Below are 55,714 nucleotides of genomic sequence, written 5' to 3'. Positions count from 1 at the left end.
GGTCAATGCGCGCGCGCTGGTCCTTGGCCAACCGGAACTGGCCCTGGGCAACGCCATTGGCAGCAGCATCGCCAATCTCGGCCTGACCCTGGCCGTGGCTGCCATCGCCGCGCCGCTGCTGCTGCGCGCGCGCCTGCAGGGTGTGCTGTGGTGGTCATTGCTGGCCGCCGGCCTGCTGCTGATCGTGTTCGGCCTGGATGGTCGCCTGCAGCGCTGGGAAGCCGGCGTGCTGGCGGCGGGCTTCGTGCTGGTGCAGATCGTGCTGCTGCGTCGCGGGCGCCTGGAAGCTCCGGACGTGCAGGCGGTCATCGCCGAATCCGCGCTGAGCCGCACCAGCCTGCCGCTGAACGTGCTGCGCGTGCTGATTGCCGCGCTGACGCTCTACTGGGGCGCGCGCCTGGTGGTGGGCGCTGCGGCGGATTTCGGCGCGGCGCTGGGCTGGACCCCGTTGCTGGTGGGCCTGCTGCCGGTAGCCATCGGCACCACGCTGCCGGAAGTAGCCGCGGCCATCGCAGCCGCGCGGCGTGGCCACGGCGACATGGTGCTGGGCCACGTGCTGGGCTCCAGCGTGGTCAACCTGCTGCTGGTGATCGGTGCGATGGGCCTGCTGCAGCCGCTGGCGCTGCCGGCGTCGTTCGTGCGCCTGGAACTGCCGGCGCTGCTGGCCTTCGCCCTGGTGCTGTACCCGATGCTGCGCGGTGACCTGAAGATCAGCCGCGGCGAGGGCGCGATCCTGCTGGGCGCGTTCGTGGCGTGGCTGGGGCTGGAGATCGCGCTGGTGATGTAGAGCCGAGCACAGGCTCGGCTGCACTTTGCGCGGAGCCGAGCACAGGCTCGGCTCTACGGTAGATCCACGCCATGCGTGGATGACGGGGCGTGCCGACCAACGGTCGGCACCTACCGGTTCTGCGTTGCGTCCTCTTCCCGCGCCGGTTCCGGCGGCGGCAGCTGTTCTTCCTTCGCGCGCTCGTTGCCGGGCAGGCTGGGGCGGGTTTCCATCAGCAGCGACAGCGCGGCCTTGGCCATCATGTGCGCGCTGATCGGCGCGGTGATGAACAGGAACACGGTGATCAGCAGCTCGCGCGGCTGCGGGTCCTGGCCCAGGAAGATGTGGTAACAGACCGAGCACGCCAGTACGCAGCCCACGCCCAGCGTGCTGGCCTTGGTCGGCGCGTGCAGGCGCTTGAAGAACGTCGACAGCTTAACCAGCCCCAGTGCACCGACCAGGATGAAGAAGCAGCCGAACAGCAGCAGCACCGACAGGGCGATCTGGATGAAGGTGATCATTCGACGATGTCCCGGCGCAGCACGAACTTGCTCAGCACCACCGTGCTGCCGAAGCCGAGCATGGCAATGACCAGCGCGGCTTCGAAATAGATGGCCGAGTTGAGGTACATGCCGAACAGCATCAGCTCGGCGATGGCGGTCACCGACAGCGTGTCCAGCGCGAGGATGCGGTCGGGCACGGTCGGGCCGCGCAGCAGGCGCCAGGTGCCCAGCAGCATGGCCAGGCCGACGACGTGCATGCACACCACCAGGGTGGTCTGGATGATCTGGAATCCAGTCATGGGAAGATCTCCATCAACGGGGCTTCGTAACGTCGCTTGATCGTGTCGATCAGTTCCTGCGGGTCTTCCAGGTGCAGCACGTGCACCAGCAGGTACTTGCGGTCATCGCTCAGCGCGGCCGACACGGTGCCCGGGGTCAGGGTGATCATGCTGGTCAGCGCGGCGATGCCATGGATGTTGGCGATGTCCAGCGGCAACCAGATGAAACCGGGGTGGATGTTGCGTTCCGGGCCGAGCACCTGGATGGCCACGCGGATGTTGGACATCAGGATGTCCCACAGGGTGACGACCAGCAGCTTGGGTACCGGCCGCAGCGTGCCGATGCGTGCGAACTCGCGGTCCAGGCGCGCGGCGAACAGCGGCACCACCACGCCCAGCACCAGGCCCAGCACGATCTGCCCGAGGGTGAAGCTGTCGGACATCAGCAGCCAGAACGCCACCACCATCATGCTCAGGGCGGGCGAAGGGAACACGCGGCGGCGGAAGGAACGCTTGGCGGTCATGGCTGGCGGATCTCCGGCGTGGTCGCGCGCAACTGCTGCACGTAGTCACCCGGCTGCAGCAGCTGGGCGGCGATGGCGTCGGTGTGGCGCATCAGCGGCGCCGCGGCCACGGCCATGCCGACGCCGTAGGCCAGCAGCAGGCAGGCGGCATACAGCTCGATGCGGCGCAGCCGCGCCTTGCGAGGCGGCGGCGCGTCCGGGTCGGGCGTCGGCACGCGCCAGAACAGGCGGATGCCGCCGCGGGTCAGGCCCATGATGACCAGCAGGCTGCTGACCAGCACCGCCGTCCACACCGCGCCGGTGTACTGCGCCGGCATGCCGGCCAGCAGCGCGGCCTTGGCCAGGAAGCCGGACAGCGGCGGCAGGCCCGCCACCGACACCGCGCCGATCAGGAACAGCACGGCCGGCGTTTCCTTGCCCGGCATCGGTGCCACCACTTCCTTGCGGTCGCTGGCACCGCCACGGCGGCGGCGGATCAGATCGGCGATGAGGAACAGGGCCGCCGCCACGAAGCTGCTGTGCGGCAGGTAGTAGAGGCCGGCCGACAGCACCGTCGGCGTGCCCACCGCGAAGGCGATGAACAGCGTCGCCGCCGAGACGACGACCAGGTAGGAGATCAGCACGCGCAGGCGGGCCGCGGCCAGCGCGCCCAGGCCGCCGAGCACCAGCGTGGCCACGCCGGCCCACAACAGCCAGTCGCGGCCATAGCCGGCCAGCGCGCCAGCGTCCTCGCCAAACCACAGCATCTGCACGCGCAGCACCGCGTACAGGCCGACCTTGGTCATGATCGCGAACAGTGCGGCCACCGCCGCCGGCGCACGCGCATAGGATTCGGGCAGCCACAGGTACAGCGGCATCAGCGCGGCCTTGGCGCAGAACACCAGCAGCAACAGGCCGATGGTCGCCTTCACCAGGGTCAGCTGCGAGGCCGGTACTTCGGCGATGCGCTGCGACAGCTCGGCCATGTTCAGCGACCCCAGCGAGGCATACAGCAGGCCCAGCGCGATCAGGAACAGGGTCGAGGCGGTGACGTTGAACACGACGTAGTGCAGGCCGATGCGCATGCGCAGGCCGCGGCCGCCGCTCAGCAGCAGGCCGTAGGAGGCGATCAGCATCACCTCGAAGAACACGAACAGGTTGAAGATGTCGCCGGTCAGGAACGCACCATTCAGGCCGACCAGCTGGAACTGGAACAGCGCGTGGAAGTGCGGTGCGCGCCGGTCCCAGCCCGAGCACGCATGCATCAGGCAGGGGATGGCCAGCAGCAACGTGGTCAGCAGCATCCACGCCGACAGGCGGTCGGCCACCAGCGCGATGCCCAGCCGCGAGGGCCAGTCACCCAGCAGGTAGACGTTGATGTCACCGCCGGCGGTCTGCGCGAACAGCAGGCCCACCACCACGGCCAGCGCGGCCATCGCGGTCCAGGCGACGCTGCGCTGCACCTTCGGGCCATAGCGGCGGTGTTCGACGAACAGGGACAGCGAGGCGCCGAGCAGCGGAACCAGGACCGGCAGGATCACCAGATGATTCATGCCTGGTCCTCGCCCCGACGCGGCGGTGCGTCATCATCCGGTTCGTGCGCATCCACGTGATCGCTGTGGTTGTCGCTGCGGCTGCGCATCGCCAGCACGATGGTCACCGCGGTCATCGCAAAGGCGATGACGATGGCGGTCAGCACCAGCGCCTGCGGCAGCGGATCGGTGTAGTTGCCCAGGTGGCTCTCCAGGCCTTCCTGCAGCACAGGCGCCTTGCCCTGCACCACGCGGCCACCGGCGAAGATCAGCAGGTTGGTGGCATAGGACAGGAAGGTCATGCCGAGGATCACATCGAAGCTGCGCGCGCGCAGCAGCAGGTAGACGCCAATGGCGGTCAGCACGCCGATCGCGGTGGCCAGGGCCAGTTCCATCAGTGCATCTCCCCGGTGCGGGCCGAACGGCGTTGCAGGTCGATCTCGCCCTTGCGCGCGCTGCGGGTGCGCGAGGGCTTCACGGTGGCCATCATCGACAGCATCAGCATGGCGCCGCCGAACACCACCAGGTACACGCCGATGTCGAACCCGATCGCGCTGGCCAGCGGCACCTCACCGACCAGCGGCAGGTGCAGGTCGAGGTGGCCGCTGGTCAGGAACGGCACGCCGAACAGCATCGAGGCGCTGCCGCTGAGCAGGGCGATCAGCAGGCCCATGCCGATGCAGCGGATGTAGTCGAAGCCGAAGCGCGATTCGACCGAGGCGGTGCCCTGGATCACGTACTGGATCAGCAGCGGCACCGCCAGCACCAGGCCGGCGATGAAACCGCCGCCGGGTGCGTTGTGGCCGCGCAGGAACAGGAAGATCGACACCGTCAGGGTGAGCGGGAACATGATCTGGGCCAGGTCGGCCGGCACCGGCAGCTTGATCGGCGGGCCCGGCATGATCTGTTCCGGGGCCATGCGCGTGCGCCGCAGCAGGGCATGCACCACCAGCGCGGCGATGCCGAACACGGTGATCTCACCGAAGGTATCGAAGCCGCGGAAGTCGACCAGGATCACGTTGACCACGTTCTGCCCATAGGCCTCGGGCAGGGCGCGGGCGAGCATCTCGCCGGCCATGGTGTTTGGCGGCAGGGTCATCGCGCTGTAGGCCAGCGCACCGAGACCGGCACCGGCGATGATCGCGATGACCGCATCGCGCTGCTTGCGCCAGCGTGGCCGCTCCGGCCCCGACTGGGCGGGCAGGTAGTTCATGCCCAGCAGCATCAGCACCAGGGTCACCATCTCCACCAGCAGCTGGGTCAGGGCCAGGTCCGGGGCGGACAGGAACACGAAGGTGAGCGAGACCATCAGGCCGACGCCACCGACCAGCAGCACGGCCAGCAGGCGCTGCTTGTAGACGCGCAGGGTGGCCACGGCGCAGGCCATCATCACCAGCCACAGCGCCCAGCCCAGCAGCGGGATCGGCTGCGGCCTGGTCCAGTTGGGCGAGGCCGGGTTGGCGATGTAGGGCGCGGCGGCCACGGTGATGGCCACCAGCACCAGGCCCAGCAGCATGCGCTGCAGGCTGCCGTTGGCGATGCCGTTGGTGAGGCGCATGGCCAGCGCGGACACCGTGTCCAGCTGCGCATGGAAGACGTTGCGGCCGGTGGCGGTGTTCTGCACGCCGTGCAGGTTGATCAGCCTGCGCAGGCCGAAGTACAGGGCGACCCCGCCGACCACGCCGATCGCGCTCATCGCCAGCGGCAGGTTGAAGCCGTGCCAGACCGACAGGCTGTACTCGGGCATGGCGTTGCCGAGGATGGAGCCGGCCGCGGCATGCAGCACCGGTGCCACGGTCAGTGCCGGGGCGATGCCCACCGCCACGCAGATCACCACCAGGATCTCCACCGGCACCTTCATCCAGCGCGGCGGCTCGTGCGGCACGCGGTCCAGGTCGTGCGGGCCGGGGCCGAAGAAGGTGTCGTGCACGAAGCGCAGGCTGTAGGCCACGCCGAACACGCCGGCCAGCAGCGCGGCGATCGACACCGCGGTGCGCATGGTGCCCGGGCCGCCGGCGGTCAGCGCCTCGGCAAACAGCATTTCCTTGGACAGGAAGCCGTTGAGCAGCGGGATGCCGGCCATTGCCAGCGAGGCGATGATCGCCAGCGCGCTGGTAAAGGGCATCAGCTTTCTCAGCCCGCCCAGCTTGCGCATATCACGGGTGCCGGTCTCGTGGTCGATGATGCCGGCGGCCATGAACAGCGAGGCCTTGAAGGTGGCGTGGTTGAGGATGTGGAACACGCCGGCGACCACCGCCATCGGCGTGGACAGGCCGAACAGCAGGGTGATCAGGCCCAGGTGGGAAATGGTCGAGTAGGCCAGCAGGCCCTTCAGGTCGTGCTGGAAGATCGCGTTCCAGGCGCCGATCAGCAGGGTCAGCGCGCCGATGCCGCTGACCGTGTAGAAGAACAGGTCGGTGCCGGCCAGGGCCGGATGCAGGCGGGCCAGCAGGAACACGCCGGCCTTCACCATGGTGGCCGAATGCAGGTAGGCCGACACCGGGGTGGGCGCGGCCATCGCGTGCGGCAGCCAGAAGTGGAACGGGAACTGCGCGCTCTTGGTGAAGATGCCGGCCAGCACCAGGAACAGGGCATAGGGATAGAGCGCGCTGGCGCGGATCTGGTCGCCGGCGGCCAGCACCACGTCCAGGTCGAAGCTGCCGACGATGCGGCCGATCAGCAGCACGCCACCGAGCAGGGCCAGGCCGCCGCCACCGGTGATCACCAGCGCCATCCGCGCACCCTCGCGGGCGTCCTTGCGGTGCGACCAGAAGCCGATCAGCAGGAACGAGCTGATGCTGGTCATTTCCCAGAACACCATCAGCAGCAGCAGGTTGCCGGAGATCACCATGCCCAGCATGGCGCCCATGAACAGCAGCAGGTAGCAGTAGAAGCGGTGCGCGTTGTCCTGGCTGCTGAGGTAGTAGCGCGCGTACAGCACCACCAGCGCGCCGATGCCCAGCACCATGCCGGCGAACATCCAGGCCAGGCCGTCCAGGCGCAGGGCGAAGTCCAGCCCGATCTGCGGCAGCCATGGCATCACGCTGCGGACCACCTGCCCGTCCATGATGGCCGGGGTCAGCCAGCCGAGGATGGCCAATCCGCCCAACGGCGCCAGCGCCGCCAGCCAGGCGGCTGTCGAGCGGGAACTACGGGGGAAGGCCGCAACAGCCACTGCCATCAGGAACGGCAGGGCCAGCAGCAGGGGCAGGCTGGGCAGCATGCAGGGAATCCATGATTCACGAGCAGGTCATTGAGTCTAACAGTCAGCCAAATGTCGCCGAAACCCATGTAACGGCAACAAACGGCATGTAACGTGCGCTATTCATCTTTTTTGCGGTGCGGCATGGTCATTCCAGGGCCTTGCGGCGTGTGGTCGCCGGTTTTGCCGGATCGGCTCCCTACGCCCGCGCATGGCGGCCTGCGCCCCGCGTGGCAACGGCTGTGGCTTTCACGGCTCACGCGCAGGCAGGCGTGTGCCGCCCTTGCATCGCAGGCTGGCAGGTCGTTCGTGCAGCAGGGGTGACGGGACGTGCCCGTTCAGGAAACGAAGGAGAGTGACGCCGCAGGAGAGGTCAGTAGCGCCAGTCGAGCTTGCGGTAGGCCTTGGCCATCACCCAGGCCGGGCCGATCAGCAGGTAGGTCAGGTCGGTCAGGAAGCTGGGCTTGCGGCCTTCGAACGTATGGCCGATGAACTGCGCCACCCAGGCCACCACGAACACGCCCACCGCCAGCCAGCGCAGGCTGTTCAGGCCGATCTCGGCCTCCAGCAGGCGGCACAGGCAGCCGAACACGAAGAACTGGATGAGCATGCCGATGCCCAGCGGGCGCGACAGCTTGTTGTAGAAGCACCAGGCGCTGAACATCGCAAAGGCCGACCAGATGCCGTACTGGAACCAGGTGATCAGCGGCGGCACGCACCACAGCAGGGCCACCACCGACCACAGGATCGCCGGCACCGCCACCACGTGGATGCGCTGGTTGATGACGTTGAGGTGGTCGTCTGAATAGCTGGCGAAGTAGCGGTCGATCGGCCGCGCAAGCTGGGTGGTGGTCTGCATGCCGCCAGCATACTCCGGCCGGGCCGGACGGTGCGGGGACGTCCGCACAGTAGGGTCGACCATCGCGCGCAGCGCGGGGTTCAGCGGATCCGGGCGCACTGGTCGCCCCAGGCAGAACGCCCCCGACCTTCCGGCCGGGGGCGCTGGGCCAATCAGTCGACGCTGATCCCGGCCAGGCGCTGCAGCGCCTCGGCGTACTTGGCGCGGGTGCGCTCGATGATTTCCGCCGGGATGTTCGGGCCCGGGGCGGTCTTGCCCCAGTCCAGCGTCTCCAGGTAATCACGCACGAACTGCTTGTCGTAGCTCGGCGGGCTGGTGCCCACTTCGTACTCGTCGGCCGGCCAGTAACGCGAGGAATCCGGCGTCAGCATCTCGTCCATGATGTACAGGCGGCCATCGGCATCGGTACCGAACTCGAACTTGGTATCGGCCAGGATGATGCCGCGCTCGCGGGCGTAGTCCGCCGCGAACTTGTAGATGCGCAGGGTGGCATCGCGCACGCGCTCGGCCAGGTCCGCGCCCACCTGCTTGACCATCGCATCGAAATCGATGTTCTCGTCGTGGTCGCCGACGGCGGCCTTGGTGGACGGGGTGAAGATCGGCTCGGGCAGCTGCTCGGCCTGGCGCAGGCCGTCGGGCAGGTCGATGCCGCTGACCTTGCCGGTGCGCTGGTAGTCCTTCCAGCCGCTGCCGATCAGGTAACCGCGGGCGATCGCCTCCACCGGCACCGGCTTCAGCTTGCGGGTGACCACCGCGCGCTTGGCGTACAGAGCCGGGTCCACGCCCTCGGGCAGCACGCTGGCCACGTCGATGCCGGTCAGGTGGTTGGGCATCAGGTGCGCGGTCTTGGCGAACCAGAAGTTGGACACCTGGCAGAGCATCTCGCCCTTGCCCGGGATCGGGTCGGGCAGGACCACGTCGAACGCCGACAGGCGATCGGTGGCCACCATCAGCAGGTAGTCGCCCGGTGGGGCCCCTGCAGGCAGCCGCTCACGCGGGATATCGAACACATCACGCACCTTGCCGCGATGGCGCAAGGGCAGGCCGGGGAGATCGGATTGCAACAGCGTGGTTGGCACGGGCACTCCTGGGGCGTTGTCGATACGGCTGCCCAGCGGACCCGGCGGGCCCGCTGACCAGCGGGCGGCCTAGTGTAAAGCGGTCCGGGCCCGCTGTGACGTAAAATGAGCGTCCATTTCGTCGGCCGACCCCGGAGCGCCATGCGCTGGTACGGAAAACTGCTCGGTTTCATCGCCGGGGCCCTGCTGTTCCGGCCCAATCCGCTGTTCGGGGCGGTCATCGGCCTGCTGCTCGGCCATGCCTTCGACTCGGACTGGTTCCGCCTGAACAAGGAAAACCCGTACCGGGAGCTGGGGCTGACCTCCGAGGCCACCGATGCCGAGGTCGAGCGGGCCTACCGCAAGCTCATTTCCCAGTACCACCCCGACAAGCTCGGCGGCGCGGCCCCCGAGCTGCAGCAGCAGGCCGAGCAGAAGTCGCGGCGGATCAACGCCGCCTACGACCGCATCAAGACCCTGCGCAAGCGCTGACCCTTTTCCCTCGTCTCCAAGGCCCCGGCCATGTCCAACTGCCTCATCGCCCCGTCCATCCTGTCCGCCGATTTCGCCCGCCTGGGCGAGGAAGTGGACAACGTCCTGGCCGCCGGTGCGGACTGGGTCCACTTCGACGTGATGGACAACCATTACGTGCCCAACCTGACCATCGGCCCGATGGTCTGCCAGGCCCTGCGCAAGCACGGCGTGACCGCGCCGATCGACGTGCACCTGATGGTCGAGCCGGTGGACCGCATCATCCCGGACTTCGCCGAGGCCGGTGCCACCTACATCAGCTTCCACCCGGAGGCCAGTCGCCACCCGCACCGCACCATCCAGCTGATCCGCTCGCTGGGCTGCAAGCCGGGCCTGGTGCTGAACCCGGCCACCCCGGTGGACATCCTGGACTGGGTGCTGGATGACCTGGACCTGGTGCTGCTGATGTCGGTCAACCCGGGCTTCGGCGGCCAGGCCTTCATTCCCTCGGCGCTGGACAAGCTGCGCGTGGTCCGCCAGAAGATCGATGCCGGCGGCAAGGACATCCGCCTGGAGATCGACGGTGGCGTGAAGGCCGACAACATCGGCGCGATCGCCGCCGCCGGCGCCGACACCTTCGTCGCCGGCTCGGCCATCTTCAATGCCAAGACCAGCTACCAGGACGTGATCGCGCAGATGCGCGCGAACGTCGCCGCAGCGAGGGGCTGAGCCATGGCGACGGTGGCCGTGTTGAACATCCGTCCGGCCACCGTGGCCGATGCTGGCCTGATCCTGCATTTCATCCGCGAACTGGCCATCTACGAGAAGGCCGAGCATTCGGTGCAGACCGATGAGATCGGCATCGCCGAGAGCCTGTTCGGCGCCGATGCCACCGCCCGCGCGCTGGTCTGCGAAGCCGACGGCGAGGCCATCGGCTATGCGGTGTACTTCTACAACTATTCCACCTGGCTGGGCCGCAAGGGCATCTACCTGGAAGACCTGTACGTGAGCCAGGAAAAGCGCGGTGTCGGCGCCGGCAAGGCGCTGCTGAAGTACATCGCCCGCCAGGCGGTGGCTGAAGGGTGCGGCCGCTTCGAGTGGTCGGTGCTGGACTGGAACACGCCGGCCATCGACTTCTACACCGCTGCCGGCGCCAAGCCGCAGGACGAGTGGACGGTGTACCGGCTGGAAGGTGAGGCGCTGAAGGCATTCGCCGGGTAGACCGTGTCCTGGTGACTGGCCTGCCGATGAAATACGCCATTGCCGCGCTCCGCCAGCGGCTGCCGGCCTCGGTTACTGTCTGCAGGCAGGCGCTGCAGGCTTCCGGCGGTGACCTGCTACAGGCGCACGCCCTGGTGGTTGATCAGCTCGTGGCCGACTACAGGCACCGCACAGGATCGGGCGCCGCCGAGGCCGCCATCGATCTTCAGGCTGCCGGTCATGACGTCGAGCGCGCCTTCGTGCTTTGGCGCCGCCGGCACCCGTTGCCGCCACCACAGCCGTTCGCAGCGCTCGAAAAGGGATGGCCGATGGCGGCGGGGCTGGCTTCGGTGGGCACCGGGTTGCGCTGCTTCGCCCATTTCATTTCCGGCGAACAAGAGATCTACGAGCTGCGCTTGATCACCCATGCCGCACGTTTCACCGAGACCACCCATGGCTTCGACTACGAGTACGCCATGCAGGACGCGCAGACGCGGGTGGAACGCAGGTTCGTGACTGGAATTCCGGCGCTCACCCTACTGCTGCAGCAGCACGCAGTCGATGAAGCGATGTTGCGCAGTATCGAGACGTTCGACAGCTGCCTCCTGCACAGTCCCATCGAGGCCTACCTGTAAGCCGATATGCAGCGCCGTTCAGCAGATAAAAAAAAGCCACGCCAAACACTGGCGTGGCCTTGCTGCATGCGTGGGAGGCTGATCCTGCCTCCATCCGTCGTCCCTGCTATGGCCTTCCATTCTCCGGGCCGCCTATGACACCCGCATGACATCCCACATTGGCGAGCCCAACTTCCTGACCTGAACGGTTGCCACCGCCTTTCACTGGTCCCGAACGCGCGGTTGCTAGCCTGTGCCACCTTTCCCTGGAAGCACCGCATGAGCACACCGCGCTGGCGCCTGATCCTCAACGGCAAGTCCGCAGGCGACGACGACCTGCGCGAGGCCGTGGGCCACTGGCGCGAACGCGGCGTGCACTTGGAAGTGCGGGTGACCTGGGAAGACGGTGACGCCGAGCGCTACGTTGCCGAGGCCATCGACCACGGCGTGGACGTTATCGTAGCGGCCGGTGGCGACGGCACGCTGAGCGCGGTGGCCGAGACGTTGGCGCATCGTGACGAGCCGGCCAGGGCGCTGCCTTCGCTGGCGCTGGTGCCGATGGGCACCGCCAACGATTTCGCAACCGCTGCGGGCATTCCGGTGGAGCCGCAGGAGGCCTTCGCACTGATTGCCGGCAGTACGCCGCGTCCGATGGATCTGCTGCGTGTCGATGCCGACGGCAAGCCATGGTGGTGCGCCAACCTCGCCAGCGGCGGCTTCGGTACCCAGGTCACGGTGGAAACCGACGCGGGCTTGAAGAAGATGCTTGGCGGTCTGGCGTATGTCATTACCGGTATCGCCAAGCTCGGGCGCATCGAACCGATCACCGCGCGCCTGAGCGGGCCGGATTTCCAGTGGGAAGGTGGGTTCATCGCGCTGGGCATCGGCAACGGCCGCCAGGCGGGTGGTGGTCAGCAGCTGTGCCCGCAGGCACTGATCGATGACGGCCTGCTGGACGTCACCGTGGTGCCGGAACTGGACGGCGAAGTCGCCGCCACCCTTGGGCAGATGCTGACCGGTGGCAAGGAAGCGGCGCTGGAGCGCGTGGCTACACGCGCGCAGCTGCCGTGGCTGCAGATCGACGCGCCGCAGCCGCTGACCTTGAACCTGGACGGCGAACCGGTGCAGGCACGCAGCTTCCGCATCGAATGCGTGGCGGGCAGGGTGCGGATGCACCTGCCGGTGGATTGCGTCCTGCTTTCCGGCCGCTGATACAGAAACTACAGCAGCGGGATGTCTTCTTCCCTGCTCGGGAATTTGAAGGCCTCGCGCTTCCTGCGGATGTGTTCGGGCATAGGTGGGCGGGGGATGTTGCGCTCTGCCAGCCATTGCTGGCATTTCTTCTGCCACGGCAGGTTGTCCGGCGTGGTGATTTCCCAGTAGATGTCCTCAACCATCAATTGCCGAGCAGATCTTCCCGAACTTTCCGATACGTGCTCGGGAATGGTGGGATCTGCGCCGTGCTCCAGCAACCAGTAGGCGTAGTCGAATGCGCCACTTCCTGTGTACCAGCTCAGAACGGTGTCGTCCTTCAGGCCTCGGTTCGATTCGTTGATGTTGGCTCCGTTCTCAATGAGTACCTGAATGTTCTTCCACTGGTTTCCACTGACGAAAGCCTGAAACAGCAGGGTTTCATTCGCCGAGTTGCGCGTGTTGGGGTCTCCGCCGTGCTTCAGCAGCAGCTCAAGGAAGCGAGGGTCGTCCATCTTTGCCGCGTAGACCATCGCATTGTTGTAACCAAGCCTGCGTCCATCCACCGTCTTGTATGCGCGTGCATTCGGATCTGCGCCGTTGTCCAGGAGAGCGCGTAATCCATCAAGATTCTTCGCCCGAAGAGGCCACGCCACCAGGGGGATTCCAGCGTCACGAGCGAAGACTTTGTCGGGATTGACTCCTTCGTTCTTTATCAGCGCGTGATCGTCTCGGCATCCCCTTGCTCGCTGGCAACGGCCAGCTCAAGTGCCCTTCCCTTGAAGTAATCGCTGGCACCATGCGTTGACTGTGGTGTGCAGCCCGAAAGCAGGAACAGCGCTGCCGCCAGAAGGGCGTGATGTACAAAGAAGCGTCGGAGGTGAACGTCCATGTCTGATCTCCCTACAGCAGCGGAATATCTTCTTCCTTGCTCGGGAATTTGAAGGCCTCGCGCTTCCTGCGGATGTGTTCGGGCATCGGTGGGCGGGGAATGTTGCGTTCGATCAGCCACTGCTGGCATTTCTTCTGCCACGGCAGGTTGTCGGGTGTGGTGATTTCCCAGTAGATGTCCTCGACCATTAATCGTCGAGCAGATTTGCCCGAACTTTCCGATACCTGCTCGGGAATGGTGGGGTCTGCGCCGTGCTCCAGCAACCAGTAGGCGTAGTCAAATCCGCCTCTTCCCGTGTACCAGCTCAGAACGGTGTCGTCTCCCAGGCTTCTGCGGTTGGATCCATTCACGTCTGCGCCGTTCTTGACCAGGGTCTGGACATTCTTCCATTGGTTCCCGCTGATGAAGGCTTGGAAGAGAAGCGTTTCATTGTTGACGTTTCGTGTGTTGGGATCTCCTCCGTGCTTCAGCAGCAATTCCAGGAACCGAGGGTCGTCCATCTTGGCCGCGTAGACCATCGCGTTGTCGAACCTGATCAGCTCTCCATTCATCTGCTTTGACTCACGCGCATTGGGGTCTGCCCCGACGTCGAGCAATACTTTGAGTCCCTCGATGTTGCGGGCCCGCAGCGGCCATGCGATCAGAGGAATTCCGTCCCGCGTTGAAAACGCCTTGTCCGGGTTGACGCCCTCGTCCTTTACGAGGTGACGTATGGCATCGGCGTCGCCGCTTTCAGCAGCAATGGCCAGCCGTAATGCCGCTCCCTCGAAATAGCCATCGGCACCGTGTGCAGACGTTCCAGAGCACCCTGTCACAAGCAGAAGCGTGATCCATGCCACACTTGTGAGGAATTTTGTCGTCATATTGTGAAAAATGACGGTCATTTTTTTCCTGTCTATTCGCTGATGACGTGACACTAGCAAAAGGTTCTGGTAATCCCTAGGTGCCGCGAAACAAGCGGCACTTCAAGGTGCAATGGAGTTTGCCATGAATGGTTCGGAGAGCGAGGCGCGTGCCCGCGCAGTCAATGAGCAGAATATTCTCGTGCAGCAATTGCGCGACAGTGGGAACGAAAAGGAAGCTGAGCGCCTCCAGGAAACGTACCATGCGCGTGAAATGTCAGGATTGGCTGCTGACGTGTATAAGTCAGCGAAGCACGAGGGAAAGCCCCCGGTAGGATGGGTGCGCGCAAGTAGTGATCCCGACGCGCTGCGCGAAGCTGGCATCAATATCTCGGACGCTGAACTCAAGGAAATGCTGCAGCCGAGGAAGTCCGGATTCCGCGCCGAGATCTATATCCCCGACAAGCGCGTCTTCGGGGAGGATGCGAAACCTGTCGTTGTCTACAAGGGGTCCACGGGTGAAATTCTTGACCCGCTGGCGCCCAATGGAAAACGTGAATCCGGCGGCGAGGATTTCCTCAACAACGGTCAGCAGGGCATCGGCATGCGCAGCGATTATTACGATCGCGCGATGGAACTTGCCGTAGCCATGAACCGTCGTCTGCCCGGCGGCTTCGAAATCGCCGGCCACTCCCTCGGCGGCGGCATGGCTTCCGCCGCGTCCGCAGTCACCGGCGCACGTGCCACCACGTTCAACGCCGCCGGCCTGCATCCGGCAACCCCGGCGCGTTATGCCAAGGACAACGGCCTGCCGACCTTCGACACGCAGCAGTCCGTGCACACCTACCAGACCACCGGTGAGGTGCTGAACGATGTGCAGAACGGCATGCACCGCCTGAGCGAGCAGCAGCGTCGTGGCTACGGTGTGCTTGCCAACGAACTGGGCATGGTGCTGAAGGATCCGGCCATGCAGAAGGTCGTCGGTGAAAAGCTGCGCGAGATGCTGCCCCCGGGTGCGCAGACCTCCGCTGCACAGTTCATCGAACAACTGGCGAGCCAGCCTGGCCAGCAGGCGCTGCGCGATATTCCGCTCGCGGCAGGGCGCCTCGAGCTGTTGCTTGAGCCCAAGACCCGCGACGCGCACGGGGCACTCGTCGATCGCCCGCACGTGGCGCCGCCCAGCCAGGTGGCGGAACTGGCTGGCCCGCTGTCCACCGTGCTGCACGCCACGGCGTACGGCATGCGCGGCGGTCGCCTGGCCGGCGAGCAGGTCGAACGGGCCGGCGCCGTCACTGCCCATGCGCTGGACAAGGTGGGAGATGGTGTCGAGCGCGTACTGAAGACCGAAGGCATGGTCATCGGCCAGGTGGTGAACATGGGGTCCACCAGCCTGCAGGTGAGCTCCCGGGCGACCAGTACGGTGATCGCTTCGGGGCGCGAACTGACCGGCAGCATCGAAGCCACGCTGCACCGCGTCGAATCGCAGACCCGCTCCCATGGCCTGTCCGCACTGTCGTGGGTGGCTGACCGGGTGGGCGCGGACAACGTCGCCGGCCGGCTTGCCAAGCAGGCCGAAGCTGTCCGTGACCACGGCGAGCACCATGCGCAGCACGCGACGAAACAGGCCGTTGCCGACGCGGCAAGCACGCGTGCGGCGGGTGAACGCGTGGCCGCTGCCATCAGCCACGACGGCCAATGGGTGGCCGGCAAGCTGCAGAACGGGTTCGCCACCGCCGGCGCCCATGTCGATCGTGGCTATGACCTGGTGGCGTCCCAGCTGAAGGGCATCACCGCCAAGGCGCCGATTACCCTGTCCACGCTGGGTGGTGCTGCGGTGGGCATCGGGGCTGCCGCAGCGACCCACGTGCCGACCGGCAACCTGCCGTTGGACGCAATGAGGCTGCACAACCTCGACAAGTCCGAACGTGTCATCCGCGGCATGATGCCGGCCTTCAGCGAGGCGACTGCCCGCCATGGCATGGATCCGACCGTCATCCCCAGCCTGGATTCGGAACTGATCAAGCAGGAAGCCGCCGCCCGCAAGCTGGTCGAGCAGCACCAGCGGATGCAGCATCCGGAGGATGGTCGTCGCGCCGGCGTGGCGGCAGAACCCACTGCGCGCGCGCCCGGCATCAACGACCCTGGTCACACCGACTACCGGTTGTTCAATGGCGCACAGACCGGCGTGCACGCCCTGGATGCCGCCCACAACCGCGTGCCGAACGTGCAGAGCGACCAGCTCGCCGGTGCACTGGCCGTGCACGCCAAGCGCGAGGGGCTGGAGTCCATTTCCCACGTGGTGCTCAGCGACGATCACCGCCGCGCCTTCGCGGTGGATACGCCCGACCTGAACGCCGCGCACCGCCGCCATGCCCACGTCGAGGTGGCGGCGGGCATGGCCCAGCCGCTGAGCGCGAGCACCGCCCAGATTGACGCGATCAACGCCAGTCGCGAGCAGGCGCAGGGGGTGTCGCTGGCCCAGCAGCAGGTGCAGGAAGGCCAGGAACAGGCGCGGCGGATGGGCTAGGGCGGCGACAAACCGCCCGTCGCCAAAGGGTTTCCCTGCGGCCAAAGCTGCGATACAGTCATTGGGTGTCCAGCCTGACGACCCCGCATACCCTTTCTTCCGCACGCCGTTGGTGGCGATGGTGGCCTGTTGCCGTCGTCCGTCCCCATAACGCTGTGTCCCGGAAGGAAAGTCGTCTTGATCTCGCACGCTCAGTTTCAGCAGCAGGCCGCTGAAGGCCACACCCATATTCCCGTTGTCCGCGAAGTGCTGTCCGACCTGGACACGCCGCTTTCGGTCTATCTGAAGCTCGCCGACGGCCCCAATACCTACCTGTTTGAATCCGTCGAAGGCGGCGAGCGCTTTGGTCGTTACTCGATCATCGGACTGCCGGCACGTCGCGTGTACGCCTTCCACGGCCACACCCTGACCGTGCGTGAAGACGGCCAGGTGCTGGAAACCCGCGAAGTGGCCGATCCCTTCGCCGAGGTCGAGGCGCTACGCAGCGCCCACTCGGTGCCGAAGCTGGATGGCCTGCCGGGCTTTACCGGTGGCCTGGTCGGCTGGTTCGGCTTCGAATGCATCGGCTACATCGAGCCACGCCTGGCCCCGCCGGCCGGCCGTGACGAACTTGGTACCCCGGACATCCTGCTGCTGCACTCCGATGAGCTGGCGGTATTCGACAACCTGAAGGGCCGCCTGTACCTGATCGTGCATGCCGATCCGCGTGTCGAAGGCGCCTTCGAGCAGGCCCAGGCCCGCCTGGATGCACTGACCGCCAAACTGCGTGCGCCGGGTGCAGGCTATCCGGCACCGCTGACCAGCGACGTGCTGGACGAGTCCGATTTCGTTTCCGGTTTCACCCGCGAAGGCTTCGTCGACGCGGTCCAGCGCAGCAAGGAATACATCCGCGCCGGCGACATCTTCCAGGTGGTGCTCAGCCAGCGCCTGAGCGTGCCGTTCAAGGCGCGCCCGGTGGATGTGTACCGCGCGCTGCGTGCACTGAATCCGTCGCCGTACATGTATTTCCTGGATGTCGGTGACCTGCAGGTGGTCGGCTCCTCGCCGGAAATCCTGGTGCGCCTGCAACATACTGATGACGGCGTGGGCGAAGTCACCGTGCGCCCGATCGCCGGCACCCGTCCGCGCGGCGCCACGCCGGAGCTGGACCAGGCGCTGGAGGTCGAGCTGCTGGCCGACCCGAAGGAACGCGCCGAGCACCTGATGCTGATCGACCTGGGCCGCAATGACGCCGGCCGCGTGTCCAAGGCCGGCACCGTCGAAGTGGGCGAGCAGTTCGTGATCGAACGCTACAGCCACGTCATGCACATCGTCAGCGAAGTGACCGGGCAGCTGCAGCCGGGCCTGAGCTATGCCGACGTGCTGCGCGCCACGTTCCCGGCCGGTACGGTCAGCGGCGCGCCGAAGATCCGCGCGCTGGAAGTGATCCGCGAGCTGGAACCAATCAAGCGCAATGTCTACGCCGGCAGCATCGGCTACATCGGCTGGCACGGCGATGCCGATACCGCGATCGCGATCCGCACCGCGGTGATCAAGGACGGCCGCCTGTATGTGCAGGCCGGCGCCGGCATCGTCTACGACTCGGACCCGGACAAGGAATGGGACGAGACGATGAACAAGGGCCGCGCGCTGTTCCGCGCCGTCGCCCAGGCCGCCAAGGGCCTGTGAGTTTCCCTGTGCTGTGGCTTGCGCCGCAGCACCCTTCGCTGTTTCCCTTCAAGACAAGGAGTACCGCATGAAGCTGCTGAGCGTTCTGCTGTGGTCGTCGCTGCTGGCCACGATGGCCCCCTCTGCGTGGGCACAGGCCAACACCATTCCCTCGCAGCCGCACCTGCTGGTGAAGGGCGAGGCGCGCCGCGTGGTGATGCCGGACCGGTTCGGCCTGCAGTTGAACATCGAAGAGACCGACATGGATGCCGACGCCGCTCGCCGCCGCGTACAGGACAACGTTGCCCGCGTGCTGGCGCTGTTCAAGCAGCACAAAGCGGTGGAGGGCAGCGTGCGCGCGGACAACCTGCGCATCGGCCCCGCCACGCGCTATGAGCAGAGCCGGCAGGTCTTCATCGGTACCCGCGTGTCACGCCAGCTGCGCGCCAGCTTTGCCAGCGTGAAGGCGATGCAGGATGTGCTGGGGGCGCTGAAGGCCAACGAGAACGTGCAGGTCAGCAGCATGGCACCGACCTACTCAGGTGAAGTGGCGCTGCGCCGCGAACTCAAGGGCGAGGCGGCAGCCCAGACCCGTGAGTCCGCGCAGGGCCTGGCCAGGGCCTATGGAACGAGCGTGCGCGGCCTGTACAGCATTTCCGATGTGGCGCCGAGCTTCGCCTACGGCGTGCAGGCGGGCAATTGGCCTCGCGCCGACGACATCGTCACGCCGCCCGCACCGCCCGCGCCGGTGAACAGCATCGAGGCCACGGGCTCCCGCCTGGGCGAGTCGGTCGAAGCCGGCCCCATCACCTACACCGAAAACGTGTACGCCATTTTCCTGATAAGCGACGGAACCTGACCATGTTGTGGATGATCGACAACTACGACAGCTTCACCTACAACCTCGTGCAGTACCTGCAGACGCTGGGCGCCGAGGTGAAGGTGGTGCGCAACGATGCGATGAGCGTGGACGAGATCGCCGCGCAGAAACCCGAGCGCATCGTCATCTCGCCCGGCCCGTGCACGCCCAACGAAGCGGGCGTGTCGCTGGAGCTGATCCAGCGGCTGGGCCCGACCACGCCGATCCTCGGCGTGTGCCTGGGCCACCAGGGCATCGGCCAGGTCTACGGCGGCACGGTCATCCGCGCCGGCAACATCATGCACGGCAAGACCTCACCGATCCGGCACGAAGGCAAGGGCGTGTTCGCCGGCCTGCCGGACGGTTACCAGGCCACCCGCTACCACTCGCTGGTGGTGGACAAGCACAGCCTGCCCGACGCGCTGGAAGTGACCGCGTGGACCGAGAACGAGGATGGCTCGATCGAAGAGATCATGGGCCTGCGCCATCGCCAGTTCCCGGTCGAGGGCGTGCAGTTCCATCCCGAATCGATCCTCACCGAGCATGGTCACGCGCTGCTGCGCAATTTCCTGCAGCGCCCGGCTGCCTGATCCAAGGAGTATTCCGATGAGCTTCTCCCCCCAGGAAGCCCTGCAACGCACCATCGAGCATCGCGAGATCTTCTTCGACGAAATGGTCGACCTGATGCGGCAGATCATGCGCGGTGACGTTTCGCCGATGATGACCGCCGCCATCCTCACCGGCCTGCGGGTGAAGAAGGAGACCATCGACGAGATCGCCGCGGCGGCCACGGTCATGCGCGAGTTCGCGCTGGCGGTGCCGGTGGCCGATACCACCCACCTGGTCGACATCGTCGGCACCGGTGGCGATGGCTCGCACACCTTCAACATCTCCACCTGCGCGATGTTCGTCGCCGCCGCCGCCGGTGCGCGCGTGGCAAAGCACGGCAACCGCAGCGTGTCGTCCAAGTCCGGCAGCGCCGATGCAGTGGAAGCGCTGGGCGCGGCCATCGAACTGCAGCCGGCGCAGGTGGCCGCGGCGATCGAGAAGACCGGCATCGGCTTCATGTTCGCGCCGATCCACCACCCGTCGATGAAGGTCGTGGCGCCGGTCCGTCGCGAGATGGGCGTGCGCACCATCTTCAACATCCTCGGCCCGCTGACCAACCCGGCCAGCGCACCGTCGGTGCTGATGGGCGTGTTCCATCCCGATCTGGTGGGCATCCAGGCGCGCGTGCTGCGCGAACTGGGCACCGAGCGCGCGATGGTGGTCTGGGGCCGCGACAACATGGATGAGATCTCGCTGGGCGCCGGCACCCTGGTGGGCGAGCTGCGCGACGGCAAGGTGCGCGAATACGAGATCCACCCCGAAGACTTCGGCATCGCCATGTCGGCCAGCCGCAACCTGCGCGTGGACAGCCCCGAGCAGTCCATCCAGATGCTGCGCGCGGTGCTGGACAACATGCCGGGCCCGGCGCTGGACATCGTCGCCCTGAACGCCGGTGCGGCCCTGTACGTGGCCGGCGTGGCCAGCGACATCGGCGACGGCCTGGCCCGCGCCCGCGCCGCCATCGCCAATGGCAGCGCCCGCCAGCGCCTGCAGCAGTACGTTGATACCACCCGCGCGCTGGTTGCCTGAGCGCGCGGTTCAGCCTGACCCACCCGATGGCCGATAATGGCCGTCCTCACCGCCCCCGCATTGAACCGACGACGATGAGCGACATCCTGCAGACGATCCTGGCCCGCAAGGCCGAAGAAGTGGCCCAGCGCCGCGCCCAGCGCCCGCTGGAGGCGCTGCAGGCCGCCCTGGCCATTGCCCCGCCGGTCCGTGGCTTCGTACGCGCCCTGCAGGCGGCCGTGGCCAACGGCGACCCGGCGGTCATCGCCGAGGTGAAGAAGGCCAGCCCGTCCAAGGGCGTCATCCGCCCGGACTTCCGCCCGGCCGACATCGCCGTCAGCTACGAGTTCGGTGGCGCCAGCTGTCTGTCGGTGCTGACCGACGTCGATTTCTTCCAGGGCGCCGATGCCTACCTGCAGCAGGCCCGCGAGGCCTGCACGCTGCCGGTGCTGCGCAAGGACTTCGTGATCGACGCCTACCAGGTCTATGAGGCGCGCGTACTGGGCGCCGACTGCATCCTGCTGATCGTCGCCGCGCTGGACGACACCCAGCTGGCCACCCTGTCCGAACTGGCGCTGTCGCTGGGCATGGACGTGCTGGTGGAAGTGCATGACATCGACGAACTGGAGCGCGCACTGCAGGTGCCGGCGCCGATGATCGGCATCAACAACCGCAACCTGCGCACCTTCGAGGTCTCGCTGCAGACCACCTTGGACATGCAGAAAGCCGTGCCGCGCGACCGCCTGCTGGTGACCGAAAGCGGCATCCTCGGCCCGCAGGACGTGGCCCTGATGCGCGACGCCGGCATCCATGCGTTCCTGGTCGGCGAGGCCTTCATGCGCGTGGAAGAGCCGGGCGAGGGCCTGCGTCAGCTATTCTTCGCGGCATGACAACGCACTATCCAACGCCGCGCGAGGATGCGCCGCTGGTGGTCTTCGACTTCGACCACACCCTCTACGACGGCGATTCGGGCACCCACCTGTTCGCCTCGCTGATCAAGCGCAATCCCCTGCGCATGCTGGCCGCGCTGCTGGTGACGCCGATCGCCGGGCCGATGGTGGCGATGCTGCCGACCCGTCGTGCCGGCATTTCGGTCTATGTGTGGATCGGCAGCTTCGGCCTGCACCGGGCGCGTGACTTCAACAAGGTCATCGACGCCTACGTGCTGCGCAACGAGGCGCAGATGCGCGCCAAGCTGCTGCCGCAGGCGCTGGAGGTGTTCGCCGCGCACCGGGCCCAGGGGGACCGCGTGGTGGTCGCCACCGGCGCACCGCCGGAACTGGCGCGCGCCATCCTGGGCTTCGTGGCCCACCAGGACGTGCCGGTGATCGGCACCGAGGTCGGCCCGCGCCTGGGCGGGGTCGGCCCGACCCGGCACTGCCACAACGAAGAAAAGATGCGCATGCTGCGCGAACGCGGCTATGGCCAGATCGACATTGCCTATTCGGACAGCACCGCCGACCTGCCGCTGCTGCTGGCGGCCAAGGCCCCGGTGGTGGTGAACCCGAAGCCGGGCAAGGTTGCGTTCTTCCGCAGCGTGCTGCCGGCCGGCACCCGCATCCTCAACTGGGGTTGCGTGGACCGCGGCGGCGAGAAGGCCTGACCCCATCGCACGATGACGGATCTGCCGGCCAGCGGCCGGCACTACCCCCGCCGAATTGGTAGCGCCGGGCCATGCCCGGCGATCAATCACCGCCCCAGATACCCGGTCAGCGCATGGCCGATCTGGAACAGGCTGATGGCCAGCACCAGCACGCCCACCGCAATCAGCACCCAGCGCTCCTTCAGCCGCTTCACCAGCAGCGCCGCCACCGGTGCGGCCATCATGCCGCCGATCAGCAGGCCGGCCACGATCTGCAGGTGATGCAGGCCCATCGACATCAGGAAAGTGGCCGACACCGTCAGGGTCACCACGAACTCGGACGCGTTCACCGTGCCGATGGTGGTGCGTGCCTGGCCGCCCCGGGCGAGCAGGGTGGAGGTCGCCACCGGCCCCCAGCCACCGCCGCCGCTGGCATCGAGGAAGCCGGCCACGAAGCCCAGCACGGGCACCCGCTTGACCTCGCCCTTGGGCATCAGCCGACCGGCAGCGCGGGCCAGGATGATGATGGCCAGCACCAGCAGGTAGAGGTAGATCAGCGGGCGGATCACGTCACCCGGCAGCTGGGTCAGCCCGTAGGCGCCCACTGCACCGCCCACCGCGCCGGGAATGGCGAGGCGGAAGAACAGGCGTTTATCGACATTGCCGGCGACCAGATGTGACACACCCGAGGCGCCGGTGGTGAACACTTCGGCGGTGTGGATGGCCGCACTGGCCTGCGCCGGCGGGATGCCCATCGCCAGCATCACCGACGATGACACCAGGCCGAAGGCCATGCCCAGTGCGCCGTCGACCAGCTGGGCGCCGAGGCCGATGAGGATGAACCACCAGAATTCGCTGCTCAGTTCCATGCACCGAGCCTAGCGGATGCGCGTGTGCGGGGCGTGCGATTGCAGGTCGCATGTCCGCGGAGCCGCCGGGCGATGCCCGGCGGACACGCATCGATCAACGGGTGCCGTACAGCACCACGGTCTTGCCGCGGGCATGCAGCAGGCCGTCGGTCTGCAGCTTCTTCAGCACGCGGCCGGCCATTTCACGCGAGCAGCCGACCAGGCGTGCCAGTTCCTGGCGAGAGACGCGCAGCTGGCTGCCCTGCGGGTGGCTCATCGATTCCGGCTCCTGGGCCAGATCGTGCAGAGTGCGCACGATGCGGTCGGTCACGTCCAGGAACGCCAGGCGGCTGGCCTTGCGGCTGGTATCGAGCAGGCGCTTGGAGATCTGCTGGCCCAGCGCATACAGCAGGCGCGGAGCGTCGGCCGAGAGCGGGCCCAGGAACAGCTGGTGCAGGCGCTCGTAGCTGATTTCGGCCAGTTCACATGCGGTGCGCGTGCGCAGGATCACCTCGCGGCGGTCCGACTCCACGAACAGGCCCATCTCACCGACGAACTCGCCTGCGCCGAAATAGCCCAGCACCAGCTCGCGGTCGTCATCTTCCTCGGCCATGATCGAAACCGAGCCGCTGATGACGTAATACAGGGTCCCCGCCGGATCTCCAGGGCGGAAGACGTCAGTCCGGGTGGGGTACCGCCGCCTGTGGCTGTGAGCCAGAAAGCGGTCGATTGTGGCGATGTCCAAGGCCAATGGGCTGCTAGCTAGGCGCACGGTTGACACGATAGGGGCGCTCCCTCTGCGCATGAACGGATTCACAGGATCGATGGCGGAGCTTAACCAGCGCTCCTGTTAAGGGCAAATAGTGTGCCAGAGTCGTGAGCTCTTCACGTTCCCCCCGGGGACACTTTGCCCCATAATTCACTCTTTCCCTTCTTACACAGGAATCGACCGCCGTGGTCAAGCCGTTGCCTCGCCTGAGGCTGCAGGGTTTCAACAACCTCACCAAGGCGCTGAGCTTCAACATCTATGACGTGTGTTACGCGCGCACCGAAGAGGAGCGTCAGCGTTACATTGAATACATCGATGAAGAGTACAACGCCGACAGGCTGACTCAAATCTTGACCGATGTTGCCGAGATCATCGGCGCGAACATCCTGAACGTGGCCCGCCAGGACTACGATCCGCAGGGTGCGTCGGTGACGATCCTGATCTCCGAAGAGCCGGTGATCGACAAGAAGCAGGCCGGCAAGGAGCTGATCTCCGACGCCGTGGTCGCGCACATGGACAAGAGCCACATCACTGTCCACACCTACCCGGAGACCCATCCGCAGGAAGGTATCGCGACGTTCCGCGCTGACATCGACGTCGCCACCTGCGGCGTCATTTCGCCGCTGAAGGCCCTGAACTACCTGATCGAGAGCCTGGAATCGGACATCGTGATCATGGACTACCGCGTCCGTGGCTTCACTCGCGATGTGAAGGGCAAGAAGCACTACATCGATCACAAGATCAACTCGATCCAGAACTTCCTGGCCAAGAACATCAAGTCGCGTTACGAGATGTTCGACGTCAATGTCTACCAGGAAAACATCTTCCACACGAAGATGCACCTGAAGGACTTCGACCTGGACCAGTACCTGTTCGAGGAAAAGGCCAAGAACCTGTCGTTCAAGGAACGCATGAAGATCGAAGCGCTGCTCAAGCGCGAGATCGAAGAGCTGTTCCACGGCCGCAACCTGTCCGAGTAAGACCCGTGTGCGATGCCCCCCGGCATCGCCACCCAGGCGGGACGACCCGCCCCGTGGAACGCGCTTTTTGCGCAGTTTGCAGTTCCACGGTGATGTACCGACCCACGGCCCGGTGTGAAAACACCGGGCCGTTTTGTTTTTCTTCAACAAGGTGAGGAGCCCCCACTCGTGCCCTGGATCTACCTGCTGCTGGCCGGCCTGTTCGAAATCGGCTTCGCGCTCGGAATGAAGTACTCAGAAGGCTTCAGCAAGCCGCTGCCCACCGTCGCCACCGTGGTGGCGGCGCTGATCAGCCTGTTCCTGATGAGCCAGGCGATGAAGTCCATCCCGGTCGGCACGGCCTACGCCATCTGGACCGGTATCGGCGCCATGGGCGTTGCGGTGCTCGGCATCTTCCTGTTCAACGACAGCGCCTCGCCGGCGCGCCTGGGCTGCGTGGGCCTGATCGTGGCCGGCGTGATCGGCCTGAAGCTGGTCTCGCCGAACTAAGGCGGCCCGACCGTCGGGGCCCCGCCGCACCTCTTTGGTAGGCCCCCACCGTTGGTGGGGGCGGCCGTTCAAATGCGGTAGGCGATGTGCTTCATCACCTTCGACGCCAGCGCCATCGCGCCCGGAATCGGGAACGGCAGGCGGCGGGCGCCGGCCTGTTCGGCGTGCTCCGCGTGGCGGGCCTCGTCTTCCTTCATGACCCGGATGACCGCGCGGCTGCGCAGGTCGCCCGCCGGCAGGTCGACCAGGTGCTCGTCCAAGTGCGCTTCCACCTGGCGCTCGGTTTCGACCACGAAGCCTAGGTTCCAGCCGTCGCCGCGCAGCCCGGCCAGTGTGCCGATGGTGTAGCTGCCGGCATACCAGAGCGGATTGAACAGGCTGGGGCGGCTGTCCAGCTCGCCCAGCCGGGTGGCGCACCAGGCCAGGTGGTCGGTCTCTTCCTGGGCCGCTTCCAACAGGTGCTCGCGGGTGGACGGGTCGCGGGCAACCGCGGCCTGGCCGAAGTACAGGCCCTGCGCGCAGACCTCGCCGACATGGTTGATCCGCATCAGGCCCGCCGCGTGGCGGCGTTGCGCCGTATCCATGCCCGGCTCATCGGTATCGGCGGCCGGGTAGGGGCGCGATGCCGGCGGGTTGCCGAACACCGTGTTCAGGGCGCGCTGCGCCTCGGTCAGCAGGTGGTCCAGCGGAGTGGTCTGGCGGAGCACGGTCATGGCGGCATGGGTGGGGCGGGGGACCCCCGATTCTCGCCCGGCCCCGGCCCCCTGCCAACCCGGTACAGGGGCTGGCTTGCACCCGGCCGTCGGGGTGAGTACAATCCCGCCTCTTACGCTTCACCTTTTCACAACGCGTGGCAGAGTTCCGGCGAGCCTTTCGCCGCAATGAGCCCGACCTAACCTAGAGTTCTTCATGAGCACTTTCACTGCCAAGAACGAGACCGTCCAGCGCGACTGGTACCTCGTCGACGCCGAGGGCAAGACCCTGGGCCGTCTCGCCACCGAGCTGGCCCGCCGTCTGCGCGGCAAGCACAAGCCGGTCTACACCCCCCACGTTGATACCGGCGACTACCTGGTCGTCATCAATGCAGAAAAGATTGCCGTCACTGGCAAGAAGCTGCAGGACAAGATGTATCACCGTTTCACCGGTTACATCGGCAACCTGAAGACCGAATCCCTGGCACAGGCGCTGGAGCGCCACCCGGAGCGCGTGATCGAGATCGCCGTGAAGGGCATGCTGCCGAAGGGCCCGCTGGGTCGCCAGATGTACCGCAAGCTCAAGGTCTACGCCGGCACTGAGCATCCGCACGCCGCACAGCAGCCGCAGGTTCTGGATATCTAATCATGGCTATCACTCAAAACTACGGCACTGGCCGCCGCAAGTCCTCCACCGCTCGCGTTTTCCTGCGCAAGGGTTCGGGCAACATCACCGTCAATGGCCGTCCGCTGGACGAGTTCTTCGGTCGTGAGACCGCGCGCATGATCGTGCGCCAGCCGCTCGAGCTGACCAAGAACACCGAAAGCTTCGACATCCTGGTCACCGCCGCTGGCGGCGGCACCACCGGCCAGGCCGGTGCGATCCGTCTGGGCATCGCCCGTGCTCTGGTCGAGTACGACGAGACCCTGAAGTCCGAGCTGCGCAAGGCTGGCTTCATGACCCGTGACGCCCGTGAAGTCGAGCGTAAGAAGGTCGGTCTGCACAAGGCCCGCCGCGCCACCCAGTTCTCCAAGCGCTGATCCATCGCGCCTGGTCGGGCTTCTTCGGGAGCCCGCTGGTTGGAAAAGCAAAAGCCCGGCTTCGGCCGGGTTTTTGTCGTTTGGGGGTCGTGCATTGTAGAGGGTGGGGGTCAGAGCCTTTCCCTGCGGAAAAGGATCCGACCCCGGAGCTCGCTGTTCGGCTGCGCGACCAGATTAAAAAGAAAAAGGCCTGATCTTTCGATCAGGCCTTTTTCTTTTTAATTTGGCTGCCCCTGATGGATTCGAACCACCGATGCCTGAGTCAGAGTCAGGTGCCTTACCGCTTGGCTAAGGGGCAATGTAACGTGCAACTATTTTCTCACTTTTCACGCTGAAAAACAACTTGATTTTCAGTGTGGTGGCTATGGGTGGACTCGAACCACCGACCCCAGCATTATGAGTGCTGTGCTCTAACCGGCTGAGCTACATAGCCTTGGTGAGCCCGCTATTCTGCTCATGTGCATCGGGCCTGTCAACACTTTTGTGTCGAGCTTGTGGGCCGACAGACGGCATGGGATAGTCCCGACCAGTAGATTTTCTTAGGAGTCCGCATCGTGATCGATCCGGACGGCTATCGACCGAACGTCGGCATCGTGCTGATGCGGCAGGACGGGCAGGTGTTCTGGGCACGACGCGTGCGCCGGGATGGCTGGCAGTTCCCGCAGGGTGGCATGAACACCGACGAGACCCCGGTCGAGGCCATGTATCGTGAATTGCAGGAAGAGACCGGCCTGCTGCCCGAGCACGTGGAAGTGCTGGGGGCGACACCGGGTTGGCTGCGCTACAAGCTGCCGGCCCGGGCCATTCGCCGTAATGAGCGGCAGGTCTGCATCGGCCAGAAGCAGGTCTGGTTCCTGCTGCGCCTCACCGGCGATGAATCGCATGTGCGGCTGGACCATACCGACTCGCCCGAGTTCGACAACTGGCGCTGGGTCGACTTCTGGTACCCGGTCGAGCACGTGGTGATGTTCAAGCGTGGGGTCTATGCGCGTGCCTTGCGCCACCTGGCGCCTCTGGCGCGCGGCGTGGCCGGGCAGGGCGTGACTGCCATGCCCAAGACCGCGGCCGAGGCCTGGATGCCGGGCAATACCGCAGGCCACGACCGCCCGCGCAAGCGCCCGCGCAGCAAGGGCTACTGGCCGCGCAAGGTGCAGGGCGACGGGCCTTCCAGCTGAGCGGATGAACGGTAGCGAGAATGGTTCAGGTCTCTGATTGACAACCATTCTCGTTTCCATTGGAATGGGCACCAGGCCACTCCCGGCCTGTCAGCCCGGTTCCCGCCTGTGTACGTCTGCATCTGCAACGGAGTCACCGACCACCAGATCCGCGAGGCCGCCAGCCATGGCGTCACCACGGTGGGCGAGCTGACCATGCGTACCGGTTGCGGCGCCACCTGCGGTTCCTGCCTGGACATGGCGGGCGATCTGCTGGCCAAGGCGCTGGCCACTCACGACCTGCCGCTGCCGGTGCTTGGCCTGCAGGCTGCCTGAGCCGTACCCCGCGGCGCTTTGACGCCGCGCCCCTGACGTTCCGCCGCTGGCCTCACAGGCCAATGCGCACGATTCGCGTTCCTTCACGCGCGCTTTCAAAGCGATACAGTGCCTGCGTTTTCAGCGTGCAGGAGCATTCCCATGAAGGGCGACACCAAGGTCATCGAATTCCTCAACAAGGTCCTCTTCAACGAGCTGACCGCGATCAACCAGTACTTCCTGCACGCCAAGATGTTCAAGAACTGGGGCATCAAGGAATTGGCCGAGTACGAGTACAAGGAATCGATCCATGCGATGAAGCGCGCCGACGCGCTGTCCGATCGCATCCTGTTCCTCGAAGGCCTGCCGAACTTCCAGGCGCTGGGCAAGCTGCGCATCGGCGAGAACCCGCCGGAGATGCTGCAGTGTGACCTCTCGCTGGAGCAGGACGCCGTGGCGGTGCTGCGCAACGCCGTGGCGCATGCCGACTCGGTGGGCGACTACGTGAGCCGTTCGTTGTTCACCAGCATCCTCGATGCCGAGGAAGAGCACATCGACTGGCTGGAAACCCAGCTGGACCTGGTCGAGCGCATCGGTGAGCCGAAGTACCTGCTGAGCAAGCTGGAAGACTGATCCAGCGGCTCTACAAAACGGCAGTCGAGCATGGCTCGACTCTACAAGGAGGTCGTCGAGCAAGCTCGACGCTACCCTTCCTGGGCCAGGTAGCCGGTCAACGCCACGCGTGCGCGGGCGAACTCGGCCACCAGCAGCGCGACCGCCACGGCGGGGCGCTGCAGGCTGCCCGCGCGGGCTTCGTGCTCGATGCGCCGGGCCACGGCCGACAGTGACAGTGCGCCGACATTGGCGCTGGACGATTTGAGGGTGTGCGACAGCGCCTGTAGGCGCTCTATGTCGTTGGCCTGTGCTGCCTGCTGCAGGGCCTGCACGAGTGCTGGGGCATCCTCGAGGAACACGGCGACGATCTGCAGTGCGGCCGGGCCGATCACATCCTGCAGTTCCTCAAGCACGCTGCGGTCGAGCACAGGCTGCGGCGGAGTGTCCGCGTCGGGCGCGGGAGGCAGCGTCGAGCCTGCTTCCAGTCGAGCATGGCTCGGCTCCACAGACGCAGGCGCTTCGCCCCAGCGCTGCAGCAGCGCATGCAGGGTTTCGCGGTTGATCGGTTTGGACAGGTAATCATCCATGCCGGCCTGCAGGCAGCGCTCGCGGTCGCCGGCCATGGCATTGGCGGTCATGGCGATGATCGGCAGGCGCGCGCGGCCCTGAGCCGCTTCCTCGCTGCGCCACTGGCGGGTGGCGGCATAGCCATCCAGCACCGGCATCTGGCAATCCATCAGCACCACGTCGATGCCGCCCTGGCGCAGCGCCAGCAGGGCCTGCTCGCCGTCGGCGGCATTGCGCACGTCGCACTGGAAGACCCGCAGCAGCTGTTCGGCCACCATGCGGTTGACCGCGTTGTCCTCCACCAGCAGCACGCGCAGATCCAGCGGCGGCAGCGTGGCCGGTGCCTGGCCGCGTTCGGCGGTGGCCAGCAGGGCTGCCGGTCGCACGCTGGCGGTGGGCGCGGCCAGCACGGCATGCAGGTGGGCGTCGTTGAAACTGGCCGGCAGCTGCTGCTGGCGGGCCTGTGCGGGGGCGGGCTCGTCCTGGAGCCACAGTACCTGCAGAGTGGCGTCCGCGCCGCGCTCGGCCAGCGTGCGCAGCAGCGTCGCCTCGCCGCCACGGCGCTGGCGGGCGTCCACCAGCAGCCAGGCCGGGCTCGGCTGGCCCGGGCGTGGGGCAGCGCGCAGGCGCTCCAGCAGCACATCGCGCTCGGCCAGCACCTGCACCGGCAGCCCGTGGTGGGCGGCGATGCGCTCCACGCGCGCCTGCAGCGCCACATCGGCACTGTGCAGCAGCAGCGGCGACGGTGCGCGGGCCAGTGCCGGCAGGTCGCCGGGGATCTTCAGCAGCGGAATCTCGAACCAGAACGTGGCGCCCTGGCCGGGCCTGGACTGCACGCCGATCTGGCCGTGCATCAGATCGATGATGCGCTTGCAGATGGCAAGGCCCAGGCCGGTGCCGCCGTACAGGCGGGTGGTCGATGCATCGGCCTGGCTGAAGGACTGGAACAGCCGTGACTGCAGGGTGGCGTCGATGCCGATGCCGGTGTCGACCACTTCAAACCGCAGCTGGTGCTGGGTCGGGCTTTCGCCCAGGCGCTGCACGCGCAGCTGCACCTGGCCGCGCGCGGTGAACTTGATCGCATTGGCCAGCAGGTTGGTCAGTACCTGGCGCAGGCGCACCGGGTCGCCACGCACCGGCAGGCGCACGGCCGGGTCCAGCTGCAGGCCGAGCACCAGGCCCTTCGATTCGGCGGCACGCTGCAGCAGCTGCACCACGCCGTCCAGCAGTTCGCGCAGGTTGAAGCTGGTGATCTCCAGTTCCAGGGCCTGCGCTTCCAGGCGCGAGTAATCGAGGATGTCATCGACGATGCGCAGCAGCTGCTGCGAGCTGATCGATGCGGTGGCCAGCATCTGCCGCTGGTCCTCGCCCAGGGGCCCGCGTGCGATCAGCTCCAGCATCGGCAGGATGCCGTTGAGCGGCGTGCGGATCTCGTGGCTCATGGTGGCCAGGAACTCGCCCTTGGCCAGCGCGGCCGCCTCGGCGGCCTGCTTGGCCTGCAGCAACTGCTGTTCCAGCTGGCCCTGGCGCTCGGTGGTACGGCGCAGCTGGTCGCGCTCGCTGGTCAGCACGGTGCGTTCGCGCTGCAGGGCCGCCAGCGCCTGGCCGCGTTGGCGCAGGCGCAGGCCAAGTGCCAGCGCCACGCCGGCGGCCAGCACCAGAGCCGCCAGCAGCGCGCCCGTCAGCGGCACTCAGAGCACCGCGTTGTGGAAGTCGAAGTCCAGGTCGCTGCCCGCCGACTGCACCATGTTGCCCTGGATATAGTCCACGCCGCCGACCCACATCGCCGCCGCTGCCTGCGGATCCTCGATCTGCTGGCCGATGATCTGCAGGCCTGCGGCATGCGCGCGATCGATCGCCCGCCGCAGTTCCTCGCGGGTGCCCGGATTGGAGTGGCTGCTGGAGAAGCGCGCGGCCATGCGCACGAACGACAGCGGCAGCTGGGTGAGCAGGGCATCGGCTTCGCTGCCCGGCTCGAACTGGCTCAGGCAGAAGCGCACGCCGGCACTGGCCATGCGCTGGCAGAACTGCTGCAGCGGCACGGTGTGGATGAGCGCGTCGGGCAGGCGCACGTCGATCACCAGTGCGGTGCCGGGCAGGTCGCGCTGCTGCAGCGATTCCAGCAGCCAGTCGGCGAACGCATCGCGCTGCAGCGTGCGCAGCGACTGCGAGACGAACAGGTTCAGCGGCTGGGTCGCGTGGCGGTACAGGTCGAGCAGGCCCATCGCGTGTTCCAGCACCTGCTGGTCCAGATCGGCAATGCGGCCCGCGGCTTCGGCGGCCGGAATGACCTGGCCGGCGGTGAGCACCGTGCCATCGGCCTGGCGCAGGCGCAGCAGCAGCTGGTACTGCGCGGTATCGCCGCCTGCCACGGCCACGATCGGCTGGTAGGCCAGTTCCAGCTGGCCTTCCAGCAGGGCCAGGTGTTCCTGCTCGGTCACCGCCTGGCGATGCACGTGGCCGGCCACGCCGGCGGTCAGCAGGCGGGCCTGCAGGGTGGTGCGTTCGATGGCTTCCAGCGCGCTGTTGGCATCGTCGAAGCCCGGCGACAGCGGCGCATAGCCGACCACGCCGCGCAGGTGCACCGATTCATCGTCGCGGATGACGAAGGCGCGCGCGGACAGCTGCTCGCGCAGTGCGGCGGCGATGCCCTCCAGGCTTTCCTCGTCGGCGCCGCGGGCCAGCAGCAGGAAGCTGTTGTCGTTCAGGCGGGCCAGCAGATGCGGGTGGCCGGCTTCGGCCAGGCGCTGGCCGGCCTGCACCATCAGCCGCTCGAAGGCGGCATAGCCATAGCGCTCGCGCAGGCCCAGCGCGCTGGAGATCTCCACGAAGAACACACCGCCACGGTCGCGCTGCTGCAGCGCTGCGTTGAGCTGCTGCAGCACGTGGTGGCGGGTCGGCAGGCCGGTTTCCGGGTTGCTGGTGGCCGGTGCGCCGCTGGCGCCGGGCAGGGTGGCGGCCTGCGCGCGGGCGCGGCGGATGCGGTTGGCCACGGCCGCGATCAGGTGGCGCGGGCGGATCGGCTTGCTCAGGTAATCGTCGGCGCCGCTGTCCAGCACTTCGAACTGGCGCTCCGGGTCCGGGTCGCCGCTGAGGAAGACGATCGGCAGCAACTGCATGCCCGGCTGCTGGCGGATCATCGCGGTCAGGCGCATGCCATCCAGGCCCGGCAGGTGCAGGTCCATCAGGATCAGGTCGGGGCGCAGTTCGCGGATCGCCTGCTGCACGCCATCGGCATCGGACAGCACTTCGGCCTGCATGCCGGCACCGTGCAGCACGCTCTGCGCGAACAGGGCCTGGGCACGGTCGTCTTCGACGATCAGCACGCGGTACGGCGAGTCGGAGGCGGCGGGTGCATCGTTGCCGTTGCCTGCGTCGATCAGCGCGGAAGGCAGCGGCGGCGGCGTACCCAGGCTGCCGCCCGCATCGGCCGGTGCGGAGGAGACCGCGACAAGCGTGGGCGCAGCGGCGGGCGAGGTGTTTGCCCAGCGCTGCCAATGATCGGCCGGTGGGGTTTCAGCGCGTCCGGGGCGTGCGCCCGCGGGGGATTCATTTGCGGACATCACAACTCCTGGTGTTCGCCGCCATTATGCGCCAAGCCCGCCATTCAACCGGTGCGCGGCTGGCCTGGCGCGGCCGTACCGCCAGCGCGTGCCAGCCAGCGCACGCCCTTCCACAACGTGCGCCAGACCAGCCACACCAGCAGGGCACCGGCCAGGCTGCAGGCCAGCACCACGACCAGGGCGATCCAGGGATGGGCCAGTGCCAGCGCCAGGCCGCCGACCACCACGGTGTCCTCGGCGACCGAGGCGACCCAGTTGCTGGCCGGTTCCGGCGAGGTGTTGAGCAGGGCGCGGGTGCCGGCCTTGAGGCCGTGGCTGGCCAGGGCGACGCCGGCGCCGGCCAGCAGGGTGCCGGTGCCCAGCTGGCCATCGGGCGAGAGCGTGGCGGCGGCCAGGAAGGCGCCAGCCGGTACCCGTGCCAGGGTATGGATGAGATCCCAGATGGAATCGACGCCGGGGATCTTGTCGGCGAAGAATTCGGCAATGGCCAGCGCGGCCGAAGTGCCCAGCACCCACCACGATTCGGTGGCCTGCAGGGCCGGGGGCAGGTCGACCCAGCCGAGCAGGCCGGCCAGGCCGACGCCGAACACGGTGAGGTAGACGCGGATGCCGGCCAGCCAGGCCAGCAGGATGCCGATCACGAACAGGTGGGCTTCGGTCATGGCGGGGGGCTCCGGCGACGGAACTGTGCGGGGTGCCACACTATCGACGATGACGTGGCTGAACACCACCGGCCCCTGGCGGCCGGCACCGGGGAAAGCTCCCGTTCCTGTCATACACTAGCCCGTCGTTTGCTACAGGGGCCGTGCTGGTGTCGCCATTGCGAGTCCACGGAGACTACCCATGAACAACCGCCCACCCATGCGTGCACGGGTCCGACTGCCCGGTTCCAAGCCGCCGCCGCTCGACCGTCGCCGCCTGCTGGTCATCGGTGGCATCTGGCTGCTCAGCCTGGTGCTGGCGGTGCTGGGCGGCTGCTGGCTGGGCGCGCCGCGCGATGCCCAGGGGCAGCGCCTGCAGGCCGCCGAGAAGCGCGCCGAGATGTTGCAGGCGCAGCTGACCGAACTGGGCCAGAAGCAGGCCACGCTGGAAGCCTCCGACCGCATCAGCCGCGCCGCCAACACCGAGGTGCAGTCCTCGCTGGCCGAGCGCGATGAAGAGATCGCCGGCCTGCGCGCCGACGTGGCGTTCTACGAGCGCCTGGTCGGCTCGACCAGCCAGCGCAAGGGCCTGAACACCCATTCCATCGAGTTCAGCGCCGAATCGGCCGGCACCTGGCAGTACGCCGTGGTGCTGACCCAGAACCTCAACCGCGGGGCCATCAGCCAGGGGCAGATGCGCTTCACCGTGGAAGGCGTGAAGAACGGCAAGCTGGCCACGATCAGCTGGGATGAGCTGCACCAGCGCAGCAAGGTGCCGGGACAGGATTACTCGTTCCGGTACTTCCAGCAGCTGACCGGCAGTGTGATGCTGCCGACGGACTTCACCCCGCAACGGGTGAGGGTGACACTGGGGAGTGGTGCAGGGGGCACCACGCAGGTATTCGACTGGAAACAGGCCGGCGCACCGGCCAGCAAAGGGGAGTAGGCAGATGTTCGGAAACAGCAAATCCAGCCGTGATGGCCAGTTGGTGGTGGATGCCCTGATAGGCAACCAGGTGGTGATCCGTGGTGATGTGGAATTCAGTGGTGGCCTGTATGTGGAAGGCCGTATCCACGGCAAGGTGATCGCGCAGGACGGCGCCAGCGGCGCGACCCTGACCCTGGCCGAGCATGGCGTCATCGAGGGCGAGATCCGCGCCCAGGTGGTGGTCATCAGCGGCCGCCTGGACGGGGACGTGCACGCCACCGAGAAGGTGGAGCTGACCCCGAGCGCGCGGGTGAACGGCAACGTTCACTACCAAGTGGTGGAAATGAACGCCGGCGCCCAGCTGAATGGCCGCCTGATCCACGCCAGCAGCCCGGTGGCGGCCCTGCCAGCGCCGGAAGGCGAGGGCGAGGCGACCGAAGGCAAGGGCGGCACCGCCGCGCGCCGCAAGCTGGCCGAGGCGATGGCTTGAAAGCCGTCCCCGGCGCCCCCATGCTGAGTCCATGAGCACGCTAGTTTCCCTGCCCGGCGCCACGCCGGCCGCCGCTCCCGACTACCAGTCGCTGGAGCGGCCGCTGAACTTCACCGAATCGGCTGCGGCCAAGGTGAAGGAACTGATTCAGGACGAGGGCAACCCCGACCTGTCGTTGCGCGTGTACATCGAGGGCGGTGGCTGTTCCGGGTTCCAGTATGGGTTCGAGTTCGACGAGAACCGCGCCGAGGACGACCTGGCGGTGCAGACCAGCGGGGTCACCCTGCTGGTCGACCCGCTCAGCCTGCAGTACCTGATGGGCGCCGAGGTGGATTACACCGAGAGCCTGACCGGTGCGCAGTTCGTGATCCGCAACCCGAACGCGAAGACCACCTGCGGCTGCGGCAGCAGCTTCAGCATGTAATGCCGGGCGCGGGGCCGATGCCCTGCGCCACCCTTGTGCGCAACGCCGACTGATTGCGCACATCCCCGACCTTGCCACCTGCGGCAATTGGCGGCAGGCTTGTCGGATGCCCAATATTCCTTCGCCGCTTTCCGGTTTCGCCTTCGTGGCGGAGCCGCTCGAGCGCGCCGATGCCCTGCGCGATGATGCCGATGCCCTGGCACGCCTGTGGCCGGATGCGCGCATTCTTGTCCTTGACCAGGACGGCACCGCCTTCACCGGTGAGGACGACCAGCCGGTCGCGCTGACCGGCGCCGAGATCGGCGGTGGCCCCGGTTCGGCCATTTTCCTCGGCCTGCGCGCGGGCCAGGCATGGTTCTCCGTCGAAGCGACCAACGTCACCCAGAGCGCACCGCGCCGGCTCGACCTGCGCCAGGCGGCACTGCTGTGGAGCGTGGCCGACGCCACCGCCTTCAGCTATGCCCGCGGCATGTCCTACTGGCATTCGCGCACGCGCTTCTGCGGCGTGTGCGGTGGTGCGGTGGCCTTCGCCCGCGGCGGCTTTGTCGGCCGCTGTGCGCAGTGCGCCACCGAGCATTACCCGCGCGTCGACCCGGCGGTGATCGTGGCCGTGGAAAACCAGGGCCGCCTGCTGCTGGGTCGCCAGTCCAACTGGGCGCCGCGCCGCTATTCGGTGCTGGCCGGCTTCGTCGAACCCGGCGAGACCTTCGAGCAGACCGTCGCGCGTGAGGTGCATGAGGAGAGCAAGGTGCGGGTGACGTCCTGCCAGTACCTGGGCTCGCAGCCGTGGCCGTTCCCCGGCGCGTTGATGGTTGGGTTCCGCGCGCAGGCGCAGGACGACGTGCCGACCGTCGATGGCGAGCTGGAAGATGCACGCTGGTTCACCGCCGAAGAGGTGGGGGCGGCGCTGGCGCGTGACGTCGAGGACGATGGGGACGGCATCCGCCTGTCGCCGCCGATCTCGATCTCGCGCGGACTGATCGAACACTGGTACCGGCAGCAGCAGGTCTGATCCCTGCGGCTGTACCGGCGTGCGCGGGCGGCAGCATTGCCGCCACCTGAACACGCGTCGGGTTACAGTCCGGTTCACCGCTGAGCGCGCCGCTGCGACAGGTAAGGTAGCGGCGCAGAACGCTTGTTCGTAGGGAGACCTGCCATGTTCACCACCCTGGTCGCCGTGTTGGTGGCGCTGGCCCTGGGCCACGTTGCCCCGGCCGCTGCTGCCTCGCTGCGCCGTTTCGACGGCTTCCGGCGCTGGCTGGGCTGGTTGGACGGGCATGGCGGACGGGCATGGCAGGGAGCGGCCGGCGTGGCGCTGGCGATCGTGCCGCCGCTGCTGCTGATGACCCTGCTGGCCTGGCTGCTGCGCGGGGTGCTGTTCGGCCTGCCTGGCCTGCTGCTGGGCGTGGCAGTGCTGGCCTGGTGCTGGGGCCCGCGCGACCTGGACCGCGATATCGAAGCGATCATCGACGCCGACGACGCGGCGAGCCGGCAGGCGGCGGTGCGGCACCTGCAGGCCGCCGGCGGCAGCCTGCGCGAGGACGTGCCCTCGCTGGTCGAGGCGACCGTCCTCAACGCACTGCGGCGCTGGTTCGCGGTGCTGTTCTGGTTCCTGCTGCTGGGCCCGGTCGGTGCCCTGGCCTATCGCCTGCTGGCGCTGATGGCAGAGAGCCCGATGCGTGCGCGGGTGCCGGTGGAGCCGCTGGCGCTGGCTCAGCGGTTGCTGGCCTGGATTGAATGGCCGGTGGCCCAGCTGATGGCGTTCTCGATGGCGCTGGTCGGCAACTTCGACACGGCGTGGAAGGCGTGGCGGCAGGCCCATGGCGAGCGCCTGGCCGGTGACATCGGCTTCCTCGGTGCGGTGGCGCGGGCCAGCGTGAATGCCGAGCTGCGCGAAGAAGCGCATGACTACACCGATGCGGGCCTGTTGCCGGTGTGGCAGCGGCTGCCGGACCTGCGCGATGCGATGAGCCTGGTGTGGCGGATGTTGCTGCTGTGGTTGTCGGTGCTGGCGCTGCTGGTGATTGCCGGCTGGGTGACGTAGATCCACGCCATGCGTGGATGATGCGGATCTGGCCGCGCTACGGCGCGCCGCTGCCCTCGAAATCCATGTAATCCTCGTGCAATCCCTGCACAACGCGGCCGGTCGGCTCGTCGTCGACGCCGGTTTCCATCAGCACCCAGCCCGGCATGCCGTCTTCGCGCATCGCAGGACCTTCGTCCACGGCCATCACGAAGCTGTTGCCGAGCGCTTTGCCGTAGGCACGCAGCAGCGCGTGCAGGGCCTGCGGGTCCACCGCACCGCGTAGCGCCGCCAGCGTCTGTTCCAGTTCCGGGCGATCAAACAGCGCCTCCGACAACGCGCCCTCCACATCATCGGCCAGCGCGTGCACATCGCGCAGCACCAGAAAGCGCGCGAACTGTGGGAGGTCCTCGCCCAGTTCGCTGTTCACCCAACTGCGGGGATCGCCACAGCCTGCCGCCTTCATGGCGGCAATCAATCCAGCACGTCGATCAGTCATCGCACCAGCATAGCCGAGCGAAGCGACCCGCTTCCGCTTTCGCTCTTGCTTTTGATCTTCTTTTTCTTCCGTGGTGGACGCACACGGAAACTTTCAGGAGCCGGGCGGGTGGGTTGCTCAGGGGCGTGAGCCGCATGGATGCGGCGACCGAGCTTACAGGGATGTACTTGCAGCGTCCCCTGCGCAGCCCACCCGCTCGGCCACGCCCGAGACACAGGCACAGCGCCCGCCACGAGTGGCTCTGCCGTTGGCTGCAAAACTACACCGGTGCCAGCGCGGTGAACGGTGCCCACGGCAGGTTGCGCAGCAGCGCATACCCCGGCAGCACCCACAGCCAGAATTTCGGATTGGCCAGCAGCCGCATCAACGGATCGAGCACCTTCGGGCGCACGCCGGCGATGTGCAGCAGCATCATGAAGAGAAGGGGCAGTGCGATGACCAGCAACGGGTTCATCGCCATGGCGCCGGGCAGGTCGAAGTGGACCAGCGAATACAGGCAGCGCGTGCTGCCGCAGCCGGGGCAGTAGAAGCCGCTCAGCGCGTACAGCGGGCAGCCCGGCAACGGGTTGCCGGCGACATACGGGTTGACGTGGCGCAGGACCACGGCAGCACCGGCAGCCAGCCCGGACGAGGCCAGCAGCGGCGCCCAGCGGGCCAGGCGTGATTGAACGGGGGCGAGGGACATGCGTGGGCGGGATCCGGCATTGCGCCGGATCCCGTGCACTGCATCAGTAGCCGCTGTTGCTCATGGCGCCGATGCCGCCCATGACAACGAAGAACAGCACATACAGAACGACCATGATCAGCCAGGCAATGGCCGACCAGATCGCCCACTTCTTGGCCTTGTCCGCCGATTCCTGGGCACCGGCGACGTCACCGGCGGCCAGCTTGCCGTTGACCTGTGCAGCGTAGACGATCGATACGATGCCGACCGGCAGGCAGCAGAGCAGGGTGGACAGGATGGCCCAGACCAGATTGTTCGGGATGTACGGGGTGGTGGTATTCATGGTGCGAATGCCTCGTTGGGTGGTGGTGGTAGTGGTGAATCAATGTTCGGAAAGAGCGCCCAGCACGGCGAGACCGCCGAACAGCCCGAGCCACAACAGGAACAGGACAGGCAGGGCGACAGCGGAAGCCACTGCCCACCAGCCCGCCTTGCGCGATGCCGCGTAGGCCCCCGGCAGATCATCGGCGGCGCGCAGACCGTCGACCTGGGAGGCATACACGATCGACACCACGCCCAGCGGCAGGCAGCAGAACAGCGTCGTCAGAATCGCCCAGACAAGATGGTTGGGGATGTAGACCGGACGGCTGAGCGATGGTGGTTGATTCAAAGCAAGACTCCATTCCTTGGCGGTTGGGCTGCAGTGTGCAGACCTGACCTCCCCCCTTTGGCTGCGTAATCTACCGCAAGCGACGCCTTATGTATGCGTTTACATGCCCGCCGCGCCTGGGTTGGCGGCGTACACCAGCCTGCCCGGTCGCAGTGCAGTTCAGCGCCGCCAGGCTCACGCGTGGTCGCCACGAAGGGCGCGCACCTGGACTTCCAGGGTCGCGGCGTCGGCACTGTGGCCGTCCACAGGCGGTGCGGCCACCACCTGCACCGTGGCGCGGAACCGCCGCGGCACGCGCATGCGGCCCAGGCGCGTGTCGCGCCGGCTCCACATGCTCGACCACATGCCACGCAGCGCCATCGGCACCACCGGCACCGGACGCCGCTCCAGGATCTTCTCCACGCCGGATTTGAACGGCGCCATCGTGCCGTCCTTGGTCAGCGCGCCTTCGGGGAAGATGCAGACCAGTTCGCCTTCGGCCAGCGCCGCATCGATCTCGTCGAACGCGCGCTGCATCAGCGCCGGGTCTTCGCGTGCACCAGCAATGGGAATGGCCTTGGCGGTGCGGAAGATCCAGCGCATCACCGGGATGTTGAAGATCTTGTAGTACATGACGAAACGCACCGGGCGCGGGATCGTCGCCGACAGGATCAGTGCATCCATGTAGCTGACATGGTTGCAGACCAGCAGCGCGGCGCCTTCGTCGGGCACGTTGGCCTCGATGCCGTGCGGGCGCAGCCGGTACAGCGTGCGCACCATCAGCCAGCTGAGGAAGCGCATCAGGAACTCGGGGACGATGGTGAAAATGTAGATCGCCACGATGGCATTGGCGATGGCCAGGGCCAGGAACTGCTGCGGAATGGACCAGTGCAGCAGCTGGTGCGCGGCCAGCGACAGCAGTGCAGCAGCGACGATGAAGCCGGAGTTCTGGATGTTCAGCGCGGCGAACACGCGCGACATCTGTGCCTTCGGCGTGCGGCTCTGGATCAGCGCGAACAGCGGCACCACGAACACGCCGGTGAACAGGCCGATGCCGATCAGGTCGACGACGATGCGCACGCTGCCCGGCTGCTGCAGGAAGGCCAGCACGCCCAGGTTCTGTACGGTCGCCTCGCCGGTGCGGGCGAAGTACAGGTCCAGCAGGAAGGCGGTCATGCCGAAGGCGCCCAGCGGCACCAGGCCGATTTCCACCGTGCGTGCCGACAGCTTCTCGCACAGCAGCGAGCCGACGCCGGTGCCGACCGAGAACAGCGCCAGCGCGAACAGGTACAGCTTGGGCTCGCCGCCGAGGTTGACCAGCGCGTAGTTGGGCAGCTGCGAGGTCAGCACGGTGCCGACGAACCAGAACCAGGACACGCCGAGGATGGCGTTGCGCACCGCCTTCTGCTGCCGCGCCATGCGCAGCACCACCAGCGACTCGGGCAGCGGGTTCCAGTTGATCTTCAGGTCCGGATCACCGGCATCGACGCGCGGGATCATCCGCGCGGCGAGGTTGCCGCAGATCGCCAGCGCGATGACCGCCGTTGCAGCCACGACCGGGCCGTGGCTGCCGGCCAGCAGGAACACCGAGCCGCCGATGATCATGCCGGACAGGATCGAGATCGAGGTGCCCATTTCGACCAGGCCGTTGCCGCCGGTCAGTTCCTCCGGCTTCAGCACCGAGGGCAGCACCGAATACTTGACCGGCCCGAAGAGGGTCGACTGCATGCCGGTGCAGAACAGCGCCACCAGCAGGAAAGGCAGGTTCTCGGTGATGAAGCCGATGGCCGCCAGCGACATGATCACGATCTCCATGGTGGTGGTGATCACGATCAGCCGCGATTTCTCCAGCTTGTCGGCGATCTGCCCGGCCAGGGCGGAGAACAGGAAGTAGGGCAGGATGAAGATGGCCGGTGCCAGCGTGGTGTACAGCGAGCGCTGCTCGTCCGATACGCCCAGGTAGAACAACAGGCCGATGATGGCTTGCCGGTACACATTGTCGTTGAAGGCGCCCAGCGCCTGCACGATGAAGAACGGCAGGAAGCGGCGCTGGCGCAGCAGGGCAAACTGGTTGTGACCGGACATGGAACCTCCTTGACCGGCGCAGCCTAGCATCCCTGCCTGTCAGGCAGGGATGCGGCAGGTGCGGACTCTTACCTCCGGTGGGTGCGGACCGTTGGTCCGCACATCTCAGCCACCCCACCAACGCTCACACGATATCGTCGACCACGCCACCATCCACGCGCAGGGCGGCGCCGGACGTGGCCGAGGCCTGCGCCGACGCCAGGTAGACCACCATGTTGGCCACTTCCTCGACGGTGGCCGCGCGCTGGATCACCGATGCGGGGCGGTTGGCCATGACGAATTCACGGCCGATCTGCTCCAGCGGCTTGCCGCTGCGCGCGCGTTCTTCCTCGAACATCGCCGCGAAGCCGTCGGACAGGGTCGGGCCGGGCAGCACTGCATTGACGGTGACGCCGCTGCCGGCCACGCGCTTGGCCAGGCCGCGCGACAGCGACAGCTGGGCAGTCTTGCTGACCCCGTAATGGATCATGTCGGCCGGAATGTTGCGCGCCGATTCAGAAGAAATGAACAGCACCCGCCCCCAGCCGGCATCGACCATGGCCGGCAGCAGGGCGCGGGCCAGGCGCACGCCGGACATCACGTTGGTCTGCCAGTAGCGTTCCCAGGTGGCGTCGTCGGTGTCGAAGAAATCCTGCGGGCCGAAGATGCCGGCGTTGTTGACCAGGATGTCGATCTTCGGCAGACGGGCCAGCAGGGTCTCCACGCCGGCCACATCGGAGAGGTCGGCGGCCACGCCGATCACCTCGGCGCCGGGCACGGCGGCCAGCAGGCGCTGGCGTGCGCGCTCGGTGCTGTCGACGCTGCGGCCGTTGATGACCACCGTGGCACCGGCGGTGGCCAGGCCCCCGGCGATGGCCTGGCCGATGCCGGCGGTGGAAGCAGTGACCAGCGCAGTGCGGCCGCCCAGTTCGATCTTCATGGGGAACATCCAGCAAGGGGGAGATTGGCCAGTATCCCCCCGAGGCTGTTATCGGGGTGCAGCGCCAGCTGCAACACGATGGTGCGGCATTGGCAGGTGCGGACCGTTGGTCGGCACATCCCTCGCCCCATCAGGTCAACGTCGCCACCGCCTGGTTCGCCGCCGCACGCACCTTCGGCAGCAGCCGCAGCACCAGCGCCATCTGCGTGCGGATCAACTGCAGCTTCGGCGGCATCGCTTCCTCGATCTGTTCCAGCTCGGCGGCCACCGCGCGGTCGGCATCGTTGTCTTCCTCGCTCACCGGCTGCCGCGCGGTCAGGGCGGTGGCCAGCTGCTGCAGGGCCTTGCGCACGCGCTCACCGGCGGCCAGGGCCAGCGGGTCGCCCGCGTAGCTGTCCACCTGGTCGCGGTGCGCGCCCAGCGCTGACAGATGGCCAAGCAGCGTGTTGGACAGGGCCAGGAAGTGGAAGCCGGCGTCGAGGTTGCGGCGCACGTGGCCGGGCTCGCGCAGCATGTTCGACAGCGCCGTGGACAGCGCCGCGTCGGCGTTGTGCATGTCGCGGCGGGCGATGCGGTAGGCGAGGTCGTCGCGCATGCCGCTGCGGTACTGGCCCAGCACCGAATCGAGGTAGCGCGAGGCGGTGTCCAGCACGCGTGCCAGCACCAGGTGCAGCTGCCGGCCCTGCCAGTCGGGCAGGATCAGGAACGCGGCCGCCGCGGCGATGGCGCAGCCCAGCACCGTGTCGACCATGCGCGGCACGATCAGCACGAAGCCATCGCCGATCAGGTTGAAGCAGGTCAGCGCCATCACCGTGATCGCCGCCGAGGCCACCAGGTAGCGGTCGGTGCGGTTGTAGAAGAACAGCAGCGCCGACAGCAGGGCGATCAGCAGCTGCACGTGCAGCTGCGGGAACAGCTGCAGCAGCGCCCAGGTCAGCACCAGGCCGGCGAGGGTGCCGACCACGCGCTGGGCAAGGCGCTGGCGGGTGGCGCCGAAGTTGGGCCGGCACACGAAGACGATGGTCAGCAGCACCCACGAGCCGTGCTGTGCGTCGAACAGGCGGATGGCGAGGAAGCCGGCGACCAGCGCCACCGCCATGCGCAGGCCGTGGCGGAACAGCACCGAGCCCGGCGTGAGCTGCTGGCGGATGCGCACGCCCATCTCGCGCAGGGTATGCGGGTTGCTGTCGCGCAGGCGCGTATCGACGTTGTCCAGGCTGGCCTCGGAACGCTCGGCATCGAGCAGGCGGCGCTCGATGCTGCGCAGGTTGTGCACCAGCAGGTCGAGCGAGCCGAGCAGGCGCTGCCACTGCGGGCGCTGCTGGTCACGCAGGTAGGCCAGCGCATCGGCCAGGTCACGGCCGGCCTGCTGGTTGCTTTCGCCGTACACGAACGGGCGGCGCAGGCGGATCGCCTCGCCCAGGCGCGCGCAGGCCTGGCCCTGCAGGTCGAGCAGGCGCTGGCAGCGGTACAGCACGTCGCTGTGGAAGAACGCATCGACCAGCGCGCCGTAGGGATAGTGCGAGGAGCTGGCGCGTTCGTGGAAATCCTGCGCCATGTAGTACAGGCGCAGGTACAGGCCGGAATTGACGCCCGGCCGGCCGGAGCGGCCGAAGCGGGCGAGGATCGCGGCCTTGGCTTCGTTCAGCGCGCCGACCACGCGCCGGTTCTGTTCGGCCAAATCCAGCTGGCGGCGCTGCAGGTCGGCTTCGCGCACCGGCTCGAACAGGGTGGCCTTCAGCTGCAGGTAGCGACCCAGTTCCACGTACAGGCGGGCCACCCGTTCGCGCACCGGGCGGTTGGCGAACAGTGCCGTCCACAGGATCGACAGCAGGCCGTACCAGACCGCGCCGATCAGCAGGTGGCTGGCCGCTTCCACCGCGCGGGTCAGGTCGTCGGCGCCGCCGTGCTGCTCCAGGCCGATCATGGTGTAGATGGCCAGCGTCACCGTGGCCTGGGCGATGGATGCGTAGCGCTCGCCCAGCGCACCCAGCAGGGTCAGGCAGAACGTCGACAGTGCCAGTGCGCCGATGTATACCCACGGCAGCGGGAACAGCCAGATGACCGAGGCGGCGGCGATGCAGAAACACAGCAGCGACAGCAGCACGGCCTTGGTCCGGCCCCACCAGTTGTCATCGGTCTCGGCGATGGCGCTGGCAATGATGCCGAGGAACACGCCGGGCAGCGCCGGCAGCGCGTCCAGGTGCCAGCACAGGCCCAGCGCGGTGGTCAGGGCGATGAAGACGCGCAGGCCGTAGCTGGCCTTTTCGTGGGCCCACAGGCGGCTGAAGCGGGATTCGCGGGTGGACATGCAGGCTCGGGGGGCGGGATGCCCCCCATTATTGCGGTGTGGGCGTGAAATGGGGGGCCGATGTGCGGACCAACGGTCCGCACCCACCCATCTTCAGCAGCCGTTGTGCGGACCCGGTCCGCACCCACCGAGTTGGGTAGCGCCGGGTTACATCTCCCAACGCACGCTCACCGCAAAGGTGCGCGGCAGGCCGACGCCTGCGTTCGACCAGTACTTGCGGTTGCCCAGGTTTTCCACGCTGGCGCGCAGGATGACCGGATGGCCCGAGGCGACCAGGTGGTAGCCCACGCCGGCGTTGACCAGGGTGTAGTCGGGCAGCTTCAGGGTGTTGTCGGCGTCGTACCAGACATCGCCGTAGTAGCGCACGGCGGCATAGGCTTCCAGCCCGTCCACCCACGGCAGCTGGTAGTTGGCGTGCAGCACGCCGCTCCAGCGGGCCGCGCCGGCGGTGCGGTTGCCTTCCTGCGAGGCGCTGGCCGGGGACAGCTTGTCGTAGGTCGGGTCCAGCCAGGTCACGCCGCCGCCGACGGTCAGCGCGTCGCTCAGGTGCAGGTCGGCGCTGGCTTCCACGCCTTCATACAGGGTGATGCCGTCCTGCACGAGGAACTTGCCGGCGTCGGTCAGCAGGTCGATGTTGGCACCGCGTTCCAGCCGGAAGGCGGCCACGTTCGCGTTCCAGCGCGCTGCTTCGACCTTGGCGCCGATCTCGTACTGCTTGCTGATGGTCGGGTCGAGCACATCGCCGGCATTGATGTAGGTGTTGCCGACGCGGCTGCCGGCTTCCAGCGATTCGATGTAGCTGGCGTACAGGGTCACTGCGTCGCTGGGCTTGTACATCACCGCGTAGGTCGGAGTGACCGGGTAGGTGTGGTAGCTGCCCTTGGTCTCGAAGTCGTTGTAGCGCCAGCCGGCCAGCACCGACCAGCCACCACCGAAGTCGATGGTGTCGCTGGCGAAGACCGCCTGCTGCACGGTTTCATCCCCACGGCTCAGCACCCGCGAGCCCACCGCGTCGTGGCGGATGGCCGAACGCTGGTAGAGGTTGGCGCGGCCGATGGTGTTCCACTCATAGGGGCGGTCCCACCCCAGCCCGGTCTGGTGGCTGACGCCGGCCACCAGCTGGTGCTGCAGCGGGCCGGTGCGGAAGCTGCCCTGCATCAGCGCCTGGGCCAGCTTCCATTCGCTCTTGCCGCCCAGCTCGTAGACGTTGACGTTGTAATCGCCCTTCACGTCGTCGATGTAGGCGAAGATCTTGTTGACGTCGTTCCACGAGGTGGTGACGCCGTAGCTCAGGCTGGCCTTCCAGTCACTGTTGATCTGCCAGTTCAGCGCGGTCGACAGCAGGCTGGAGCGGGTGTCGTAGTAAGTGCCCGGTACGCTGTTGTCGACGTCACCGGCGATCGGGCGCGGCAACGAGGTCAGGCCGATGAAGTAGTACTGCGGCGATTCCTCGCTGAGGTCGCGCGACTGGAACACGCCGTCGAAGGTCCAGGTGAGCGCATCGCTCAGGCGCGCGTCCAGCGACAGCGCACCGACCTTGCGGTCGACGTGGCCGCCGTTGAAGGTCTCGCCCTTTTCCTGGTACGCGTTGAAGCGGTAGCCGAACATCTGCTCGTTGCCGAAGCGGCCGCCGACATCCACGCCGCCGCTGACGATGCCCTGTTCGCGCCAGCCCAGCTGGGCGCTGAAGGTGGGCACGTCGGTGGGCTTCTTGGTGATGTAGTTGACGATGCCGCCCGGTGCGCCGAAGCCGTACAGGAAGCCGCCGGGGCCCTTCAGCAGGTCGACCTGCTCCATCACTTCCAGCGGCCATTCGGTACCCCACGAGGAGACATGCAGGCCGTTGACGCGGTAGCTGTCGTAGTTCAGATCGATGCCGCGGTTGCGGATCGGCGAGCTCCAGCCACTGGCGTAGGCGCTGACCTGGGTGGTGACTGACGGGTCGAACAGGAAGACTTCGCCCAGCGAAACAACCTGGCGCTGCTCGATCTGCTCGCGGCCGACGGCGGTGATGGCGAACGGGGTATCGCGCAGGGCGCGGTCGCCGAGGGCGCCGGCTTCGGTATGGGTGCGTTCGGCGGTGACCTTGATCGCATCCAGGTCGGTGGCACTGCGGGTGTCGGCCGGGGCTTCGGCGTGGGCGGCACAGGCGGCGGACAGGGCCATGGCCAGCACGGCCAAGCGGGGAGAACGGGTGGGCAGCATCGGTGGGGGATCCTTCGCGGACAGCACACGACCGTCCGCGGTGGCGGAAGGGAAGGGGTCGATGGCTGGGATCACGCAGGCATGCCGGCAAGCGGCAGCGGGGCGTCGCTGGGGGAGGCGGCGCAGGACCGTAGCTGGATGAGAATTGTTCTCTTTTCGTTACGGCCCGTCAAATCCGGGGGCGTGCGGACCAACGGTCCGCACCCACCAGAACCGGTAGTGCCGGCCGCTGGCCGGCACCTCCCATCACGCGCGCTGCGCGCGCTTCAGCAGCTCCGCTTCGCGCCTGCGTGCGCGGCGTGCCCGCCAGCGTTCGGCCAGGCACGAGAAGATCACGTACAGCGCCGGGGTGCTCAGCAGGGTCAGGCTCTGCGAGAACAGAAGGCCGCCGATCATCGCGATGCCCAGCGGACGGCGCAGCTCCGAGCCCTCGCCGAGGCCGATTGCCAACGGCACCGCCGCCAGGATTGCCACCATCGTGGTCATCATGATCGGGCGGAAGCGCACGATGCTGGCCTCGCGTGCCGCCTCGCGCGGCGCCAGGCCGTGCTCGCGCTGCGCCACCAGGGCGAAGTCGATCATCATGATCGCGTTCTTCTTGACGATGCCGATCAGCAGCACCAGCGCGATCATCGAGATGACCGACAGCTCGGTGTTGGTACCGAACAGCGCCAGCAGCGCGCCCACGCCGGCCGCCGGCAGGGTCGACAGGATCGTCACCGGATGGATCAGGCTTTCGTACAGCATGCCCAGCACCAGGTACACGGTCAGGATCGCCGCCATCACCAGGATCAGCATGTCGCTGGGGTCGGAACTGAAGCCGAAGCCCGCATCGTCGGCCAGGCGGATGTCGCCCGGCATGCGCATGCCTGCCACCGTCGAATCGATGATCGCCTTGGCTTCGCCGGCGCTGACGCCCGGTGCGAGGTTGTAGCTCAGGTCCATCGTCGTGTACTGGTTTTCATGGGTGATCTGCGACGGCGCCAGGCCCGGGGCCTGGCGGGCCACCGCGGTGATCGGCACCATTTCGCCGCTGCGTGCCTTCACGTACACCTCATCCAAGGCTGCCGGCGTGGCGGTCTGCGAAGGCAGCGCGTTGACCACCACGCTGTACTGGTTGATGTCGGAGTAGATCGTGGAGATCTGGCGCTGGCCGAAGGCACCGTACAGCGCGCCGTCGATGGCACCCACGCTGATGCCCAGGCGCGCGGCCTTGGCGCGGTCGATCTCGATGTTCTGGCGCAGGCCGGCGTTGTCGACGTCGGTGCCGACGTCACGCAGCTTCGGGTTCTTCTTCAGCGCCGCCTGCAGCTTGGGCAGCCATTCCTGCAGCGCAGCCAGGTCGTTGCCCTGCAGCGAGATGCGGTACTGCGCGCCCTGGCTGTTGCCACCACCGTCGTTGCTGGGCAGATCCTGGATCGCGCGCAGGCGCAGCTGCAGGTCGGGGTAGCGGTCGGCCTTGGCACTCAGGCGGGCCAGCGCATGCGCGGTGGTCTCGCGGCGGCCATCCTTGCGCGATTTCAGCTCGACGTTGAACTGCGCGCTGGAGCCCTGGCGGCCACTGCCCAGCCGCACGCCCACGGTCTTCACCGCCGGGTCGGCCATCAGCATGTCGGTGATGCGGCGCTGGCGGGCCACCATGTCCTCGAAGGACACCGTGGCGCTGGAGTTGGCGCGGCCCCAGATCAGGCCGGTGTCCTGCGGCGGGAACGCGCCCTTCTTCACTGCACCGAACAGGAAGATGGTGACGCCGATCAGGATCAGCGGGGTGAGCGAAAGCAGCAGCGCATGGCGTAGCGAGAAGTCCAGGAACACCGTGTAGATGCGCAGCATGCGATCATGCCCGGCATCGAGCCAGCGGCCGAAGCGCGATGGTGCGGCGGTGTGGTCGTGGGCGCTGAGGAAGCGGCTGCACAGCGCCGGGGTCAGGGTCAGCGAGACGATCATCGAGACCACGATGGCCGCCACCAGGGTGACGGTGAACTCGCGGAAGAACGCACCCATCATGCCGCTGGCGAACAGCAGCGGAATGAACACCGCCACCAGCGAGGCGGTGATCGAGACGATGGTGAAGCCGATCTCGCGCGCACCGGTGAAGGCCGCCTGCATGCGCGGCATGCCTTCGTCGAGGTGGCGCATGATGTTCTCGATCACCACGATCGCATCGTCCACCACGAAACCAATTGCGATCACCAGCGCCAGCAGGCTCAGGTTGTTGAGGGTGAAGCCCAGCGCGTACATCACCAGCGCGGCGCCGGCCAGCGACAGTGGCACGGTCACGGCGGCGATCAGGGTAGGTGCCAGCCGGCGCAGGAACAGCGCCATGGTCAGCACCACCATCGCCAGGCTGATCAGCAGGGTGATCTGCACTTCATGCAGCGACGAGCGGATGGTCGGCGTACGGTCGAAGTACGGCGTCATCGTGGTGCCGGGCTGCAGGTAGTCGCGCAGGCCGGGAATCTGTGCCTTCACCCGGTCCACGGTCTCGACGATGTTGGCGCCGGCGCGGGTGAACACGTACATCACCACGGCCGGTTTGTGGTTGAACCACGCGGCCTGGTAGGCATCCTGCTGGCCGTCATAGACGTTGGCGATGTCCTTCAGGCGGATCACCCGGCCATCGCCCTGGGTCTTGACCACCAGCTCGGCGAAATCGGCGGCACGCGCCACCGAATCGTTGGCGATGATCGCCGTGGTGGAATTGCCGTCGCTGAGGAAGCCGGTGGGCGAGGTCACGTTGGCCGCGCGCACCGCATTGCGCAGGTCGTCGGCGGTCAGGCCGAGAGCGTTCATCTGGCGCAGGTTGACGTCCACGCGCACGGCCGGCGTCGAGGCACCGGCGATGTCCACCGAGGCCACGCCGCTGATCTGGCGGATGCGCTGGGCCAGCAGCGAATCGGCGACGTTGTACAGCTCGTCGGCGGACTGCGTCTGCGAGGTCAGGGCGATGGCGATGACCGGATCGTCGTTCGGGTTCGCCTTCTGGTACATCGGCGAGCCCAGCCCCGAGGGCAGGTCGGCCTGTGCCGAATTGATCGCGGTCTGCACGTCCAGTGCGGCCGAATCGATGTTGCGGTCGCTCTGGAAGATCATGAACACCAGCGAGCTGCCTTCCGAGCTCGACGAGCGCATGCGGTCGATGCCCGGCAGCTGGCCGAGGTGGCGTTCCAGCGGCGCGGTCACCGTGGACGCCATGGTCGCCGCATCCGCGCCGGCCTGGTTGGCATGCACGAAGATCACCGGGATCTCGATGTTCGGCAGTGCCGACACGCCCAGCCGCAGATAGCAGATCACGCCGATCATGAACAGGCCGACGGCCAGCAGCGCGGTGCCGATCGGGCGGCGGATGAAGGGGCCGGACAGGTTCATCGTGCGGCCCCCCGCGGCAGCGGGGCGTGGATCATGCCTGCGGCTCCTGCAGCGTGCCGTCGCGCAGGGCGCGCTGCTCGCGGCGGCGTGCCATCCACTCCGAGAAGCGCTCCATGTACAGGTAGATCACCGGCGTGGTGTACAGCGTGACCAGCTGCGAGAGCAGCAGGCCGCCGACGATGGCGATGCCCAGCGGACGGCGCAGCTCCGAACCGATGCCGGTGCCCAGCGCCAGCGGCAGCGCGCCGAGCATGGCCGCGGCGGTGGTCATCATGATCGGGCGGAAGCGCAGCAGGCAGGCGCGACGGATCGCTTCATGCGCGTTGGCACCGGCACGGCGCGCTTCGATCGCGAAGTCCACCATCATGATGCCGTTCTTCTTGACGATGCCGATGAGCAGCACGATGCCGACGATGCCGTCCACCGACAGGCTCAGGCCGCACACCATCAGCGCCAGCAATGCGCCGACACCGGCCGGCGGCAGGGTCGAGATGATCGTGATCGGGTGGATGTAGCTTTCGTACAGTACGCCCAGCACGATGTAGATGACCACCAGCGAGGCCAGCAGCAGCCATACCACGTCGGTCTGGCTGCCGGTGAACTCGGCCGCCTTGCCGATGAACTCGGCATGCAGGTGGGCCGGCATGTCCAGACTGTCCTTGGTCTCTTCGATGGCCTTGACCGCATCGGACAGCGAGTAGCCCGGGGCGATGTTGAAGGACACCGTCACCGCCGGCAGTTGCTGCTGGTGGCTGACTACCAGCGGCGCGCTGGTGACCTTGCTGTCGGCCAGCGCCGACAGCGGGATGATGTTGCCCGCACCGACGGTGATGCCGGTGTTCTGCGCGCCGATGCCGGTGGCGGTGGACGAGTTGGACGAGGTGACCTGGCCGAAGCTGGTGGCGTTGGTGCCGGTCAGCGCGCCGGCACCGTTGGAGGCCACGGCCAGCTGCTCCATCAGCGCAGTGCTGGTGCGGAACTCCGGCGCGACTTCCAGCACGACGCGGTATTGGTTGAGCTCGGTGAAGATGGTCGAGATCTGGCGCTGGCCGAACGCATCGTAGAGCGTGTCATCGATGGTCTGCATCGGCACGCCCAGCACGCTGGCCTTGTCGCGGTCGATGTTCAGCTCCAGGGCGCGGCCCTGGTTGGACAGGTTGTTGTCGACGTCGGCCAGTTCCGGGCGCTTGCGCAGCGCCTCGGTCAGGCGCGTGGCCTGGGTGGCCACGGTGGCCGAATCCACGTCCGACAGCGAGTACTGGTACTCGGTGGCGGCCACACGGGTATCCAGGGTCACGTCCTGCACCGGCTTCAGGTACAGCGCCACGCCGGGGATACCGGCCACGGCCTTCTGCAGGCGCGGCAGGATCTCATCCAGGCCGTCACGCTCGCCGCGCTCCTTCAGCACGATCGACAGCTGGCCCTGGTTCAGCGTGGGGTTCATGCTGCCGGCGCCGATGAAGGCCGACACGCCGGTCACGTCCGGGTCCTGGCGCAGGGCTTCGGCCACCTGCTTGGTGCGCTGCTCCATCTGCGGGAAGGCGATGTTCTGGTCGGCCTGGACCACGCCGGTGATCAGGCCGGTGTCCTGTTCAGGCAGCAGGCCCTTGGGAATCAGCACGTACAGCAGCACGGTCAGCACCAGCGCGCCGCCGGCCACGGCCAGGGTCAGGCGCTGGTGGCCCAGCACCCAGTCCAGGCTGTGCTCGTACAGGCCCACGGTGCGCGTCCACAGGTTCTGCTTGCCGGCCGCCGCGGCGCGCTCATGCGCGTCCTCGCCCTCGGGCAGGGCGTCGGGCTTGAGCAGGTAGGCGCACATCATCGGGGTCAGCGTCAGCGAGATCAGCATCGACAGCACGACCGCGATGCTCAGTACCCAGGCGAATTCATGGAACAGGCGGCCGGTGACGCCGGGCATCAGCAGCAGCGGCAGGAACACCGCCACCAGCGACACGGTCAGCGACAGCACGGTGAAGCCGATCTGGCGCGCACCGATCTCGGCCGCTTCCTTGCCACTCTTGCCCTGCTCGATGTAGCGGACGATGTTCTCGATCATCACGATCGCATCGTCGACCACGAAGCCGGTGGCCACCACCAGCGCCATCAGCGAGAGATTGTCCAGCGACATGCCGGCGAAGGCCATCACCGCGAAAGTGCCGGCCAGCGACAGCGGCACCGCCACCGACGGAATGATGGTGGCCCAGAACCGCCGCAGGAACACGAAGATGACCGCCACCACCAGGCCGATGGTGAGGATCAGGGTGAACTGCACTTCATGCACCGAGGCGCGGATGGTCTCGGTGCGGTCGTTGAAGACTTCCAGGTGCACGTCGGCCGGCAGCACGCCCTGCAGCTGCGGCAGGATCGCGCGGATGCGCTCGACGGTCTGCACGATGTTGGCGCCCGGCTGGCGGCGCACTTCCAGCAGCACGGCCGGCTTGCCGTTGGCCCAGGCGGCAAGCTGGTCGTTCTCCACGCCATCGACCACGTCGGCCACGTCGGACAACCGCACCGGGCGGCCGTTCTTGTAGCTGATGATGGTGTCGCGGTACTCGGCGGCGCTGGCCAGCTGGTCGTTGGTGCCGATGCTGTAGGACTGGGTCTTGCCGTTCAACGAACCCTTGGGCGCATTGACGTTGGCCTGGGTGAGCGCGCTGCGCAGCTCCTCCATGGTCAGGCCCATGTTCGACAGCTGCGCCGGGTTGACCTGGATGCGCACGGCCGGGCGCACGTTGCCGGCGATCGAAACCAGGCCCACGCCCTGCACCTGCGACAGGCGCTGGGCGAGGATCGAGTCGGCGTAGTTGTTGACGTCACGCAGCGGGCGCGTGTCCGAGGTCAGCTTCAGGGTGACGATGGCCGCGTCGGCTGGGTTCACCCGGTTGTAGACCGGCTGGTACGGCAGCGAGGAGGGCAGGGTGGCCTGGCGGATCGCCGCCTGCACGTCCTGCGCGGCGATGTCGATGTCGCGGTCCATCGAGAACTGCAGAATGATCGTCGACAACCCGGCCGAGGAATCGGAGGTCATCAGTTCCAGCCCGGAAATCTGCCCGAACTGGCGCTCCAGCGGCGTGGTCACCAGCGAGGCCATGGTGGTCGCGTTGGCACCCGGGTACTGGGTGGTGACCACCAGGCTGGGCGCATCGATTTCCGGCAGCGCCGACACCGGCAGCTTGCGGTAACCCAGGATGCCCAGCAGCAACAGACCCGCCATCAACAGCGAGGTCGCGATGGGACGGCGGATGAAGATCGTCGAAAAGCCCACGGACTGATCCTTGCTGGCGCTTCAATGGCAGCGCCGGCTGCGAGGCCGGCGCGAAAGGAAAGGGTGGCCTGCGCTCAGCGCGGGCCACCACCACGACGGCCACCGCCGCCACTCTTCTGTTCGGCGGCCTTCAGTTCGGCCTCGGTCGGCGCGGCCGGGGTCTCGCCCGGTTTCAGCGCGGTCACCTTGCTGCCCGGCTTCAGGCGGAACTGGCCTTCGCTGACAACGCGCTCGCCGCCCTTCAGGCCTTCGGCGATCTGCACCTGGCTGTCGCCCACTTCCACGCCGCTGCGCACGGTCTGCATCTTCACCGTGTTGTCGCCCTGCACGACATAGACGTACTCGCCGTCCGGGCCACGCAGCACCGCCTGGGTGGGGATGACCACGCCGCCGCCGATCGTGCGCAGCTGCATGCGCACGTTGACGAACTGGCCCGGCCAGAGGCCGTTGTCGGTGTTGTCGAAGATCGCGCGGGCCTTGAACGTGCCGCTGTCGGCGCTGATCAGGTTGTCGACCACGTCCAGCTTGCCGTCACCGGACAGCACGTGCGAGTCGGCGCGGTCCAGCGCGGCCACCGGCACGACGTCGGCGTTCTGCGCCTGGCGCACGTCGCCGAGCTGGCGCTCGGGCAGGTTGAACAGCACGTGGATCGGGTGGATCTGGGTAAGGGTGACCAGCGCGGTACCGGCGCTGACCACGTTGCCGGCGTCGACCGCGCGGATGCCGGCGATGCCCGAGATCGGCGCGGTGATGCGGGTGTACTGCAGCTGCACCTGCGCGGCACGCGCGGCGGCTTCGTTGGCGGCCACCGCGCTTTCGTACTGTGCCACTTGATTTCGCTGTGTATCCAGATCGGTCTTGGCGACGAACTGGCGGTACTCCGGCGCGTTGGAGCGCTGGTAGTTGGAACGCGCGGTGGCCAGCAGCGCTTCGTTCTGGCGCTTGGCCGCCACTGCCTGGTCGTAGCTGGCCTGGGCGCTGCGCGGGTCGATCTGTGCCAGCAGGTCACCCTGCTTCACTTCCTGGCCCTCGCGGAAATGGATGCTCATCAGCTGGCCGCCGACCTGCGGGCTGACCGTGACGGTGTTCATCGCGGTCACAGTGCCGAGCGCGCTGGCATACACCGGCACGTCCTGGCGCGTCGCATCGACCACGGTTACCGGCACCGGGCCTGCATCGGGATCCTCACCGCCCTGGCGCGCGCCTGCGGCCTGGCCACCGGCCTTGTCCTTGCCGCCACCGAGGATGCGTACGCCCACCACCGCCAGCACCAGCACTGCCACGACCAGCAGCACGATCTTCCAAACACGTGACATTCAAGGACTCCAAGAGGGCTGGACGGGGCGGACCCCGGGTGGCAATGCGCAAAGCATACCTGCGGTCCGCTACGTTTCCTGCATGACGTATGGGACGGGCGCTAAGACCGGGTGCGGCGGAGGAGGTTCCCGTGGGGGCGGTGTTGGCCTACATTCAGGTGCAGACCCCTTCCGTGGAGACCCCCGATGCGTCGTTCCCTGCTGCTGTCCGCCCTGCTGCTGGCCCTGCCGGCCCTTGCCCACGCCCAGCAGGCCGAGCGCCCGGAGGTGACCGCCGCCGCGCAGCGCCTGCAGGCCCAGGTGGTGGAGTGGCGACGTGACTTCCACGCGCATCCGGAACTGTCCAACCGCGAGGAGCGCACCTCGGCCGAGGTCGCCAAGCGCCTGCGCGCGATGGGCCTGAAGCCGAAGACCGGCATCGCCCACCACGGCGTGGTGGCGATCATCGAAGGCGGCAAGCCGGGACCGAAGATCGCCCTGCGCGCGGACATGGACGCGCTGCCGGTGACCGAACAGACCGGCCTGCCGTTCGCGTCCAAGGCCACCGCGCAGTACCGCGGGCAGACCGTGGGCGTGATGCATGCCTGCGGCCACGATGCGCACACCGCCACCCTGCTTGGCGTGGCGCAGGCGCTGGTGGCGATGAAGAAGGACCTGCCGGGCCAGGTGATGCTGATCTTCCAGCCTTCCGAAGAAGGCGCACCGCCGCCGGAAGAGGGCGGTGCCGCGCTGATGCTGAAGGAAGGCCTG

General features: G+C 67.2%; 54 protein-coding genes and 2 tRNA genes (2 of these 56 running past the window's edge). 26 read left to right on the top strand and 30 right to left on the bottom strand.

Going from position 1 to position 55,714, the window contains the following annotated elements:
- A protein-coding gene (locus NQ204_RS05455) for a sodium:calcium antiporter (RefSeq protein WP_116862792.1) crosses the window boundary here: on the top strand, positions 1-787 show its 3' portion. 167 nt of this gene lie to the left of the window's left edge; only the last 787 of its 954 coding nucleotides appear in the window; its start codon lies off the left edge, out of view; its stop codon occupies positions 785-787.
- A gap of 110 nt (positions 788-897) precedes the next feature.
- On the opposite strand, the gene NQ204_RS05450 is transcribed toward NQ204_RS05455, so the two are convergent.
- The 8 genes from NQ204_RS05450 to NQ204_RS05415 all read right to left on the bottom strand — a co-directional run bounded on the left by NQ204_RS05450 (position 898) and on the right by NQ204_RS05415 (position 8,722).
- Positions 898-1,287, bottom strand: coding sequence for a Na+/H+ antiporter subunit G (locus NQ204_RS05450; RefSeq protein ID WP_116862791.1), 390 nt, complete (start codon positions 1,285-1,287; stop codon positions 898-900).
- Positions 1,284-1,568: a K+/H+ antiporter subunit F gene (locus NQ204_RS05445; RefSeq protein ID WP_079223917.1), complete on the bottom strand. Its 285-nt coding sequence runs from the start codon at positions 1,566-1,568 to the stop codon at positions 1,284-1,286. Before NQ204_RS05445 ends, NQ204_RS05450 begins: the two co-directional genes overlap by 4 nt.
- Positions 1,565-2,071: a Na+/H+ antiporter subunit E gene (locus NQ204_RS05440; RefSeq protein ID WP_200732477.1), complete on the bottom strand. Its 507-nt coding sequence runs from the start codon at positions 2,069-2,071 to the stop codon at positions 1,565-1,567. Before NQ204_RS05440 ends, NQ204_RS05445 begins: the two co-directional genes overlap by 4 nt.
- Positions 2,068-3,603, bottom strand: a complete 1,536-nt coding sequence (locus NQ204_RS05435; RefSeq protein ID WP_256643289.1) for a monovalent cation/H+ antiporter subunit D — start codon at positions 3,601-3,603, stop codon at positions 2,068-2,070. Before NQ204_RS05435 ends, NQ204_RS05440 begins: the two co-directional genes overlap by 4 nt.
- A complete protein-coding gene (locus NQ204_RS05430; protein WP_116862788.1) occupies positions 3,600-3,977 on the bottom strand; it encodes a Na+/H+ antiporter subunit C in 378 nt (125 codons plus the stop codon). Before NQ204_RS05430 ends, NQ204_RS05435 begins: the two co-directional genes overlap by 4 nt.
- Positions 3,977-6,805, bottom strand: a complete 2,829-nt coding sequence (locus NQ204_RS05425; RefSeq protein WP_256643288.1) for a monovalent cation/H+ antiporter subunit A — start codon at positions 6,803-6,805, stop codon at positions 3,977-3,979. The genes NQ204_RS05430 and NQ204_RS05425 overlap by 1 nt, the downstream gene beginning before the upstream one ends.
- A 352-nt stretch (positions 6,806-7,157) precedes the next feature.
- Entirely contained in the window at positions 7,158-7,643 is a 486-nt protein-coding gene (locus NQ204_RS05420; protein ID WP_256643287.1) for an Mpo1 family 2-hydroxy fatty acid dioxygenase, read from the bottom strand.
- 152 nt (positions 7,644-7,795) lie between these two features.
- Positions 7,796-8,722 (bottom strand): phosphoribosylaminoimidazolesuccinocarboxamide synthase, encoded by a 927-nt coding sequence (locus NQ204_RS05415; RefSeq protein ID WP_165835666.1) that lies wholly within the window; start codon positions 8,720-8,722, stop codon positions 7,796-7,798.
- Between the two features lie 141 nt (positions 8,723-8,863).
- Here NQ204_RS05415 and NQ204_RS05410 point away from each other — a divergent pair, with 141 nt between their 5' ends.
- From NQ204_RS05410 to yegS, 5 genes are all read left to right on the top strand, one after another.
- The gene (locus NQ204_RS05410) at positions 8,864-9,193 is read left to right on the top strand and encodes a J domain-containing protein (RefSeq protein ID WP_079223907.1); all 330 of its coding nucleotides are present in this window, start codon (positions 8,864-8,866) and stop codon (positions 9,191-9,193) included.
- Positions 9,194-9,223: 30 nt separating this feature from the next.
- Positions 9,224-9,901: a ribulose-phosphate 3-epimerase gene (rpe, locus tag NQ204_RS05405; protein WP_256643286.1), complete on the top strand. Its 678-nt coding sequence runs from the start codon at positions 9,224-9,226 to the stop codon at positions 9,899-9,901.
- A gap of 12 nt (positions 9,902-9,913) precedes the next feature.
- Positions 9,914-10,393 (top strand): GNAT family N-acetyltransferase, encoded by a 480-nt coding sequence (locus NQ204_RS05400; RefSeq protein WP_116862805.1) that lies wholly within the window; start codon positions 9,914-9,916, stop codon positions 10,391-10,393.
- A gap of 26 nt (positions 10,394-10,419) precedes the next feature.
- On the top strand, positions 10,420-11,007 hold the full coding sequence (locus NQ204_RS05395; protein WP_256643285.1) for a hypothetical protein: 588 nt from the start codon (positions 10,420-10,422) through the stop codon (positions 11,005-11,007).
- A 258-nt stretch (positions 11,008-11,265) separates the two neighbouring features.
- Positions 11,266-12,198, top strand: coding sequence for a lipid kinase YegS (gene yegS, locus NQ204_RS05390; RefSeq protein ID WP_256643284.1), 933 nt, complete (start codon positions 11,266-11,268; stop codon positions 12,196-12,198).
- An 8-nt stretch (positions 12,199-12,206) separates the two neighbouring features.
- On the opposite strand, the gene NQ204_RS05385 is transcribed toward yegS, so the two are convergent.
- Genes NQ204_RS05385 through NQ204_RS05375 form a run of 3 tightly spaced genes read right to left on the bottom strand, consistent with a single transcriptional unit; the run spans position 12,207 to position 13,953 of the window.
- Positions 12,207-12,833, bottom strand: a complete 627-nt coding sequence (locus NQ204_RS05385) for an ankyrin repeat domain-containing protein (RefSeq protein WP_256643283.1) — start codon at positions 12,831-12,833, stop codon at positions 12,207-12,209.
- 59 nt (positions 12,834-12,892) lie between these two features.
- Positions 12,893-13,069: a hypothetical protein gene (locus NQ204_RS05380; RefSeq protein ID WP_256643282.1), complete on the bottom strand. Its 177-nt coding sequence runs from the start codon at positions 13,067-13,069 to the stop codon at positions 12,893-12,895.
- Positions 13,070-13,080: 11 nt separating this feature from the next.
- Positions 13,081-13,953: an ankyrin repeat domain-containing protein gene (locus NQ204_RS05375; RefSeq protein ID WP_256643281.1), complete on the bottom strand. Its 873-nt coding sequence runs from the start codon at positions 13,951-13,953 to the stop codon at positions 13,081-13,083.
- A gap of 91 nt (positions 13,954-14,044) precedes the next feature.
- On the opposite strand from NQ204_RS05375, the gene NQ204_RS05370 reads away from it, so the two are divergent.
- The 7 genes from NQ204_RS05370 to NQ204_RS05340 all read left to right on the top strand — a co-directional run bounded on the left by NQ204_RS05370 (position 14,045) and on the right by NQ204_RS05340 (position 22,164).
- A complete protein-coding gene (locus tag NQ204_RS05370; protein ID WP_488192341.1) occupies positions 14,045-16,438 on the top strand; it encodes a Tle-like phospholipase domain-containing protein in 2,394 nt (797 codons plus the stop codon).
- Positions 16,439-16,615: 177 nt separating this feature from the next.
- Positions 16,616-18,106, top strand: coding sequence for an anthranilate synthase component I (gene trpE, locus NQ204_RS05365; RefSeq protein WP_256643279.1), 1,491 nt, complete (start codon positions 16,616-16,618; stop codon positions 18,104-18,106).
- Between the two features lie 67 nt (positions 18,107-18,173).
- On the top strand, positions 18,174-18,944 hold the full coding sequence (locus NQ204_RS05360) for an SIMPL domain-containing protein (RefSeq protein WP_256643278.1): 771 nt from the start codon (positions 18,174-18,176) through the stop codon (positions 18,942-18,944).
- 2 nt (positions 18,945-18,946) lie between these two features.
- Positions 18,947-19,534: an anthranilate synthase component II gene (locus NQ204_RS05355; protein WP_116862778.1), complete on the top strand. Its 588-nt coding sequence runs from the start codon at positions 18,947-18,949 to the stop codon at positions 19,532-19,534.
- 16 nt (positions 19,535-19,550) lie between these two features.
- Positions 19,551-20,582 (top strand): anthranilate phosphoribosyltransferase, encoded by a 1,032-nt coding sequence (trpD, locus tag NQ204_RS05350; RefSeq protein WP_116862777.1) that lies wholly within the window; start codon positions 19,551-19,553, stop codon positions 20,580-20,582.
- 74 nt (positions 20,583-20,656) lie between these two features.
- A complete protein-coding gene (gene trpC, locus NQ204_RS05345; RefSeq protein WP_116862776.1) occupies positions 20,657-21,451 on the top strand; it encodes an indole-3-glycerol phosphate synthase TrpC in 795 nt (264 codons plus the stop codon).
- Positions 21,448-22,164 carry a haloacid dehalogenase-like hydrolase gene (locus NQ204_RS05340; protein ID WP_116862775.1) on the top strand — a complete coding sequence of 239 codons (717 nt, stop codon included), beginning with the start codon at positions 21,448-21,450 and terminating at the stop codon, positions 22,162-22,164. The genes trpC and NQ204_RS05340 overlap by 4 nt, the downstream gene beginning before the upstream one ends.
- Positions 22,165-22,250: 86 nt before the next feature.
- Here the strand turns inward: NQ204_RS05340 and NQ204_RS05335 are convergent, their stop codons facing one another.
- Together NQ204_RS05335 and crp are read right to left on the bottom strand one after the other, a co-directional pair.
- A complete protein-coding gene (locus tag NQ204_RS05335) occupies positions 22,251-23,012 on the bottom strand; it encodes a sulfite exporter TauE/SafE family protein (protein WP_116862774.1) in 762 nt (253 codons plus the stop codon).
- Between the two features lie 94 nt (positions 23,013-23,106).
- Positions 23,107-23,796 carry a cAMP-activated global transcriptional regulator CRP gene (gene crp, locus NQ204_RS05330; protein WP_079225401.1) on the bottom strand — a complete coding sequence of 230 codons (690 nt, stop codon included), beginning with the start codon at positions 23,794-23,796 and terminating at the stop codon, positions 23,107-23,109.
- 149 nt (positions 23,797-23,945) lie between these two features.
- Here crp and speD point away from each other — a divergent pair, with 149 nt between their 5' ends.
- The gene (gene speD, locus NQ204_RS05325) at positions 23,946-24,740 is read left to right on the top strand and encodes an adenosylmethionine decarboxylase (RefSeq protein WP_006473908.1); all 795 of its coding nucleotides are present in this window, start codon (positions 23,946-23,948) and stop codon (positions 24,738-24,740) included.
- Between the two features lie 168 nt (positions 24,741-24,908).
- Positions 24,909-25,229, top strand: coding sequence for a quaternary ammonium compound efflux SMR transporter SugE (sugE, locus tag NQ204_RS05320; protein WP_116862773.1), 321 nt, complete (start codon positions 24,909-24,911; stop codon positions 25,227-25,229).
- Positions 25,230-25,297: 68 nt separating this feature from the next.
- Here sugE and coq7 read toward each other — a convergent pair whose 3' ends face one another.
- Entirely contained in the window at positions 25,298-25,942 is a 645-nt protein-coding gene (gene coq7, locus NQ204_RS05315) for a 2-polyprenyl-3-methyl-6-methoxy-1,4-benzoquinone monooxygenase (protein WP_116862772.1), read from the bottom strand.
- A 196-nt stretch (positions 25,943-26,138) separates the two neighbouring features.
- Between coq7 and rplM the strand changes: the two genes are divergently transcribed.
- Both rplM and rpsI read left to right on the top strand, forming a co-directional pair.
- The gene (rplM, locus tag NQ204_RS05310; RefSeq protein WP_005414692.1) at positions 26,139-26,567 is read left to right on the top strand and encodes a 50S ribosomal protein L13; all 429 of its coding nucleotides are present in this window, start codon (positions 26,139-26,141) and stop codon (positions 26,565-26,567) included.
- Positions 26,568-26,569: 2 nt separating this feature from the next.
- Positions 26,570-26,962, top strand: a complete 393-nt coding sequence (gene rpsI, locus NQ204_RS05305; protein ID WP_005411311.1) for a 30S ribosomal protein S9 — start codon at positions 26,570-26,572, stop codon at positions 26,960-26,962.
- Positions 26,963-27,186: 224 nt separating this feature from the next.
- Here the strand turns inward: rpsI and NQ204_RS05300 are convergent.
- Positions 27,187-27,260 (bottom strand) — tRNA-Gln (locus NQ204_RS05300).
- 58 nt (positions 27,261-27,318) lie between these two features.
- Positions 27,319-27,395, bottom strand: a tRNA-Met gene (locus NQ204_RS05295).
- Between the two features lie 121 nt (positions 27,396-27,516).
- Here NQ204_RS05295 and NQ204_RS05290 point away from each other — a divergent pair.
- The 3 genes from NQ204_RS05290 (at position 27,517) to bfr (ending at position 29,064) form a co-directional block, all read left to right on the top strand.
- Positions 27,517-28,137 (top strand): RNA pyrophosphohydrolase, encoded by a 621-nt coding sequence (locus tag NQ204_RS05290; protein WP_116862771.1) that lies wholly within the window; start codon positions 27,517-27,519, stop codon positions 28,135-28,137.
- Between the two features lie 108 nt (positions 28,138-28,245).
- Positions 28,246-28,452 carry a (2Fe-2S)-binding protein gene (locus tag NQ204_RS05285; RefSeq protein ID WP_079223871.1) on the top strand — a complete coding sequence of 69 codons (207 nt, stop codon included), beginning with the start codon at positions 28,246-28,248 and terminating at the stop codon, positions 28,450-28,452.
- Positions 28,453-28,593: 141 nt separating this feature from the next.
- Positions 28,594-29,064 (top strand): bacterioferritin, encoded by a 471-nt coding sequence (gene bfr / locus NQ204_RS05280; RefSeq protein WP_108770240.1) that lies wholly within the window; start codon positions 28,594-28,596, stop codon positions 29,062-29,064.
- Between the two features lie 71 nt (positions 29,065-29,135).
- Here the strand turns inward: bfr and NQ204_RS05275 are convergent, their stop codons facing one another.
- Genes NQ204_RS05275 through NQ204_RS05265 form a run of 3 tightly spaced genes read right to left on the bottom strand, consistent with a single transcriptional unit; the run spans position 29,136 to position 33,838 of the window.
- Positions 29,136-31,304 carry an ATP-binding protein gene (locus NQ204_RS05275; RefSeq protein ID WP_256643277.1) on the bottom strand — a complete coding sequence of 723 codons (2,169 nt, stop codon included), beginning with the start codon at positions 31,302-31,304 and terminating at the stop codon, positions 29,136-29,138.
- The gene (locus NQ204_RS05270; RefSeq protein WP_116862769.1) at positions 31,305-33,176 is read right to left on the bottom strand and encodes an EAL domain-containing protein; all 1,872 of its coding nucleotides are present in this window, start codon (positions 33,174-33,176) and stop codon (positions 31,305-31,307) included. It abuts the gene before it with no gap.
- A gap of 44 nt (positions 33,177-33,220) precedes the next feature.
- A complete protein-coding gene (locus NQ204_RS05265; protein WP_116862768.1) occupies positions 33,221-33,838 on the bottom strand; it encodes a DUF4126 domain-containing protein in 618 nt (205 codons plus the stop codon).
- A 181-nt stretch (positions 33,839-34,019) separates the two neighbouring features.
- Here NQ204_RS05265 and NQ204_RS05260 point away from each other — a divergent pair, with 181 nt between their 5' ends.
- From NQ204_RS05260 to ampE, 5 genes are all read left to right on the top strand, one after another.
- The gene (locus NQ204_RS05260; RefSeq protein ID WP_116862767.1) at positions 34,020-34,763 is read left to right on the top strand and encodes a DUF6776 family protein; all 744 of its coding nucleotides are present in this window, start codon (positions 34,020-34,022) and stop codon (positions 34,761-34,763) included.
- 4 nt (positions 34,764-34,767) lie between these two features.
- The gene (locus NQ204_RS05255; protein ID WP_116862766.1) at positions 34,768-35,235 is read left to right on the top strand and encodes a bactofilin family protein; all 468 of its coding nucleotides are present in this window, start codon (positions 34,768-34,770) and stop codon (positions 35,233-35,235) included.
- 31 nt (positions 35,236-35,266) lie between these two features.
- Positions 35,267-35,659 carry an iron-sulfur cluster insertion protein ErpA gene (erpA, locus tag NQ204_RS05250; RefSeq protein ID WP_079223859.1) on the top strand — a complete coding sequence of 131 codons (393 nt, stop codon included), beginning with the start codon at positions 35,267-35,269 and terminating at the stop codon, positions 35,657-35,659.
- Positions 35,660-35,765: 106 nt separating this feature from the next.
- Entirely contained in the window at positions 35,766-36,671 is a 906-nt protein-coding gene (nudC, locus tag NQ204_RS05245) for an NAD(+) diphosphatase (protein WP_256643276.1), read from the top strand.
- A gap of 144 nt (positions 36,672-36,815) precedes the next feature.
- The gene (ampE, locus tag NQ204_RS05240; RefSeq protein WP_116862764.1) at positions 36,816-37,703 is read left to right on the top strand and encodes a regulatory signaling modulator protein AmpE; all 888 of its coding nucleotides are present in this window, start codon (positions 36,816-36,818) and stop codon (positions 37,701-37,703) included.
- A gap of 37 nt (positions 37,704-37,740) precedes the next feature.
- Here the strand turns inward: ampE and NQ204_RS05235 are convergent, their stop codons facing one another.
- The 11 genes from NQ204_RS05235 to NQ204_RS05185 all read right to left on the bottom strand — a co-directional run bounded on the left by NQ204_RS05235 (position 37,741) and on the right by NQ204_RS05185 (position 54,964).
- Positions 37,741-38,181, bottom strand: coding sequence for a hypothetical protein (locus tag NQ204_RS05235; protein ID WP_256643275.1), 441 nt, complete (start codon positions 38,179-38,181; stop codon positions 37,741-37,743).
- A gap of 259 nt (positions 38,182-38,440) precedes the next feature.
- Positions 38,441-38,866, bottom strand: a complete 426-nt coding sequence (locus NQ204_RS05230) for a DUF2752 domain-containing protein (RefSeq protein ID WP_116862762.1) — start codon at positions 38,864-38,866, stop codon at positions 38,441-38,443.
- Positions 38,867-38,909: 43 nt separating this feature from the next.
- Positions 38,910-39,188, bottom strand: a complete 279-nt coding sequence (locus NQ204_RS05225) for a CD225/dispanin family protein (RefSeq protein ID WP_116862761.1) — start codon at positions 39,186-39,188, stop codon at positions 38,910-38,912.
- Positions 39,189-39,227: 39 nt separating this feature from the next.
- Positions 39,228-39,515: a CD225/dispanin family protein gene (locus NQ204_RS05220; RefSeq protein ID WP_116862760.1), complete on the bottom strand. Its 288-nt coding sequence runs from the start codon at positions 39,513-39,515 to the stop codon at positions 39,228-39,230.
- A gap of 174 nt (positions 39,516-39,689) precedes the next feature.
- Complete coding sequence (locus tag NQ204_RS05215) at positions 39,690-41,579, bottom strand: MFS transporter (RefSeq protein WP_116862759.1); 1,890 nt, start codon at positions 41,577-41,579, stop codon at positions 39,690-39,692.
- A 124-nt stretch (positions 41,580-41,703) separates the two neighbouring features.
- Positions 41,704-42,498, bottom strand: coding sequence for an SDR family NAD(P)-dependent oxidoreductase (locus NQ204_RS05210; protein ID WP_116862758.1), 795 nt, complete (start codon positions 42,496-42,498; stop codon positions 41,704-41,706).
- Between the two features lie 130 nt (positions 42,499-42,628).
- The gene (gene yccS, locus NQ204_RS05205) at positions 42,629-44,809 is read right to left on the bottom strand and encodes a YccS family putative transporter (protein ID WP_116862757.1); all 2,181 of its coding nucleotides are present in this window, start codon (positions 44,807-44,809) and stop codon (positions 42,629-42,631) included.
- Between the two features lie 147 nt (positions 44,810-44,956).
- Positions 44,957-47,014 carry a TonB-dependent siderophore receptor gene (locus NQ204_RS05200; protein WP_256643274.1) on the bottom strand — a complete coding sequence of 686 codons (2,058 nt, stop codon included), beginning with the start codon at positions 47,012-47,014 and terminating at the stop codon, positions 44,957-44,959.
- A 246-nt stretch (positions 47,015-47,260) separates the two neighbouring features.
- A complete protein-coding gene (locus NQ204_RS05195; RefSeq protein WP_256643273.1) occupies positions 47,261-50,383 on the bottom strand; it encodes an efflux RND transporter permease subunit in 3,123 nt (1,040 codons plus the stop codon).
- Between the two features lie 31 nt (positions 50,384-50,414).
- On the bottom strand, positions 50,415-53,648 hold the full coding sequence (locus NQ204_RS05190) for an efflux RND transporter permease subunit (RefSeq protein WP_108770225.1): 3,234 nt from the start codon (positions 53,646-53,648) through the stop codon (positions 50,415-50,417).
- A gap of 74 nt (positions 53,649-53,722) precedes the next feature.
- On the bottom strand, positions 53,723-54,964 hold the full coding sequence (locus NQ204_RS05185) for an efflux RND transporter periplasmic adaptor subunit (RefSeq protein WP_256643272.1): 1,242 nt from the start codon (positions 54,962-54,964) through the stop codon (positions 53,723-53,725).
- Between the two features lie 186 nt (positions 54,965-55,150).
- Here NQ204_RS05185 and NQ204_RS05180 point away from each other — a divergent pair, with 186 nt between their 5' ends.
- Positions 55,151-55,714 carry the beginning of a M20 family metallopeptidase gene (locus tag NQ204_RS05180; RefSeq protein ID WP_256643271.1) on the top strand. The gene runs 756 nt beyond the window's last position, so 564 of the gene's 1,320 nt are visible here — the first part of the coding sequence; the start codon lies at positions 55,151-55,153; its stop codon lies off the right edge, out of view.

The sequence above is a fragment of the Stenotrophomonas testudinis genome (assembly GCF_024499815.1).
Lineage (GTDB): Bacteria > Pseudomonadota > Gammaproteobacteria > Xanthomonadales > Xanthomonadaceae > Stenotrophomonas.
This window is presented reverse-complemented; position numbering and strand designations above follow the sequence as displayed.

What these genes read in the sequence shown, in the direction of transcription:
- NQ204_RS05260 (WP_116862767.1), top strand. Translation starts at nt 34,020, where the DNA reads ATGAACAACCGCCCACCCATGCGTGCACGGGTCCGACTGCCCGGTTCC.
- NQ204_RS05255 (WP_116862766.1), top strand. Translation starts at nt 34,768, where the DNA reads ATGTTCGGAAACAGCAAATCCAGCCGTGATGGCCAGTTGGTGGTGGAT.
- NQ204_RS05215 (WP_116862759.1), bottom strand. Translation starts at nt 41,579, where the DNA reads ATGTCCGGTCACAACCAGTTTGCCCTGCTGCGCCAGCGCCGCTTCCTG.
- NQ204_RS05355 (WP_116862778.1), top strand. Translation starts at nt 18,947, where the DNA reads ATGTTGTGGATGATCGACAACTACGACAGCTTCACCTACAACCTCGTG.
- nudC (WP_256643276.1), top strand. Translation starts at nt 35,766, where the DNA reads ATGCCCAATATTCCTTCGCCGCTTTCCGGTTTCGCCTTCGTGGCGGAG.
- NQ204_RS05185 (WP_256643272.1), bottom strand. Translation starts at nt 54,964, where the DNA reads ATGTCACGTGTTTGGAAGATCGTGCTGCTGGTCGTGGCAGTGCTGGTG.
- NQ204_RS05265 (WP_116862768.1), bottom strand. Translation starts at nt 33,838, where the DNA reads ATGACCGAAGCCCACCTGTTCGTGATCGGCATCCTGCTGGCCTGGCTG.
- crp (WP_079225401.1), bottom strand. Translation starts at nt 23,796, where the DNA reads ATGCGCAGAGGGAGCGCCCCTATCGTGTCAACCGTGCGCCTAGCTAGC.
- rpsI (WP_005411311.1), top strand. Translation starts at nt 26,570, where the DNA reads ATGGCTATCACTCAAAACTACGGCACTGGCCGCCGCAAGTCCTCCACC.
- NQ204_RS05395 (WP_256643285.1), top strand. Translation starts at nt 10,420, where the DNA reads ATGAAATACGCCATTGCCGCGCTCCGCCAGCGGCTGCCGGCCTCGGTT.
- NQ204_RS05380 (WP_256643282.1), bottom strand. Translation starts at nt 13,069, where the DNA reads ATGGACGTTCACCTCCGACGCTTCTTTGTACATCACGCCCTTCTGGCG.
- NQ204_RS05375 (WP_256643281.1), bottom strand. Translation starts at nt 13,953, where the DNA reads ATGACCGTCATTTTTCACAATATGACGACAAAATTCCTCACAAGTGTG.
- ampE (WP_116862764.1), top strand. Translation starts at nt 36,816, where the DNA reads ATGTTCACCACCCTGGTCGCCGTGTTGGTGGCGCTGGCCCTGGGCCAC.
- bfr (WP_108770240.1), top strand. Translation starts at nt 28,594, where the DNA reads ATGAAGGGCGACACCAAGGTCATCGAATTCCTCAACAAGGTCCTCTTC.
- NQ204_RS05370 (WP_488192341.1), top strand. Translation starts at nt 14,045, where the DNA reads ATGGAGTTTGCCATGAATGGTTCGGAGAGCGAGGCGCGTGCCCGCGCA.
- NQ204_RS05225 (WP_116862761.1), bottom strand. Translation starts at nt 39,188, where the DNA reads ATGAATACCACCACCCCGTACATCCCGAACAATCTGGTCTGGGCCATC.
- NQ204_RS05230 (WP_116862762.1), bottom strand. Translation starts at nt 38,866, where the DNA reads ATGTCCCTCGCCCCCGTTCAATCACGCCTGGCCCGCTGGGCGCCGCTG.
- NQ204_RS05270 (WP_116862769.1), bottom strand. Translation starts at nt 33,176, where the DNA reads ATGTCCGCAAATGAATCCCCCGCGGGCGCACGCCCCGGACGCGCTGAA.
- NQ204_RS05420 (WP_256643287.1), bottom strand. Translation starts at nt 7,643, where the DNA reads ATGCAGACCACCACCCAGCTTGCGCGGCCGATCGACCGCTACTTCGCC.
- erpA (WP_079223859.1), top strand. Translation starts at nt 35,267, where the DNA reads ATGAGCACGCTAGTTTCCCTGCCCGGCGCCACGCCGGCCGCCGCTCCC.
- NQ204_RS05425 (WP_256643288.1), bottom strand. Translation starts at nt 6,805, where the DNA reads ATGCTGCCCAGCCTGCCCCTGCTGCTGGCCCTGCCGTTCCTGATGGCA.
- rpe (WP_256643286.1), top strand. Translation starts at nt 9,224, where the DNA reads ATGTCCAACTGCCTCATCGCCCCGTCCATCCTGTCCGCCGATTTCGCC.
- yegS (WP_256643284.1), top strand. Translation starts at nt 11,266, where the DNA reads ATGAGCACACCGCGCTGGCGCCTGATCCTCAACGGCAAGTCCGCAGGC.
- rplM (WP_005414692.1), top strand. Translation starts at nt 26,139, where the DNA reads ATGAGCACTTTCACTGCCAAGAACGAGACCGTCCAGCGCGACTGGTAC.
- NQ204_RS05450 (WP_116862791.1), bottom strand. Translation starts at nt 1,287, where the DNA reads ATGATCACCTTCATCCAGATCGCCCTGTCGGTGCTGCTGCTGTTCGGC.
- NQ204_RS05195 (WP_256643273.1), bottom strand. Translation starts at nt 50,383, where the DNA reads ATGAACCTGTCCGGCCCCTTCATCCGCCGCCCGATCGGCACCGCGCTG.
- yccS (WP_116862757.1), bottom strand. Translation starts at nt 44,809, where the DNA reads ATGTCCACCCGCGAATCCCGCTTCAGCCGCCTGTGGGCCCACGAAAAG.
- NQ204_RS05335 (WP_116862774.1), bottom strand. Translation starts at nt 23,012, where the DNA reads ATGGAACTGAGCAGCGAATTCTGGTGGTTCATCCTCATCGGCCTCGGC.
- NQ204_RS05210 (WP_116862758.1), bottom strand. Translation starts at nt 42,498, where the DNA reads ATGAAGATCGAACTGGGCGGCCGCACTGCGCTGGTCACTGCTTCCACC.
- NQ204_RS05200 (WP_256643274.1), bottom strand. Translation starts at nt 47,014, where the DNA reads ATGCTGCCCACCCGTTCTCCCCGCTTGGCCGTGCTGGCCATGGCCCTG.
- trpD (WP_116862777.1), top strand. Translation starts at nt 19,551, where the DNA reads ATGAGCTTCTCCCCCCAGGAAGCCCTGCAACGCACCATCGAGCATCGC.
- NQ204_RS05445 (WP_079223917.1), bottom strand. Translation starts at nt 1,568, where the DNA reads ATGACTGGATTCCAGATCATCCAGACCACCCTGGTGGTGTGCATGCAC.
- NQ204_RS05435 (WP_256643289.1), bottom strand. Translation starts at nt 3,603, where the DNA reads ATGAATCATCTGGTGATCCTGCCGGTCCTGGTTCCGCTGCTCGGCGCC.
- trpC (WP_116862776.1), top strand. Translation starts at nt 20,657, where the DNA reads ATGAGCGACATCCTGCAGACGATCCTGGCCCGCAAGGCCGAAGAAGTG.
- NQ204_RS05360 (WP_256643278.1), top strand. Translation starts at nt 18,174, where the DNA reads ATGAAGCTGCTGAGCGTTCTGCTGTGGTCGTCGCTGCTGGCCACGATG.
- NQ204_RS05235 (WP_256643275.1), bottom strand. Translation starts at nt 38,181, where the DNA reads ATGACTGATCGACGTGCTGGATTGATTGCCGCCATGAAGGCGGCAGGC.
- NQ204_RS05340 (WP_116862775.1), top strand. Translation starts at nt 21,448, where the DNA reads ATGACAACGCACTATCCAACGCCGCGCGAGGATGCGCCGCTGGTGGTC.
- coq7 (WP_116862772.1), bottom strand. Translation starts at nt 25,942, where the DNA reads ATGACCGTGCTCCGCCAGACCACTCCGCTGGACCACCTGCTGACCGAG.
- NQ204_RS05440 (WP_200732477.1), bottom strand. Translation starts at nt 2,071, where the DNA reads ATGACCGCCAAGCGTTCCTTCCGCCGCCGCGTGTTCCCTTCGCCCGCC.
- NQ204_RS05430 (WP_116862788.1), bottom strand. Translation starts at nt 3,977, where the DNA reads ATGGAACTGGCCCTGGCCACCGCGATCGGCGTGCTGACCGCCATTGGC.
- NQ204_RS05410 (WP_079223907.1), top strand. Translation starts at nt 8,864, where the DNA reads ATGCGCTGGTACGGAAAACTGCTCGGTTTCATCGCCGGGGCCCTGCTG.